Source organism: Pseudomonas sp. GW821-FHT07E12, from assembly GCF_058986605.1.
In genome coordinates this window covers 1-55,731 of record NZ_JBYSVX010000006.1, presented here as the reverse complement: position 1 = coordinate 55,731, position 55,731 = coordinate 1, and the positions used below count along the sequence as shown (strand labels likewise).

General features: G+C 66.7%; 53 protein-coding genes, 1 tRNA gene and 1 pseudogene (1 of these 55 only partly in view). 22 read left to right on the top strand and 33 right to left on the bottom strand.

Annotated elements, in window-relative coordinates:
* From AC3WJE_RS05820 to pcaC, 7 genes are all read left to right on the top strand, one after another.
* Window positions 1–422, top strand: partial view of a 3-oxoacid CoA-transferase subunit B gene (locus AC3WJE_RS05820; RefSeq protein ID WP_493729835.1) — the 3' portion only. 220 nt of this gene lie to the left of the window's left edge; the window shows 422 of its 642 coding nt (coding positions 221–642); its start codon lies off the left edge, out of view; its stop codon occupies window positions 420–422.
* Window positions 423–433: 11 nt separating this feature from the next.
* Complete coding sequence (gene pcaF, locus AC3WJE_RS05815) at window positions 434–1,642, top strand: 3-oxoadipyl-CoA thiolase (protein ID WP_493729834.1); 1,209 nt, start codon at window positions 434–436, stop codon at window positions 1,640–1,642.
* A gap of 188 nt (window positions 1,643–1,830) precedes the next feature.
* A complete protein-coding gene (pcaH, locus tag AC3WJE_RS05810) occupies window positions 1,831–2,547 on the top strand; it encodes a protocatechuate 3,4-dioxygenase subunit beta (protein ID WP_493729833.1) in 717 nt (238 codons plus the stop codon).
* Window positions 2,548–2,551: 4 nt separating this feature from the next.
* A complete protein-coding gene (gene pcaG / locus AC3WJE_RS05805; RefSeq protein ID WP_493729832.1) occupies window positions 2,552–3,112 on the top strand; it encodes a protocatechuate 3,4-dioxygenase subunit alpha in 561 nt (186 codons plus the stop codon).
* Between the two features lie 692 nt (window positions 3,113–3,804).
* On the top strand, window positions 3,805–5,157 hold the full coding sequence (locus AC3WJE_RS05800; RefSeq protein WP_493729831.1) for a 3-carboxy-cis,cis-muconate cycloisomerase: 1,353 nt from the start codon (window positions 3,805–3,807) through the stop codon (window positions 5,155–5,157).
* Window positions 5,158–5,183: 26 nt separating this feature from the next.
* On the top strand, window positions 5,184–5,963 hold the full coding sequence (gene pcaD / locus AC3WJE_RS05795; protein WP_493729830.1) for a 3-oxoadipate enol-lactonase: 780 nt from the start codon (window positions 5,184–5,186) through the stop codon (window positions 5,961–5,963).
* Between the two features lie 106 nt (window positions 5,964–6,069).
* Entirely contained in the window at window positions 6,070–6,456 is a 387-nt protein-coding gene (gene pcaC, locus AC3WJE_RS05790) for a 4-carboxymuconolactone decarboxylase (protein ID WP_493729829.1), read from the top strand.
* A gap of 85 nt (window positions 6,457–6,541) precedes the next feature.
* On the opposite strand, the gene AC3WJE_RS05785 is transcribed toward pcaC, so the two are convergent.
* Complete coding sequence (locus tag AC3WJE_RS05785; protein WP_493729828.1) at window positions 6,542–7,498, bottom strand: LysR substrate-binding domain-containing protein; 957 nt, start codon at window positions 7,496–7,498, stop codon at window positions 6,542–6,544.
* Between the two features lie 83 nt (window positions 7,499–7,581).
* Here AC3WJE_RS05785 and leuC point away from each other — a divergent pair, with 83 nt between their 5' ends.
* The 3 genes from leuC (at window position 7,582) to AC3WJE_RS05770 (ending at window position 11,030) form a co-directional block, all read left to right on the top strand.
* Window positions 7,582–9,003: a 3-isopropylmalate dehydratase large subunit gene (leuC, locus tag AC3WJE_RS05780; protein ID WP_493729827.1), complete on the top strand. Its 1,422-nt coding sequence runs from the start codon at window positions 7,582–7,584 to the stop codon at window positions 9,001–9,003.
* 1 nt (window position 9,004) lies between these two features.
* A complete protein-coding gene (leuD, locus tag AC3WJE_RS05775) occupies window positions 9,005–9,613 on the top strand; it encodes a 3-isopropylmalate dehydratase small subunit (RefSeq protein ID WP_493729826.1) in 609 nt (202 codons plus the stop codon).
* A gap of 94 nt (window positions 9,614–9,707) precedes the next feature.
* Entirely contained in the window at window positions 9,708–11,030 is a 1,323-nt protein-coding gene (locus tag AC3WJE_RS05770) for a 2-hydroxycarboxylate transporter family protein (protein ID WP_493729825.1), read from the top strand.
* Window positions 11,031–11,072: 42 nt separating this feature from the next.
* Here the strand turns inward: AC3WJE_RS05770 and AC3WJE_RS05765 are convergent, their stop codons facing one another.
* Entirely contained in the window at window positions 11,073–11,969 is an 897-nt protein-coding gene (locus AC3WJE_RS05765) for a DMT family transporter (RefSeq protein ID WP_493729824.1), read from the bottom strand.
* A gap of 84 nt (window positions 11,970–12,053) precedes the next feature.
* Here AC3WJE_RS05765 and AC3WJE_RS05760 point away from each other — a divergent pair, with 84 nt between their 5' ends.
* Window positions 12,054–13,385, top strand: coding sequence for an aminotransferase-like domain-containing protein (locus AC3WJE_RS05760; protein WP_493729823.1), 1,332 nt, complete (start codon window positions 12,054–12,056; stop codon window positions 13,383–13,385).
* A gap of 190 nt (window positions 13,386–13,575) precedes the next feature.
* On the opposite strand, the gene AC3WJE_RS05755 is transcribed toward AC3WJE_RS05760, so the two are convergent.
* Window positions 13,576–14,391 carry a DUF2306 domain-containing protein gene (locus AC3WJE_RS05755; protein ID WP_493729822.1) on the bottom strand — a complete coding sequence of 272 codons (816 nt, stop codon included), beginning with the start codon at window positions 14,389–14,391 and terminating at the stop codon, window positions 13,576–13,578.
* A 349-nt stretch (window positions 14,392–14,740) separates the two neighbouring features.
* Here AC3WJE_RS05755 and AC3WJE_RS05750 point away from each other — a divergent pair, with 349 nt between their 5' ends.
* From AC3WJE_RS05750 to AC3WJE_RS05730, 5 genes are all read left to right on the top strand, one after another.
* A complete protein-coding gene (locus tag AC3WJE_RS05750) occupies window positions 14,741–15,397 on the top strand; it encodes an NAD-dependent epimerase/dehydratase family protein (protein WP_493729821.1) in 657 nt (218 codons plus the stop codon).
* A 275-nt stretch (window positions 15,398–15,672) separates the two neighbouring features.
* A complete protein-coding gene (locus tag AC3WJE_RS05745; protein WP_493729820.1) occupies window positions 15,673–16,602 on the top strand; it encodes an alpha/beta hydrolase in 930 nt (309 codons plus the stop codon).
* 107 nt (window positions 16,603–16,709) lie between these two features.
* A complete protein-coding gene (locus tag AC3WJE_RS05740; protein WP_493729819.1) occupies window positions 16,710–17,054 on the top strand; it encodes a type II toxin-antitoxin system prevent-host-death family antitoxin in 345 nt (114 codons plus the stop codon).
* A 3-nt stretch (window positions 17,055–17,057) separates the two neighbouring features.
* The gene (locus AC3WJE_RS05735; protein ID WP_493729818.1) at window positions 17,058–17,684 is read left to right on the top strand and encodes an ATPase; all 627 of its coding nucleotides are present in this window, start codon (window positions 17,058–17,060) and stop codon (window positions 17,682–17,684) included.
* Between the two features lie 178 nt (window positions 17,685–17,862).
* On the top strand, window positions 17,863–18,258 hold the full coding sequence (locus AC3WJE_RS05730; protein WP_493729817.1) for a VOC family protein: 396 nt from the start codon (window positions 17,863–17,865) through the stop codon (window positions 18,256–18,258).
* Window positions 18,259–18,301: 43 nt separating this feature from the next.
* Here the strand turns inward: AC3WJE_RS05730 and AC3WJE_RS05725 are convergent, their stop codons facing one another.
* The 3 genes from AC3WJE_RS05725 to AC3WJE_RS05715 all read right to left on the bottom strand — a co-directional run bounded on the left by AC3WJE_RS05725 (window position 18,302) and on the right by AC3WJE_RS05715 (window position 22,301).
* Window positions 18,302–19,159 carry an IclR family transcriptional regulator domain-containing protein gene (locus AC3WJE_RS05725; RefSeq protein WP_493729816.1) on the bottom strand — a complete coding sequence of 286 codons (858 nt, stop codon included), beginning with the start codon at window positions 19,157–19,159 and terminating at the stop codon, window positions 18,302–18,304.
* 102 nt (window positions 19,160–19,261) lie between these two features.
* Window positions 19,262–21,661 (bottom strand): glucose/quinate/shikimate family membrane-bound PQQ-dependent dehydrogenase, encoded by a 2,400-nt coding sequence (locus tag AC3WJE_RS05720; RefSeq protein WP_493729941.1) that lies wholly within the window; start codon window positions 21,659–21,661, stop codon window positions 19,262–19,264.
* Between the two features lie 448 nt (window positions 21,662–22,109).
* Window positions 22,110–22,301: a hypothetical protein gene (locus AC3WJE_RS05715; RefSeq protein WP_493729815.1), complete on the bottom strand. Its 192-nt coding sequence runs from the start codon at window positions 22,299–22,301 to the stop codon at window positions 22,110–22,112.
* 65 nt (window positions 22,302–22,366) lie between these two features.
* Between AC3WJE_RS05715 and AC3WJE_RS05710 the strand changes: the two genes are divergently transcribed.
* Window positions 22,367–23,224 carry a PA4780 family RIO1-like protein kinase gene (locus tag AC3WJE_RS05710; protein WP_493729814.1) on the top strand — a complete coding sequence of 286 codons (858 nt, stop codon included), beginning with the start codon at window positions 22,367–22,369 and terminating at the stop codon, window positions 23,222–23,224.
* 63 nt (window positions 23,225–23,287) lie between these two features.
* Here AC3WJE_RS05710 and mnmG read toward each other — a convergent pair whose 3' ends face one another.
* Window positions 23,288–25,177 carry a tRNA uridine-5-carboxymethylaminomethyl(34) synthesis enzyme MnmG gene (mnmG, locus tag AC3WJE_RS05705; RefSeq protein ID WP_493729813.1) on the bottom strand — a complete coding sequence of 630 codons (1,890 nt, stop codon included), beginning with the start codon at window positions 25,175–25,177 and terminating at the stop codon, window positions 23,288–23,290.
* Between the two features lie 607 nt (window positions 25,178–25,784).
* Window positions 25,785–26,234 carry a hypothetical protein gene (locus AC3WJE_RS05700; RefSeq protein ID WP_493729812.1) on the bottom strand — a complete coding sequence of 150 codons (450 nt, stop codon included), beginning with the start codon at window positions 26,232–26,234 and terminating at the stop codon, window positions 25,785–25,787.
* Window positions 26,235–26,417: 183 nt separating this feature from the next.
* Here AC3WJE_RS05700 and AC3WJE_RS05695 point away from each other — a divergent pair, with 183 nt between their 5' ends.
* The 3 genes from AC3WJE_RS05695 to AC3WJE_RS05685 all read left to right on the top strand — a co-directional run bounded on the left by AC3WJE_RS05695 (window position 26,418) and on the right by AC3WJE_RS05685 (window position 28,596).
* Window positions 26,418–27,383 (top strand): pyridoxal-phosphate dependent enzyme, encoded by a 966-nt coding sequence (locus AC3WJE_RS05695; protein ID WP_493729811.1) that lies wholly within the window; start codon window positions 26,418–26,420, stop codon window positions 27,381–27,383.
* Window positions 27,380–27,988: a YdcF family protein gene (locus AC3WJE_RS05690; RefSeq protein ID WP_493729810.1), complete on the top strand. Its 609-nt coding sequence runs from the start codon at window positions 27,380–27,382 to the stop codon at window positions 27,986–27,988. Before AC3WJE_RS05695 ends, AC3WJE_RS05690 begins: the two co-directional genes overlap by 4 nt.
* Window positions 27,989–28,185: 197 nt before the next feature.
* Window positions 28,186–28,596 (top strand): ketosteroid isomerase-related protein, encoded by a 411-nt coding sequence (locus AC3WJE_RS05685; RefSeq protein WP_493729809.1) that lies wholly within the window; start codon window positions 28,186–28,188, stop codon window positions 28,594–28,596.
* A gap of 168 nt (window positions 28,597–28,764) precedes the next feature.
* Here the strand turns inward: AC3WJE_RS05685 and lpxO are convergent, their stop codons facing one another.
* From lpxO to bioB, 6 genes and pseudogenes are all read right to left on the bottom strand, one after another.
* Entirely contained in the window at window positions 28,765–29,667 is a 903-nt protein-coding gene (gene lpxO, locus AC3WJE_RS05680) for a lipid A hydroxylase LpxO (RefSeq protein WP_493729940.1), read from the bottom strand.
* 236 nt (window positions 29,668–29,903) lie between these two features.
* Window positions 29,904–30,794: a malonyl-ACP O-methyltransferase BioC gene (gene bioC / locus AC3WJE_RS05675; RefSeq protein ID WP_493729808.1), complete on the bottom strand. Its 891-nt coding sequence runs from the start codon at window positions 30,792–30,794 to the stop codon at window positions 29,904–29,906.
* Between the two features lie 42 nt (window positions 30,795–30,836).
* Window positions 30,837–31,619 carry an SDR family oxidoreductase gene (locus AC3WJE_RS05670; RefSeq protein WP_493729807.1) on the bottom strand — a complete coding sequence of 261 codons (783 nt, stop codon included), beginning with the start codon at window positions 31,617–31,619 and terminating at the stop codon, window positions 30,837–30,839.
* Window positions 31,620–31,733: 114 nt separating this feature from the next.
* Window positions 31,734–32,495 carry a pimeloyl-ACP methyl ester esterase BioH gene (gene bioH, locus AC3WJE_RS05665; RefSeq protein ID WP_493729806.1) on the bottom strand — a complete coding sequence of 254 codons (762 nt, stop codon included), beginning with the start codon at window positions 32,493–32,495 and terminating at the stop codon, window positions 31,734–31,736.
* A gap of 289 nt (window positions 32,496–32,784) precedes the next feature.
* On the bottom strand, window positions 32,785–33,996 hold the full coding sequence (gene bioF, locus AC3WJE_RS05660) for an 8-amino-7-oxononanoate synthase (RefSeq protein WP_493729805.1): 1,212 nt from the start codon (window positions 33,994–33,996) through the stop codon (window positions 32,785–32,787).
* Window positions 33,997–34,156: 160 nt separating this feature from the next.
* Window positions 34,157–35,122, bottom strand: a pseudogene (bioB, locus tag AC3WJE_RS05655) (biotin synthase BioB); the annotation flags it as partial.
* A gap of 82 nt (window positions 35,123–35,204) precedes the next feature.
* Here bioB and AC3WJE_RS05650 point away from each other — a divergent pair.
* Entirely contained in the window at window positions 35,205–35,900 is a 696-nt protein-coding gene (locus AC3WJE_RS05650) for a double zinc ribbon domain-containing protein (RefSeq protein WP_493729804.1), read from the top strand.
* A gap of 113 nt (window positions 35,901–36,013) precedes the next feature.
* Here the strand turns inward: AC3WJE_RS05650 and ubiA are convergent, their stop codons facing one another.
* Window positions 36,014–36,919 (bottom strand): 4-hydroxybenzoate octaprenyltransferase, encoded by a 906-nt coding sequence (ubiA, locus tag AC3WJE_RS05645; protein WP_493729803.1) that lies wholly within the window; start codon window positions 36,917–36,919, stop codon window positions 36,014–36,016.
* Window positions 36,920–37,107: 188 nt separating this feature from the next.
* Between ubiA and AC3WJE_RS05640 the strand changes: the two genes are divergently transcribed.
* A tRNA-Arg gene (locus AC3WJE_RS05640) sits at window positions 37,108–37,184 on the top strand.
* A gap of 78 nt (window positions 37,185–37,262) precedes the next feature.
* Here the strand turns inward: AC3WJE_RS05640 and AC3WJE_RS05635 are convergent.
* The 18 genes from AC3WJE_RS05635 to AC3WJE_RS05550 form a co-directional block, all read right to left on the bottom strand.
* Window positions 37,263–37,877 carry a response regulator transcription factor gene (locus AC3WJE_RS05635; protein ID WP_493729802.1) on the bottom strand — a complete coding sequence of 205 codons (615 nt, stop codon included), beginning with the start codon at window positions 37,875–37,877 and terminating at the stop codon, window positions 37,263–37,265.
* The gene (locus tag AC3WJE_RS05630; RefSeq protein ID WP_493729801.1) at window positions 37,874–38,947 is read right to left on the bottom strand and encodes a sensor histidine kinase; all 1,074 of its coding nucleotides are present in this window, start codon (window positions 38,945–38,947) and stop codon (window positions 37,874–37,876) included. Before AC3WJE_RS05630 ends, AC3WJE_RS05635 begins: the two co-directional genes overlap by 4 nt.
* Before the next feature lie 207 nt (window positions 38,948–39,154).
* Complete coding sequence (locus AC3WJE_RS05625) at window positions 39,155–40,630, bottom strand: efflux transporter outer membrane subunit (RefSeq protein ID WP_493729800.1); 1,476 nt, start codon at window positions 40,628–40,630, stop codon at window positions 39,155–39,157.
* Window positions 40,627–43,731, bottom strand: a complete 3,105-nt coding sequence (locus tag AC3WJE_RS05620) for an efflux RND transporter permease subunit (RefSeq protein ID WP_493729799.1) — start codon at window positions 43,729–43,731, stop codon at window positions 40,627–40,629. The genes AC3WJE_RS05625 and AC3WJE_RS05620 overlap by 4 nt, the downstream gene beginning before the upstream one ends.
* On the bottom strand, window positions 43,724–44,839 hold the full coding sequence (locus AC3WJE_RS05615; RefSeq protein WP_493729798.1) for an efflux RND transporter periplasmic adaptor subunit: 1,116 nt from the start codon (window positions 44,837–44,839) through the stop codon (window positions 43,724–43,726). The genes AC3WJE_RS05620 and AC3WJE_RS05615 overlap by 8 nt, the downstream gene beginning before the upstream one ends.
* Window positions 44,840–45,221: 382 nt before the next feature.
* Window positions 45,222–45,863: a tetratricopeptide repeat protein gene (locus tag AC3WJE_RS05610; RefSeq protein ID WP_493729797.1), complete on the bottom strand. Its 642-nt coding sequence runs from the start codon at window positions 45,861–45,863 to the stop codon at window positions 45,222–45,224.
* Window positions 45,860–46,288 carry a cytochrome c-type biogenesis protein gene (locus AC3WJE_RS05605; RefSeq protein WP_493729796.1) on the bottom strand — a complete coding sequence of 143 codons (429 nt, stop codon included), beginning with the start codon at window positions 46,286–46,288 and terminating at the stop codon, window positions 45,860–45,862. The genes AC3WJE_RS05610 and AC3WJE_RS05605 overlap by 4 nt, the downstream gene beginning before the upstream one ends.
* Window positions 46,285–46,827: a DsbE family thiol:disulfide interchange protein gene (locus AC3WJE_RS05600; protein WP_493729795.1), complete on the bottom strand. Its 543-nt coding sequence runs from the start codon at window positions 46,825–46,827 to the stop codon at window positions 46,285–46,287. The genes AC3WJE_RS05605 and AC3WJE_RS05600 overlap by 4 nt, the downstream gene beginning before the upstream one ends.
* Complete coding sequence (locus tag AC3WJE_RS05595) at window positions 46,824–48,797, bottom strand: heme lyase CcmF/NrfE family subunit (protein WP_493729794.1); 1,974 nt, start codon at window positions 48,795–48,797, stop codon at window positions 46,824–46,826. Before AC3WJE_RS05595 ends, AC3WJE_RS05600 begins: the two co-directional genes overlap by 4 nt.
* Window positions 48,798–48,873: 76 nt before the next feature.
* Window positions 48,874–49,338: a cytochrome c maturation protein CcmE gene (ccmE, locus tag AC3WJE_RS05590; RefSeq protein WP_493729793.1), complete on the bottom strand. Its 465-nt coding sequence runs from the start codon at window positions 49,336–49,338 to the stop codon at window positions 48,874–48,876.
* Entirely contained in the window at window positions 49,335–49,508 is a 174-nt protein-coding gene (gene ccmD, locus AC3WJE_RS05585; RefSeq protein ID WP_493729792.1) for a heme exporter protein CcmD, read from the bottom strand. Before ccmD ends, ccmE begins: the two co-directional genes overlap by 4 nt.
* The gene (locus AC3WJE_RS05580; protein ID WP_493729791.1) at window positions 49,505–50,257 is read right to left on the bottom strand and encodes a heme ABC transporter permease; all 753 of its coding nucleotides are present in this window, start codon (window positions 50,255–50,257) and stop codon (window positions 49,505–49,507) included. The genes ccmD and AC3WJE_RS05580 overlap by 4 nt, the downstream gene beginning before the upstream one ends.
* A complete protein-coding gene (locus AC3WJE_RS05575) occupies window positions 50,254–51,582 on the bottom strand; it encodes a S8 family peptidase (RefSeq protein WP_493729790.1) in 1,329 nt (442 codons plus the stop codon). Before AC3WJE_RS05575 ends, AC3WJE_RS05580 begins: the two co-directional genes overlap by 4 nt.
* Window positions 51,579–52,232 (bottom strand): anti-sigma factor family protein, encoded by a 654-nt coding sequence (locus AC3WJE_RS05570; RefSeq protein WP_493729789.1) that lies wholly within the window; start codon window positions 52,230–52,232, stop codon window positions 51,579–51,581. The genes AC3WJE_RS05575 and AC3WJE_RS05570 overlap by 4 nt, the downstream gene beginning before the upstream one ends.
* Window positions 52,229–52,774, bottom strand: a complete 546-nt coding sequence (locus AC3WJE_RS05565) for an RNA polymerase sigma factor (RefSeq protein WP_493729788.1) — start codon at window positions 52,772–52,774, stop codon at window positions 52,229–52,231. The genes AC3WJE_RS05570 and AC3WJE_RS05565 overlap by 4 nt, the downstream gene beginning before the upstream one ends.
* A gap of 103 nt (window positions 52,775–52,877) precedes the next feature.
* Window positions 52,878–53,615, bottom strand: coding sequence for a hypothetical protein (locus AC3WJE_RS05560; RefSeq protein WP_493729787.1), 738 nt, complete (start codon window positions 53,613–53,615; stop codon window positions 52,878–52,880).
* Between the two features lie 200 nt (window positions 53,616–53,815).
* On the bottom strand, window positions 53,816–54,205 hold the full coding sequence (locus AC3WJE_RS05555) for a c-type cytochrome (RefSeq protein WP_493729786.1): 390 nt from the start codon (window positions 54,203–54,205) through the stop codon (window positions 53,816–53,818).
* A 23-nt stretch (window positions 54,206–54,228) separates the two neighbouring features.
* Window positions 54,229–55,593 (bottom strand): hypothetical protein, encoded by a 1,365-nt coding sequence (locus tag AC3WJE_RS05550; RefSeq protein WP_493729785.1) that lies wholly within the window; start codon window positions 55,591–55,593, stop codon window positions 54,229–54,231.
* Window positions 55,594–55,731 lie beyond the last annotated feature (138 nt).

Genomic DNA, 55,731 nt, shown 5'->3' with positions numbered 1-55,731 from the left:
CGGTGACGCTGCTGACCGGCGGCTGCTATTTCCACCACGCCGATTCGTTCGCGATGATGCGCAGCGGCCGGCTCGACGTATGCGTGCTCGGCGCGTTCCAGGTCTCGGTGCAGGGCGACCTGGCCAACTGGAGCACCGGTGCGCCCGGCGCGATTCCTGCGGTCGGCGGCGCGATGGACCTGGCGATCGGTGCCAAGGACGTGTTCGTGATGATGGACCTGCTGACCAAGAGCGGCGAGAGCAAGCTGGTGACCGAGTGCAGCTACCCGCTGACCGGCCTGCGTTGCGTGTCGCGTGTGTATACCGACCTGGGCGTGTTCGCGGTCGGCAAAGAAGGTGCGTCCGTCATCGAGACCATCGATGGCGTGTCGCTGGAAGACCTGCAGCGCCTGACCGGCCTGCCACTGACGATGGCTGCCTGAGGAGAGCGCAGATGAGCGATACCTACATCATTGACGGCATTCGTACGCCGATCGGGCGCTACGGCGGCGCCTTGTCCGGCGTGCGTGCCGACGACCTCGGCGCGGTGCCGCTGAAAGCGCTGCTGGCGCGTCATCCGCAGCTGGATCCGGTGCTGATCGAGGACGTCTACCTTGGCTGTGCCAACCAGGCCGGCGAGGACAACCGCAATGTCGCGCGCATGAGCCTGCTGCTGGCCGGGCTGCCGGTGACGGTGCCGGGCAGCACGGTCAATCGTCTGTGCGGCTCGGGACTGGACGCGATCGGGATTGTCTCGCGCGGCATCCGCGCCGGCGAACTCGGCCTGGCGATCGCCGGCGGTGTCGAGTCGATGTCGCGCGCGCCCTACGTGATGGGCAAGGCCAGCACGCCGTTCGCGCGTGACCAGATCATCGAGGACACCACGATGGGCTGGCGCTTCATCAATCCCGAGCTGAAGCGTCTGTACGGTGTCGAGCTGATGGGCGAGACCGCCGAGAACGTCGCCGAGCGCCATGGTGTCTCGCGCGAGGATCAGGACGCGTTGGCGCTGCGCAGCCAGCAACGCACCGCGGCCGCGCAGGCGGCGGGTTTCTTCGACGACGAGATCGTGCCGGTGACGGTGCCGGGCAAGAAGCGTGGCGAGACCATCGAGGTCGCGCGCGACGAACATCCTCGCGCCGACACCACGCTGGAAGCGCTGGCCAGGCTCAAACCGATCTTCCGCCAGCCGGGCACGGTCACTGCCGGCAATGCTTCGGGTATCAACGATGGTGCCGCGGCGCTGCTGCTGGCTTCAGGCGAGCAGGTGCAGGCGCTTGGCCTGACCCCGCGTGCGCGCGTGCTCGGATTCGCCAGCGCCGGCGTCGAGCCGGGTTACATGGGCATCGGTCCGGTGCCGGCCACGCGCAAGCTGCTGGCGCGGCTGGGTCTGAAGATCGAGGACTTCGACGCGATCGAACTGAACGAAGCCTTCGCCGCGCAAGGGCTGGCCTGCCTGCGTGAGCTGGGCGTCGCCGACGATGCCGCGCACGTCAACGCCAATGGCGGCGCGATCGCGCTCGGCCATCCACTCGGCGCGAGCGGCGCACGCATCGCGCTGACCCTGCTGCGCCAGCTGGAAGCCAGCGGCGGCAAGCGCGGTCTGGCGACGATGTGTATTGGTGTCGGCCAGGGCGTAGCGTTGGCGATCGAGCGGGTCTGACCGAATCTGTAGGAGCGGCTTTAGCCGCGATGGAGCTTTCCCGATTGAATCCCCGCACATGGATGTGCGGGCTTTTGCACAGGGACCTGCGTGCATGAAAGCCCCATCGCGGCTAAAGCCGCTCCTACGAAAAGCTAGAAGTAGAAGACCAACCAGGCTTCCACGCGGAGCCAACCGGGAGGAGCAACATGAGCGATTCCACCACTGAACCATTGCTCGGCTATCGCAAGCCGTATCCGGGCACGCAACCACCTTTCATCCATTCCTCGTACGCGTCCACGGTGCTGCGCGGCCCCACCCGCGACCCGATCGCGATCCCGGTGACGCTGTCGGAAGTCACCGGCCCGACGCTGGACCGTCTGACCCTGGGCGAGCAAGGCGCGGACCTCACCGCCGGCTTCCCCGGCCAGCCGCTCGGCGAGCGCATCATCGTGTCCGGCCGCGTGCTCGACGAGAACGGCAAGCCGGTCCGCAACACCGTGGTCGAGGTGTGGCAGTGCAACGCCGCCGGTCGTTACCTGCACAAGGGCGACCAGCACGACGCCCCGATCGATCCCAACTTCAAGGGCACCGGCCAGGTGCTGACCGACGAGCACGGTCGTTACCGTTTCAAGACCATCAAGCCGGGCTCGTATCCGTGGCGCAACCACTACAACGCCTGGCGCCCGGCGCACATCCATTTCTCGCTGCATGGCGACGGCATCGGCCAGCGCCTGGTCACGCAGATGTATTTCCCGGGCGACCCGATGCTGGCGTACGACCCGATCTACAACTGCGTCGAGGACGAGAAGGCCAAGGCGCGGATGGTGTCGGCATTCGACTGGGAGAATGCGATCAACGAATACGCCCTGGCCTACCGCTTCGACATCGTGTTGCGTGGCCGCAAGATGACCGTCTGGGAGTGATGCCATGAGTTTCCAATCGACCCCGTGGCAGACCGTCGGCCCGTACTACCGCCTGGGCCTGGAACCGCTTTACCGTACCGAGATCGCGCCGGCTTTGGCCAAGGGCGAGCGTGTTGAGATCAGCGGCGTCATCCATGATGGCAATGGCGTGCCGGTGAGCGATGCGGTGCTGGAGATCTGGCAGGCCGATGCCGATGGCATCTACGCGCATCGCGAAGATCCGCGGCATGGCGAGCACGATCCCGCCTTTGACGGCTGGGGTCGGGTGCCGACCACGGAAGACGGCCGTTTTGCCTTCAGCACGATCAAGCCGGGTCGCGTGCCTGGGCGTAAGGGCGCGCAGGCGCCGCATCTGGTGGTGTTGGTGTTCATGCGCGGGCTGCTGAAGGCGGTGCCGACGCGGCTGTATTTCTCGGATGAGGCATCCAATGCCGAGGATGAGGTGTTGGCGTTGGTGCCGGCTGAGCGGCGTGCGACGTTGGTGGCTCGGCGGGTGGCGCCGGGGACATATCAGTGGGATGTGTATATGCAGGGTGAGCGGGAGACGGCGTTTTTCAGTTATTGAGTGATGTGGGTGGGCGTGGTCTTGACTGTAGGAGCGGCTCTGGGTGGCCTCGGGCCATCAGCCGCGATGGGGCTTTACCTGACTTTCTGGAGCGGGATTACCTGTGGGAGGGACTTCAGTCCCGACGGGCTTTCCTGGTGATGTTGCGGGTTTTTGGTTGAAGCTGCGACCAAGGGCAAGGGCAAAGGCTTTCGCTCCTTCGGAGCGAGTTACCTTTCTTTGCTCGTGCAAAGAAAGGTAACCCAAAGAAAGTACGCCCCAGTCCTCGCGCCCTTCGCTGCGCTACGGGTCCGCTACGCCGACGGGATTTTCTGACGCGACCTCCTGTCGCGGCAGAAAACGACGCACATCCATGTGCGTCGCCCCTTCGGGGTTATTCCCGCCGTCTCCGCCGCTGTGGATGGGGGCCCCGGAAGAGCAAAGAGCAAAAGCAAAATCACGAGCAACAGCAACAGCAACAGCAACAGCAACGACAAGGGCAAGGGCAGAGGCAAAGGCAGAGGCAGAGGCAACAGCCATCTCTCTACCGTCGTCCCCGCGGAGGCGGGGACCCAGCGACTTTCCGCAAAACGTCAGTCCCCCGGCTCACAATCCCGCAAGACATCGCTCCAGCCCGCCGCATGCCACACACGCAACACCGTCCTAACCCCGCTTCCGGCATCCTTGCCTCTTCCGAATAGACTCATTCGTCGATGACAACCTCCGACTCCCTCCTCGGTTCCCTGTTCGGTGATCCCGACATCGACGCGCTGTTCACCGATCGCGCGCGTCTGCAAGGCATGCTGGACTTCGAGGCCGCACTGGCGCGGGCCGAGACACGTTGCGGGGTGATCCCGCAGGCGGCCGTCGCTGCGATCACCGCTGCCAGCGATGCGTCCAGCTACGACATCGCCGAACTCGGCATCGCCACGGCGCTCGCCGGTAATCCCGCCATCCCGCTGGTCAAGGCGCTCACCGCGCAGGTCAAGGTCGCGGATGCCGAGGCCGCGCGCTGGGTGCATTGGGGCGCCACCAGTCAGGACATCATCGACACCGGCAGCGTGCTGCAGGTGCGCGCTGCGTTGGATGCGCTGCAGCCGCGACTGGATGCGCTGTGCGACAGCCTTGCCGCACTGGCCGCGAACGAGCGCGACACCGGGTTGCCAGGACGCACGCTGCTGCAACAGGCGGTCCCCGTCACTTTCGGACTGAAGGCCGCTGGCTGGCTGGATGCTCTGCAACGCGCCCGGCAACGCCTGCTGCGGCTGCGTGAGGATGCACTGGTGCTGCAGTTCGGTGGCGCGGCCGGCACGCTGGCTTCGCTGCAGGATCGCGGTCTCGATGTCGCACAGGCACTCGCCGAGGAGCTGCGTCTGCCGCTGCCGGTGTTGCCGTGGCATGCCGCGCGCGATCGCATCGTCGAAATCGGCAGTGCCTTTGCCTTGCTGATCGGTGCGCTCGGCAAGCTTGCACGCGACGTGGTGCTGCTGATGCAGTCCGAGGTAGCCGAGGCGTTCGAGCCCTCCGGTGCGGGCAAGGGCGGTTCCTCGGCAATGCCGCACAAACGCAATCCGGTGGGCTGTGTGGCTGCGATTGCGGCCGCCACGCGCGCACCCGGTCTGGTGTCCACGCTTTACGCCGCGCTGTTGCAGGAACACGAACGCGCCGCCGGCGCCTGGCACGCCGAATGGCAGACCCTGCCGGAGCTGGTACGGCTGGCCGCCGGCAGCCTCGCGCAGATGCGCATCGTCGTCGATGGCTTGCAACTCGATCGCGCACGCATGCGCGAGCACCTCGGCAGCCACGGTGGCCTGTTGTACGCCGAGGCCGCTACCGTCGCGCTGGCTGCGCACCTGGGCAAGCACGATGCACATCAACTGGTCGAAGCCGCGGCGAAGCGCGCGCTGGCCGAGGCACGACCACTGCGTGAAGTGCTGGCCACAGAACCACGCGTCACTGCCTGCCTGTCGTCCGCCGAACTGGACGCGCTGTTCGCGCCGGACAGCTGGCGCGGCATGGCCGATACCTGGATCGACCGCGTGCTCGCCGCGCGCCCCACTTCCTGACGTCTTCGCCTCCACGGAGTCCTGCCATGCCGTTTGCCGACCTGTCCACCCACCGCCTGCACTACCGCATCGAGGGTCGCGAGGATGCCCCCTGGCTGACGTTCTGCAATTCGCTGGGTACCGACGTGCACATGTGGGATGCGCAGCTCGAAGCGCTGACGCCGCATTACCGCATCCTGCGCTACGACCGTCGTGGCCACGGCCAGTCCGACACCCCGCACGGTCTCTACGAGATCGCCGACCTGGGTCGCGACGTGCTGGCGTTGTGGAATGTACTCGGCATCGAGCGTTCGCACTTCTGTGGCCTGTCGATCGGCGGCCTGACCGGGCAGTGGCTTGGCCTGAACGCCGCCACTCGATTGCAACACCTGGTCGTGTCCGCCACCGCTGCGAAGATCGGCAACGCCGAGGGCTGGGCGCAGCGTATCGAACAGGTGCGCGAACACGGCCTGATCGCGCTGGCCGAAGGCACGGTGCAACGCTGGTTCACGCCGGACTTCGTCAACGCGCACCCGCTGGTGGTGGACGAGATCGTCGGCAGCTTCCTGGAGACCTCGCGCGAGGGCTACATCGGCTGCTGCAACGCGGTCGCGCAGGCCGATTTCCGCGACACGCTGCAAGGCATCACTACGCCGGTGCTGGCGATCGCCGGTGACGACGATCCGGTGTGCCCGCCGCATGACCTGCAGTTCATCGCCAGCCACGTCGCCAACGGCCGCTTCGCGCAGGTACATGGTCGCCATATCTGCAACCTGGAGTCGCCGCAGGATTTCAACGCATTACTGCTCGGATTCCTCCAGTCTTGACCATCAACCGTAGGAGCGGCTTCAGCCGCGATGGGCTTTACCGGTAAAGCCCTCGCGGCTGAAGCCGCTCCTACGATGTACAACCGCCATTCGCAGGAACATTGCCATGAACGAAAACGAACGCTACGAAGCCGGCCTGAAAGTCCGCCGTGAGGTGCTCGGCGACGCGCACGTGCAGCGCTCGCTCGACGCGCGTACCGAGTTCACCAGCGAGTTCCAGGAATTCATCACCCGCACCGCCTGGGGCACGGTATGGACGCGCGAAGGCCTGCCGCGCCACACCCGCTCGCTGCTGACCATCGCGATGATGGTCGCGCGCGGCCACGACGAGGAATTCAAGCTGCACATCCGCGCCGCGCGCAACAACGGCGTGACCGCCGATGAGATCAAGGAAGTGCTGCTGCAGTCGGCGATCTACTGCGGCGTGCCGGCCGCCAACCACGCCTTCGCGCTGGCCAAGCCGATTCTGGAAGAGCAGGCGGCCGAAGGCTGACAGACAACATCACGGACGCGTGATGGCTTCCGGCTGAGCCGGGCACGCGTGCCGACCGTGTTTCGTGTGCCCGGGCGAACGCGGATCATGCCTTCGCCGCAAGGATCGCTTCCCAGAAGCGCTCTGCGGTAGTGGTCAGGCGGTCCCGTGAACGGAATACGTGGATTTCCATCGGGATGTCCCAGGTCTTGTCTCCGGCACGAACCAGTTCGCCCTTCTCAAGGTGCTCGTCGATCAGGCTCTCGGGCAGCCATGCCATGCCTCGGCCATCGATGGCCATCTGCACGAGCAGTTTGGCGAGGTGGGAGGTGAAGGTTGCTCTGAGAAAGGCGGCTTGCGATGAGCGCGTGCGAACCGCGGTGACGATGCGCCCCATGCCTGATTCGGGACGATAGGACAGATAGGGCAGAGGTTCGTTCGCGCATCCAGGCAGTCGGTACATCGGCTGGCCGTCAGTGGCCGCAGGCGCTGCCACCGGGATCAGCACGTCCTGTCCCACCTTGTGCGAACAAAACTGTGCAGGTGCCAGCAGCGTGGCGACGCCAGGATAGTGGTGCCCCAGCAGGAACTGCGCGCCACCCTGCAACATGACACGCTCGCAGGCCTCCATGTGGTTCGCGATCAGCTCGATGTTGGCCACGAACGGGTGGGCCGCTTCCAGCTCGCGTAGCCAGGCCGGAAAGAACGTCAACGCCAGCGCGTTGGTCGCGGCGAAACTGAGCCGGTCGACCACGCCATGTTCCTGCTCGCGTGCTTCATGCCTCCCCGATTCGAGTCGACGCAAGACTTCCTCCGCCGTCACCCGGAAGCTCTCGCCGGCCGGGGAAACCACGACCTTCTGGCTGGTCCGGATCAGCAGTGTGGCGCCAACCCATTCTTCCAGCGCCTGAATGCGGCGGCTCAGCGCGGGCTGTGTCACGTGGCGTGATTCGGCCGCACGTGAAAAGTTACCGGTCTCGATGACGGCCAACAGATCCTTCAACCATTCGATGATCACGCGCTGCTCCACACCTTTGTGCATCGCGCCATGTGCCTGGCGCATGCTGCCATTCTGAGACGGCATTGGAGCTTCCGCCAGCGCTGGGGTCAGATGGCGACCTGACTCCAGGTGCATACCCAGACGACATGACTCGCCCGAGAACCCTCTACGACAAAATCGTCGATACCCATACGGTGGCAGAACTCGATGGGCCGGGCGAAGTCCTGCTGTACATCGATCGCACGATCCTCAACGAGTACACCAGCCCGCAGGCGTTCACTGGACTCCGCGAGGCGCGGCGGCCGGTGTGGAATCCCAAGGCCGCGTTGATGGTGGTGGATCACGTGAACCCAACCGCTCCGCGACGTATCGCGGCGATGCCTGATCCCGGTGGCGCGCGCCAAGTGGCGTACTTCGCCGAGAACGCACGCGATTTTGGCATCGAGCTGTTTGATGTCCTCGATCCGCGGCAGGGGATCGAGCATGTAGTGGCGCCGGAGCAAGGGCTCGTGCTGCCGGGGATGGTGGTCGCGGCCGGAGACAGTCATACGACGTCCTATGCCGCGTTGGGTGCGCTCGGCTTCGGTATCGGCACGTCCGACATCGAGCACTACCTGGCCACGCAGACGCTGGTGTACAAGCGCCTGAAAAACATGCGCATCACGCTGAAGGGCAGGCTGGGCCTGGGCGTGACCTCCAAGGATGTGGTGATGGAGGTGATCCGACGGATCAGTGCGGATGGTGCCGCCGGTCATGCTGTCGAGTTTACCGGTGAGGCGATCGAGGCCATGTCCGTGGAGGCGCGCATGACGCTCGCCAACATGATCGTGGAAGCGGGGGCGCGTGGCGCGGTGATCGCGCCTGATCGGAAGGTGTTCGACTACATCGAAGGCCGACCACGCGCACCAACTGGCGAGCTCTGGAACAAGGCCAGGGCGCAGTGGAAAACCCTGGCGAGCGATTCCGACGCGGTGTTCGATCGCGAGTTCGTACTTGATGTTGCCGAAGTGGCACCGATGGTGACCTGGGGTACGAGCCCCGATCAGGCCACGTTCGTCACCGCGCAAGTCCCCGATCCGGAAATGGAGAGCGATCCGACCCGCAAGCGTGCGGCGAGCAGAGCTCTCGAATACATGGGGTTGAGTCCCGGTGTCGCGTTGGCCGCTCTGCCGATCAGTCATGCGTTCATCGGCTCTTGCACGAACTCGCGAATCGAGGATCTGCGGGATGCGGCCAAGGTCCTGGCGGGGCGACAGGTCGCGGATTGGGTTCGCGCGATCGTCGTGCCCGGTTCTACTGCCGTTCGCATGCAGGCCGAGCGCGAGGGCGTCGCGGCGGTGTTCGAAGCGGCCGGATTTGAGTGGCGACAGTCAGGATGTTCGATGTGTCTGGCGATGAACGATGACGTGTTATCGCCCGGTGATCGTTGCGCCTCTTCGACCAACCGGAATTTCGAAGGGCGTCAGGGCGCCGGTGCCAGAACACATCTCATGAGCCCGGCCATGGTCGCGGCTGCCGCCGTTTGCGGGCACATCACCGATGTACGTAGCTTCCAGCGGGAGAACTGAGATGGAGGCATTCAGGCAAGTTACCGGTGTGGCTGCGCCATTCCCGAAGAGCAACGTCGATACCGACGTGATCATGCCGAAGACGTTCCTCAAGGGTGTCGATAGAGCCGGGTTGGATATCGGTGTCTTCAACCTGCTGCGCTTCGATGGTGAACGGCCACGCGCAGATTTCATCCTCAACCAGCCGGGTTACCAGGACGCGCGCTTCCTTGTGGTCGGCCCGAACTTCGGTTGCGGCTCCAGTCGCGAGCACGCGGTCTGGGGGCTGTCGCAGCTGGGATTCCGCGCGCTGATCGGAACCAGTTTTGCCGGCATCTTCAACGACAACTGCCGCAACAATGGCCTGCTGACGATCACGTTGGAGCCGGCGGTGGTCGATGAGATCGTCGAGGTTATTTCCGCACCGGAAAAGAACCGGATCAGCGTGGATCTGGAGGCGCAGCTCATCCGGCTCGAGGCCGTGGGCCGCGAGATCCGTTTCGATATCGAACCACTTCGAAAGCAAGCGCTGCTTCAAGGTCTGGACAACGTGGGCATGACTCTCGCGCGCGCCGGGACGATCAGGTCTTTCGAACACAGCTACCGGCAACAACATCCATGGCTCTTCTGAGCTGAATCTGCACGAACACCCGGCTTCACGCAGCCGCTGACGAGGAAGGCGTCGGTGAGTGGGAGTGCCTGTCTTCGAACAATGGGAGGGTCGCATGTCAAGAGTCACCGACGTCACGGAGCAGGTCGCGCCGAAAGGCCTGCTTCTTTCCTGGACACACACAAAGATCGGACCGCTTCCACTGGCGGTCTACCTTGCGGCAGTCGCCGTGACGGCGTTTGCGGTCTGGGCCGAGAAGTTGCCCAACGACATCATCGGCGGACTGTGTGTGCTGATGCTCACAGGCTTCCTGCTGGGCAAGCTCGGCCAGACGATTCCGGCGCTGAGGCAGATCGGCGGCACCGCGATTCTGTGCCTGTTTGTTCCGGCGGCGCTGGTGGGCTACGGGCTGGTACCGGAATCGGTCATGAAGGCGGTCGGAACGACCTTCAAGACTGCCAATTTCCAGTATTTCTTCATCGCCTGCCTGGTAACCGGCTCGATCCTGGGAATGCCCAAGACGGTGCTCGTGCAAGGCTTCATCCGGATGGCCGTGCCATTGTTCATCGGCACGCTGTGCGCGGTGTCGGCGGGCATCCTGACGGGCATGCTGTTCGGCCACTCGCCGAAGGAAACCTACTTCTTCATCATCACCCCGATCATCGGCGGCGGTCTGGCGGAAGGTGTGCTGCCGCTTTCGATCGGCTACGCCGAGATGCTGAATCGTCCGCAGGAGGATCTGGTCGCGATGATGGTGCCAGCTGCCCTGCTGGGCAACGTGGTGGCGATCGTGGGATCAGGATTGCTTGCGCGGCTCGGCGAGCGTCGTCCTTCGCTGAGCGGCAACGGGATCCTGGTGAAGACCGGCGACGATGGAGTACAGACCCACAAGATGGTGGATCAGCCGATCGAACTCGGGCTGCTGGGCGCCGGTCTGATCCTCTCGTGCGGGTTCTTCATCCTCGGTGCGGTGATCGGAAAGTTCCTGGGAATTCCCGGTCCGATCCTGATGATCGTGACCGCCGTCATCGTGAAATTGACCGGCGTGCTCCCGGCGAAAATGGAGCTGGGTGCGTATCAGATCAACCGATTCATGGCGACGAACCTGACCTTCGCGATCCTGGTGGCGATGGGCGCCATGCTCGTGTCCTGGGATCAGCTGATTTCATCGCTCACGCTTGGCTACATCATGATCTGCACGACGACGGTGGTCGCGATGATCGCGAGCGGATTCTTCGTCGGGAAATGGCTCAACATGTATCCGATCGAGGCAGCCATCGTATCGGCATGCCACTCCGGGCTCGGTGGCACCGGTGATGTCGCCATCCTTGGGGCTGCTGATCGAATGGGTCTGATGGCATTCGCGCAGATCGCCACCCGCGTTGGAGGGGCGATCATGATCGTGACCGCGACGCTGTTGATGAAGGTTCTCTACTAGCTGCGGTATGAGCCTTCCTTCGGATACCCCCGGAGGAAGGCTTCAGCGCGAGAACTTCTTCGCGCCCACCACGCAGAGGATCACGGCGACGGTCACGCCGACCATGCCGATGCTGACGTGCTCATGCAGCAAGGTCGCCGCCAACGCCAGTCCGAAGAACGGCTGCAACAGCTGCAGCTGACCGACCGCCGCGATGCCGCCCTGCGCGAGCCCGCGATACCAGAACACGAATCCGATCAGCATGCTGAAAAGCGATACGTAAGCCAGGCCGATCCAGGCCGGCATGGTGATGCCCGAGAACGACGCGGGAAGCCGCACCAACGCCAGCACCGCCATCACCGGCAGCGAGAGCACCAGCGCCCACGAGATCACCTGCCATCCGCCGAGAGTTCTGGACAGGCGCGCACCTTCCGCATAACCGAGCCCGCAGACCAGCACCGCCAACAGCATCAGTACATCGCCCTTGGGCGACACGGTCAGGCCTTGGGACAGTGCGTAACCGACCACCAGCAGGCTCCCCAGCAACGAAAAGAACCAGAACGCCGCCGGTGGACGCTCGCCACCGCGCACGACACCGAACGCGGCGGTGCTGAGCGGCAACATGCCCAGGAACACGATCGAGTGCGCCGAGGTCACGTGCTGCAGTGCCAATGCGGTCAGCAGCGGAAATCCGACGACGACCCCCAGCGCCACCACCGCCAGCGGCAACAGCTGTTGCCGCGTCGGACGCCGCTGCTTGAACAACAGCAGAAGGCAGGCTGCAAGCAGGCCGGCGATGCTCGCCCGCGCCACCGTCAGAAATACCGGATCGAACTCCAGCACCGCCACGCGCGTCGCCGGCAACGACCCGCTGAAGATGAGCACGCCGATAAACCCGTTGATCCAGCCGCTGCGGTTCTTCTGCGCGATCGAGGGGGGCAGGCTGGCGGTGCGGTCCATGGCGGGGTCAGGCGTGTACGGGGATGCACATCGTATGCACCTGCGATTGATACAATCAAAAAATTGTCATGCATACATCGGGCGATGCACCAGGCACGCTACAAGACACTGGTTGACGCCTTCGCGGCGGATATCCGTTCGGGAAAACGGCCGCCCGGCACGCGACTGCCGACGCATCGGCAACTCGCATCCGAGCACGGCATTGCCTTGGTGACGGCCAGCCGGGTCTATGCCGAGCTGGAATCGATGGGCCTGGTCAACGGCGAAACGGGGCGTGGCACCTTCGTCCGCGAGACCTCGCTGCCGCCCGGCCTGGGTGTCGATCAGCCGGCGGTTGCAGCGGGCGTGACCGATCTCAACTTCAACTATCCCTCGCTGCCCGGGCAGGCCGAGCTGCTGCGCAATGCTCTGCGGCAACTGGCCTTGTCGGGTGACCTGGAAGCGCTGTTGCGCTACCAGCCGCATGCGGGACGAGCGCATGAGCGCGCGGTGATCGCCCGTCATCTGCTGGATCGTGGATTGCATGTCGAGGCGCAGCGCGTGCTGGTGGTCAATGGCGCGCAGCATGGATTGGCGGTAGCCATGATGGCGCTGCTGAAGCCCGGCGAGGTGATGGCCGCCGACGCGCTGACCTATCCGGGTTTCAAGGCGCTGGCCGAGTCGCTGCATATCGAAGTGGCGGCGATTCCCGCCACCGCATCCGGTCCGGATCTGGATGCGCTCGACCGCCTGTGTCGCACCCGCCGCGTCCGCGCCATCTATACGATGCCCACGCTCCACAACCCCTTGGGCTGGGTCATGGGCGCTTCCGAACGCGAACGCCTGATCGCAATCGCACGCAAACGCAACCTGCACATCATCGAGGACGCGGCCTACGCATATCTCGTCGAGAAAGCCCCGCCGCCGCTCGCCGAACGGGCACCGGAAAGAACCGTATACGTGTCCGGATTGTCCAAGAACGTCGCAGCCGGCCTGCGCATCGGCTTTGTCGTCGCGCCGCCGGAATTGGTGTCGGCGATCGAACGCGCAATCCGGGTGACGACCTGGAGTACCCCGGGTGTGTTGAGCGCGATCGCAACGGGCTGGATCGAAGATGGCACCGTTGCCCGCATGGAAACCGCCAAGCGCCGCGACGCGCGCACTCGCCAGACACTGGCCAGAAAACGCCTCGCCGGCATTCCCGGCATCGGCCACCCATCCTCGTACTTCCTGTGGCTACCGCTACCGGAAGATGCGAGAGCCGACCAGATCGCCAAGGCCTTGATGCAGCAGAACGTATCGGTATCCACCGCCGAGCCGTTCTGCACCTCGCCGCATGTGCCGCACGCGATTCGTTTGGCACTGGGTTCGGTGGAGATGAGCGCGCTGGATGATGCGCTGAACAAGGTGGTGCGTGTGATCGGGAGCTGTTCGTAGCATCGTCGTGGATGCCCGAGGACGCCGATATCGATCGCAGATGGCTGCTTCTGATGATCCGTGTCATGAATCGTAGGAGCGGGTCTACGTGGCCTCGGGCCATCAGCCGCGATGAAGCGTTCCCGGGAAAGCCCTGTCGCAGCTGACGCAGCTCCTACGGCGACCTGCAAACAACCGATGCGAAAATGCTTCAGCCGCGCAGGCCTGACTCGATCGCAGCGATATCGCTCTTTGCCGTGCCAATGAGGCGATGGATCGCTTCATGAAGGAGCAGCGGAAGCAGCCAGCTCAGCCAGAGCAAGATCGAGATCACCGTGGGCGACGGCGCCAATTTCATCGCGATCAAGCCATGCAGAAATATTCGGAACGTGATTGGAGAGAGCGTCACAAGATAGTTGCGGGTCATCCAGCGCCGATGCGGCAACACCCGGCCACGCTGGATCGCGATCAGCGCGATCAAGGCTGTGGTCAGCCATGCCAGTGCGGTGGAAGCAAACGCCGTACGGATTTCGATCGGAGATGGCGAGGTGGCAATCAGTCCGGTGGCACCGGTGCAGGCGATGAGCAGGCCGATCATGTAGATCCTGCCGATCCAGCGATGCAGGCGTGGGTAGGCACGTGGCCAACGCGTCAGGAACTGGAGCGGCCCCAGGACAATGGTCAACGCCCCGCCGGCAAGATGGGTCCACAACCATCCTCGCCGCGGCCAGAACATGGTGTAGGCACCCGGGTCCAGATGGCGGTACTTGCCGTAGACGGCCAGCAGGAAGTTGATGCTGATCGTTGCAAGTACCAGCCACACCACGGCCCAGCCGATGCGCCGGGCAAGGCGACCGCGAGTGGGGGAAGTGGCAACCTGGATCGCGTGCTCCATGTGCACCTCAGGCTTATGGCTGGCCCAAGGATACACAGGAGCGGCCGGGCCATTGGAAGTGCCGCCGCAGGCGCAGATCCACTCAGACGCACCGGAGGCCGGCGCCGCTTTCGCGTTGGCCAAACCGGTCATTCAACGCTGCAGTCCGCCGATGACCTTCGGCGGATGGCTTGCCCGCACGACACCCGCTGGAGGCGCTGGACCACGGTTGACAGGTGACCCGGTCGCAGGAACTCCTGGTTCAGGACACGGACTCGGATTGCCCTTGGCCGTTCTTCACCTTATCGCCGGGGAGAATGACGAAACTGAGGGCATACGGCGATGATGCGACGTTGCCAGAGGCTCGCTGTCTGCGCCTGCCACATCTATCGACGAGGTCCGCCATGATGCTTCGAACCATCTATGAAGCCCTGTTGCTCCTGCTCCCGCGCGAGACCATCGTGGATTGCGCGCAAAGTCTGTTTGCCGAGGGGAACGCGGTATGAAACTGATCCTGACCGGTGCCACCGGCTTTGTGGGCAGCGAGGTATTGCAGCAAGCACTCGCCGATCCAAGCATCGAGCGCGTCACCGTGCTGACGCGACGTCCGCTCGGCCGGAAGGAATCCAAGCTTGTCGAAGTGGTGCTGCGCGACTTCACCGACTTCAGCGACGTTCCGCCAGATGCCTTGCACGCCGACGCCTGCATCTGGTGCCTGGGCATTTCGCAAACGGCGGTGAGCCGCGACGAGTACGTGCGCATCACCCACGACTACACCATTGCGGCCGCGAAGGCGATGCTGGCCGCGAATCCGGATCTGCGCTTCTGCTTCCTCAGCGGCTCACGCGCCGACCAGCAGGAGAACACCTCGGTCTACTACGGCAAGATCAAGGGTCGCACCGAACGTGCGCTCGGCGAGCTGACACCGAATGCATACAACTTCCGCCCGGCGATGATTCGCGAACCGGGCGGCGTCACGCGACCTCCACTGCTGGCACGGATGCTGGTGCCACTCGCGTTGCTGCTCGACCGGTTCACCGACAACATCAGCGTCGAGTGCTGCCAGCTGGCCCGGTGCATGCTCGATGTCGCGAGCAACGGCAGTGACCAGCACATCTTCGAAAATGCGGCGATCAAACACTGGACGCGGCGCGGGTGAGCTGATTGCTCAGAGATTCCAATACAACTCGAGCGAGGACAGTTGGAAAAACGCGAATTGTCGGCAAGACCAGGCCTTAGCGAATGCCTGCTTGCAGCCGACAGCGACGATACGAAGGAAGGACTTTGGCGAGCCGCCGCCGAGCGTATGCCCGGATGGCGCCGCGAGGCATGACTTCATCGCTCAGGGCAATGACAACATCAGATGAAAGGCGCGATGATGCTTCCTCACCGGAAGCCCGTTAGCCATCGCCGTCGCCACCCCACGAGAACCCCATGAACCTCAGAACCGCCAGCCTTGCCCTGTTGCTGCTGCTCCTGGCCTTCATCCTGCAAGCCCGCCCACAACCGGGGCCGGGTACTCAGGAATCACAGGTGCGGGCTGACGACGGTCAGTCGTTGGCGGTGTGGTCGCGGGTGCCGGCGCAGCCGCGTGGGACGATCCTGCTGGTGCATGGCCGCACCTGGAGTTCGCTGCCGAACTTTGATCTGCAGGTGCCGGGCGAGCCGGCGGATTCGCGTTCGGTACTGGCGGCGTTGGCGCGTGCCGGTTACGCAGCGTATGCGTTGGACTTGCGCGGCTACGGCGCGAGTGCGCGCGATCGCAGTGGCTGGAACACGCCTGATCGTGCGGTGGCCGACGTTGAAGAAGTCCTGGCCTGGGTCGCGGCGCGGCATCCGCAGTTGCCGCCTCCTGCGTTGCTGGGTTATTCCAACGGTGCGCGGGTCGCGCTGCTGGTCGCGCAGGCGCAGCCCAAGGCGGTATCGGCGCTGGTGCTGTACGGCTTTCCGGATGACGTGGACGTGCCGGTCGCGGCGTCGGCATCGCCGGCGAAACCACCGCGCGAGCGCACCACGGCCGAGGGCGCGGCCTCGGACTTCATCACCGCAGGTGCATATCCGCCGGCGGTGCGCGATGCATACGTGGCTCAGGCACTGGCCGCCGATCCGTTACGGACAGACTGGCGTGCGTCCGAGCAGTTCGCGTTCCATCCGGAGCGGGTGGTCGGCACGCCGGTGTTGCTGATCCGTGGCGTCGGCGATCCGCTCGCCACGCAGGAAGAGAACGCCCACCTCTACGCCCGGCTGGGCAGCGAGGACCGGACCTGGGTGACGCTGCCGCATGCCGACCACGTCGCGCATGTCGAGGACACGCATGCGGCCTGGGTGGACGCGATCGTCGGGTTCCTGCGCCGGCCGCGCTGAGGCGGCGCCGGCCATTCGCACCGGGCCTGAATGGCTAAAAGGTCTATTTTTCCCAAAATGGGAAATTCGGCGTATGGTGCTGGCAAGCCCCCCGAGTGGATAGCGCGATGGAACTCCCCCTGGACCTGCTTGAGCTGGAAAAGACCCCCGCCGGCGACGTGAAGCAGAAGGGCTGGCCCAGCCTCATGCGCAAGGTGCGCGCGCGTGGTGCGGTGGTCATCACCAACCACAATCATCCCGAGGCGGTGGTGGTGGATGCGGAGGAATATCGCCGGCTGGTGAGCCAGGCCAACGCGGCTTCCGCGACGGTTTCGCGCGCGCAGTCGTTGAAGGTGCTGCAGTCGAGGTTCGATGAGCATCTGGCCTCGTTGAAGGATGGCGTCAGCCTGTCCAGGGCGCTGGGCAAGCCGGCGCGTCGGGGCAGGAAGATCAGCTTGGGCGGCTCGCTCTAGCCTGTGGCGAAGATCCTGGTGCTGGCCGGCGTCAATGGCGCCGGCAAGAGTTCGTTGCTGGGCGCGATGCTGCGCGAGGACGGGGCGAGCTGGTTCAACCCGGACGCGTTCACCAGAGGATTGGTGGAGCAGGGCTGGCCGCACGACGAGGCCAACGCCGAGGCATGGCAGGAAGGCACGCGGCGGTTGCGTCAGGCGATCGCCGATGGCGATGATTACGCGTTCGAGACCACGCTCGGCGCGAACACGATTCCCCGATTGCTGCGTGAAGCCTGCGCTGACCACGAGGTCACGATCTGGTTCTGCGGGCTGTCGAGCGTGGAGCTGCATATCGAACGTGTAGCCGCGCGAGTGGCAGCCGGCGGTCACGACATCCCCGATGCCAGGATCCGCGCCCGCTACGATTCATCGCGCGCGAACCTGATCGAATTGCTTCCGCATCTGAGCGCGCTGCACGTCTACGACAACAGCCGTCCGGCCGATGCTGAGGGTCAGGTCGAACCGTTCGTGGTGCTGGAAATGGATCGCGCCGGCATCCATTACCCGATCACACCCGAAGAGCTGGCGCAGACCCCGGAGTGGGCCAAGCCGATCGTCATGGCCGCGTTGGAAGTTCGCGTGCCGCGCTGAGCAGATGAAGTAGCGAACGAAACGCAGGCGGCTCGGCTGCAGAATCAAGCTCGGCAACTGCCCCTCAAGGCAAACTCGTGCAGCTGTCGGCGCATACCATCCAGCGAACGGCCTCCGGCGGCTGCTGAATGCAAACGCTGGGCGTCGCAATCAACCAGGCAAGCGAGGGCATCGGGCTTTGTTCTCTCATATCTTCGTCGGCGTCAAAGACTTCGATCGCGCGCTCGGTTTTTATCGGGCCCTGATGCCCGTTCTTGGGGTGCAGGAGCGTTTCTGCGAGCGGAGTCGTCCCTGGGCTGGCTGGCAGTCCCAGCCCGGACCGCGGCCACTGTTTCTCATCGGCATGCCGCATGACGAGCAGGCTCACCACGCGGGCAATGGTCAGATGGTCGCCTTTCTTGCCGACAGCAGAGCGGCTGTGGATCAGGCATACGCTGTTGCCCTGGCCAGCGGCGGTACATCCGAAGGTCAACCGGGCCTGCGGCCCGAGTACCACGCCAACTATTACGGTGCGTATTTCCGGGATACCGAAGGCAACAAGCTCTGCGTCGCCTGCCATTCCGCACCGGCCTGAGTGAGCGGCCGGCACGCATCTGCCGCGCAGGGCGCGGCGTCGGTCAGCTGAGCAGTGTGCCGAGCCGCTGTGCGGCGTCCTTCAGCGCCGGCAGCAGGCGTGTCTGCATCGCCTGCAGGTTCACGCGCCCGGCCTGGGTGCCGATGTTGAGCGCGGCGATCACCTTGCCGCCGCGGCCGTATACCGGCACCGCGATCGAGCGCAGGCCGATTTCCAGCTCCTGGTCGACCAGCGAGTAGCCCTCGCGTCGCACCCGCGCCAGCATCTCGGCGAATTCCTGCGGCTGGGTGATCGTGCGCTCGGTGCGTGGACGCAGCGGATTGCGTTCCAGGTAGGCGTCGAGCGTGTCGTGCGGGAGCGCGGCCAGCAGCACGCGGCCCATCGAGGTGCAGTACGCCGGCAGGCGGCTGCCGGCGCGCAGGCCGATCGACATGATCCGCACCGTCTCGGCACGCGCGATGTAGAGCAGGTCGTCGCCATCCAGCACGCCGAGCGAGCACGACTCGTGCACGGCGTCGCGCAGCGCATCCAGCACCGGTTGCGCCGCGGCGGTCATCGAAGAAGACGCGACGTAGGCACCACCGATGCCGAGCACGCGCGGCAGCAGCACGTAGCCACGGCCCTGCTCGCCGACGTAGCCCATCTTGCCGAGGGTGTAGAGCACGCGTCGCACCGCCGCGCGCGAGATGCCGGTCTCGCTGCTGATCTGCGACATCGTCACTTCGCGTGGGTGCTGCGAGAACACGCTGAGCACGGCCAGGCCGCGCGCGAGCGAGGTCATGAAATCGGGATCGCCCTGGACCTCGTTGATCTGCTGCATCAATTCGTGGGTGAGCCCACGTTCGGCGGCATTCTGGGAGGCCTTGGTCTTGCGGCGGGCGGGCTTGGTGGGTTCGGCCATCGGCTTGCTGGGCGGTCCATCGGGGTTCTGCCCCCATGGTAAGCGCTGCGTCCAGACCACGCCCATCCCGCCCCGGCGAATCCGGAGCGGGAGGCGCTGCTGTTACTGCTTGTCAGGCAGCGCGTAGGCGATCACGTAGTCACCGCGATCGGGCGACTGGCGCGCGCCGCCGGCGGTGATGACGATGTACTGCTTGCCGGTCCTGGTCGAGACGTAGGTCATCGGGCCACCCTGGCTGCCCACGGGCAGGCGGGCCTTCCAGATTTCCTTGCCGGTGGCGCTGTCGAAGGCGCGCAGGTAGTAGTCCTGGGTGCCGGCGATGAACACCAGGCCGCCCTGGGTCGAGAGCGTGCCGCCCAGTGTCGGCATGCCGATCGGGATGTGCATGCGCATCTTGATGCCGAGCGGACCGGTGTCCTGCACGGTACCGACCGGCACCTGCCAGGCGACCTGGCGGGTCTTCAGATCGATCGCGGTCAGCGTGCCGAACGGCGGTGCCTGGCAGGGGATGCCCAGCGCCGACAGGAAGCGGTTCTTGTCGACCGCATACGGCGTGCCCTTGAGCGGCACCGAGCCCATGCCGGTATTGACCGCCTCACCGCCGCCGGCGGTACCGCCCTTGTTGGCGGAGGGAATCATCTTGACCCACAGACCCAGACGCATGTCGTTGGCGAAGATGAAGCCATGCACCGGATCGGTCGACAGGCCACCCCAGTTCATGCCGCCCAGCGAGCCCGGGAAGGCCAGCGAGACATCCGTGCCCGGCGCGGTGTACAGGCCTTCGTAGCGCATCTGCTTGAAGGCGATGCGGCACAGCAGCTGGTCGAAGATCGTGGCGCCCCACATGTCCGATTCGGTCAGGTGCGGCGCGCCGATCTGCGGCATGCCCACCGACAGCGGCTGGGTGAGCGAGTACGGTTCGCCGGGGATGTTGCCGGCCTTGACCGGCACTTCCTTGACCTCGGTCAGCGGCTTGCCGGTGGCGCGGTCGAGCACGTACAGCTGCCCGGCCTTGGTGCCGATCACCAGCGCTGGCGTGGTGCTGCCGTTGGCGTCGGGGAAGTCGATCAGGCTCGGCTGCATCGGCAGGTCGAAGTCCCACAGATCGTTGTGGACGGTCTGGTAGACCCACTTCTCGTCACCGGTGGTCGCGTCCAGCGCCAGGATCGAGGCACCGTAGCGGTGATCGAGCGCGGTGCGCTCGACGCCGTACAGGTCGGTCGAGGGGCTGCCCATCGGCAGGAACACGGTGTTCATCGCCGGGTCGTAGGACATCGGCGCCCACGCGTTCGGCGTGCTGCGCGCGTAGCTCTTGCCGGCGGCCGGGGCCTGCTTGTCCTGCGGATTGCCCGGATCGAACGCCCAGCGCTGCACGCCGGTGATCACGTCGAAACCACGGATCACGCCGCCCGGCATGTCGGCCTGCACGTTGTCGGCGACGCGACCGCCGACCACCACGGTGGTGCCGGCGATCAGCGGTGGCGAGGTCAGCTGATAGAACGGATCGGGCGCATCGCCCAGGCCGCTCTTGAGGTCGACCTGGCCGTTCTGGCCGAAGCCCTGGCACAGCTCACCGGTGTCGGCATCGATGGCGATCAGACGCGCGTCGATGGTGTTGGTCAGCAGCCGGCGCTGGCAGTTGGCGCCTTCCGGCAACACCTCCGCGGTTACCGGCACCGCACCTGCGGCGGTCGGCTGGCGCAACGGGGCGGTGACGTCGAAGTAGGCCAAGCCACGGCAACGTTGCCAGACCGAGGAGGTCGCGTTGGTCTCGTGCTTCCACAGCTGCTTGCCGGTGCTGGCATCGAGCGCGATGACGTTGTTGTGCGGCGTGCACAGGAACACCTTCTCGCCGATCTGCAGCGGGGTGGTCTGGTCCTCGGCACCGTTGCCGGTGCTCTCGGCGATATCACCGGTGTGATAGGTCCAGGCGACCTGTAGCTGATCGACGTTGCTGCGGTTGACCTGGTCCAGCGCCGCGAAGCGGCTGCCGCCCTCGGTATTGCCGTAGTGCTCCCAGTTCTTCTGCGCATGCGCCGGATCCACCGGGGTCAGACCGGGGCCATTGCCCGAGGCGGTGACCGTCGGGTGCGGCACGAACATGCCGGCGAAGCCCGCCGCCAGCACCACGGCCAGTACCGCTGCCAGTGCATAGCCGCCGCGGCCGGTGCCTTTCCCGGCCGAACGCCTGAGGGTCGGATAGGCCAGTGCGACCAGCAGGCCGAGCACACCGGGTGCGAACAGTCGCGACACCAGCGGCCAGAATTCCGTGCCTGCGTCCCACAGCGCCCAAGCCACGCTGAGCACCAACGCGAGACCGTACAGCAGCGCGCCTGCGGGGCGGCGCCGGATGATGAGCACGCCGGCCACCAGCGTGGCCAGGCCCATCAACAAGAAGTACCCGCTGCCGCCCAGCGCGATCAGCTTGCCGCCGCCGGCCAGCAGCGCCAGCCCGACCACGCCGAGCAGGATGCCCAATATCCACAACAGTCCGCGGCCCAGGGCCGAGACTTCCGATTTCGTGTTCACGTTGCGCGATCCTCCGGAGTGGCGTTGCCGTCCGTCTGTGCGGTACGGCGCTTTGCCCGGGTGCTCCGCGCGTGGCGGAAGGCCCGGATTCCGATCACAGCAGAAAGCTGCTCCCGCGAGCCGAGGCTACGCCCGGCAGCGTGATGGTGCCGGTAGTCGGCCGGACCGCAGGTTTCTGTCGATCAAGTCGATTATCGCACTTCTGTGCGAATTTCGCGCTATCCGCGGCGAGGCCTGCCGATGCGTGTCTGCCGGAGCGGATGAGCTGGAGAATCAAGGCAACAAGCCGCCTGCCCGGCTGCGGAAAGGCAAGCCGACCCAGGACTTATTGATCAGTGGAGAGGGGCGGGTGATCCCGCCCGGAGCGACGATGCGACCGTTGCCTGCCGGCGAGCACGCGGTGCGGGCTCGCCGGGCAAGGTTACTTCTGCTTCTTTTCCTGCTTGGCGGCGCGCTTTTCCTTCAGCGTCTTGGTTGCCGGCTTCTTCGCGCTTTTCTTCTGGTCCATGCCCTTGCTCATGACACCCTCGTGCATGCTGGATTGATGGGAATGCCGCACGGCGCCATGACGGCACCGTGCATACGTCACTTTACGCCTGATACCGCCGTGCATGCGGTCTTTCCGACCGGTAGGTCATAATCCGCGTCCCCCTCGTTCCCGGTCCGCACGCTTCCTTGATGAAAACTCCCAAGAGCCTTCAACCGCTGATCGACGACGGCGTCATCGACGGCGTGTTGCGGCCGCTCAAGAGCGGCAAGGAAGCCTCGGTGTACGTGGTCCACGCCGGCGACGAGGTGCTGTGCGCCAAGGTCTACAAGGACATGGCCCAGCGCAGCTTCCAGGCACGCGTGCAGTACCAGGAAGGCCGCAAGGTCCGTGGCAGCCGTCAGGCGCGGGCGATGGGCAAGGCCACCAAGTTCGGCCGCCGCGAACAGGAGGCCGCCTGGAAGGACACCGAGGCCAATACGCTGTATCAGCTGGTCGATGCCGGCGTGCACGTGCCGCAGCCACGCGGCTACTTCCACGGTGTGCTGCTGATGGCGCTGGTCACCGACGCCGAGGGCCACAGCGCACCGCGCCTGGGCGAGGTGGAGCTGGAGCCGGAACAGGCGCTCGTCTTCCACGCGCGACTGATCGGCGACGTGGTGAAGATGCTGTGCCTGGGCCTGGTGCACGGCGACCTGTCCGAATACAACGTGCTGGTCGCGCCCGACGGCCCGATCGTGATCGATTTCCCGCAGGTGGTCAGCGCCGCCGGCAACAACGCCGCGCGCGACATGCTGCTGCGCGACGTGCACAACCTGCGCGACTGCCTGGGCCGCTTCGCCCCCGAGCTCAACGACACCCACTACGGCGAAGAGATGTGGGCGCTGTACGAGAAGGGCGAGCTGCGCCCCGACAGCGTGTTGACCGGTCGCTTCGTGTTCGACAAGCGCCGTGTCGACGTGCGCGCGGTGCGCGCCTCGATCGAGGATGCGCGCCAGGAAGCGATCATCCGCCAGCAGGGCCGCGAGGCGGCGGCGGAGAACGATTGAGGTTCGCTCCGGTCTGCTCGAGCGTCGCTGGATCCCCGCCTGCGCGGGGATGACGCAGTAGTGTTACGCCACCCGGCTACGCCGCGCGCGTTCCAGATGCACCAGCAACAGCGAGATCGCCGCCGGCGTCATGCCGGGGATGCGCTGGGCCTGGCCGATGGTGTTCGGGCGTACCCGTTCGAGCTTCTGCCGTACTTCGGCCGACAGGCCGTGCACCGTGGCGTAATCGAAGCCATCCACAATCGCGGTGGACTCGTGGCGCTGCTGGCGCGCGATTTCCTCGCGCTGGCGGTCGAGGTAACCGGCGTACTTGATTCCGATCTCGACCTGCTCGGCGACCTTGGCGTCATCCACGCCCGGGCCGAGCGAGGGCACGGTCATCAGCTTGGCGTAATCCAGTTCGGGGCGCTTGATCAGATCGAGCACGTTGGTCTCGCGGCTGACCGCCACGCCCAGCGTCGCCTCGACCTCGCGCCCGAGCGCGTTGCCCGGCGTCGCCCATAGCGCACGCAGGCGCTGGCTCTCGCGCTCGACCGCCTCCTGCTTGGTCTGGAACGCGGCCCAGCGACGGTCGTCGACCACGCCCAGCGCGCGGCCGGCGGCGGTCAGGCGCACGTCGGCGTTGTCCTCGCGCAGCTGCAGCCGGTACTCGGCGCGGCTGGTGAACATGCGGTACGGCTCGGTGGTGCCGTGAGTGATCAGGTCATCGACCAGCACGCCCAGATAGGCCTCGTCACGACGCGGCGACCAGCCGTCGTGGCCATGCACGAAGCGCGCGGCATTGAGCCCGGCCAGCAGGCCCTGCGCGGCGGCTTCCTCGTAGCCGGTGGTGCCGTTGATCTGGCCGGCGAAGAACAGGCCGTTGACCAGCTTGGTCTCCAGCGTGGCCTTGAGCCCGCGCGGGTCGAAGAAGTCGTACTCGATCGCATAGCCCGGCCGGGTGATGTGGGCCTGCTCGAAGCCGCGGATCGAGCGCACCAGCTCCAGCTGCACGTCGAACGGCAGCGAGGTCGAGATGCCGTTCGGATAGATCTCGATCACGTCCAGCCCCTCGGGCTCGACGAAGATCTGGTGGCTGGCCTTCTCGGCGAAACGCACCACCTTGTCCTCGATCGACGGGCAGTAGCGCGGGCCGATGCCCTCGATCTGGCCGGTATACAGCGGCGAGCGGTCGAGCGCGCCACGGATGATCTCGTGGGTACGCTCGGAGGTGTGGGTGATCCAGCAGCTGACCTGGCGCGGATGCTCGGTGACATCGCCCAGGAAGGACATCACCGGCAGCGGATCGTCGCCGGGCTGCTCGTCCATCACCGTGTAATCGAGCGTGCGCCCGTCGATGCGTGGCGGCGTGCCGGTCTTGAGCCGGTCGATCGCGAACGGGCGCTCGCGCAGGCGCGCGGCCAGCGTCGTCGCCGGCGGATCGCCCATGCGCCCGGCGGTGTACTGGGTCTGGCCGATGTGGATCTTGCCGGCCAGGAAGGTGCCGGCGGTCAACACCACCGCATTCGCTTCGAAGCGCAGGCCGGTCTGGGTGATCACCCCGCGTACCGCGTCGCCTTCGATGATCAGGTCGTCGACCGCGGCCTGGAACACGCTCAGGTTCGGCTGCGCCTCGACGATGTGGCGGATCGCGCTGCGATACAGCGCGCGATCGGCCTGGCAGCGGGTCGCGCGTACCGCCGGGCCCTTGGAGGCATTGAGCGTGCGCCACTGGATGCCGGCCAGATCGGCCGCATGCGCCATCGCGCCGCCGAGCGCGTCGATCTCCTTGACCAGATGACCCTTGCCGATGCCGCCGATGGCCGGGTTGCAGCTCATCGCGCCCACGGTCTCGATGTTGTGGGTCAGCAGCAGCGTGCGTGCACCGGCGCGTGCGGCCGCCAGCGCGGCTTCGGTGCCGGCATGGCCGCCGCCGATCACGATCACGTCATGGCGATGGAAGGAGCGGGTCATGGCAGGTATGGAAGAAGTGGATGAACGGAGCGGTCGGGATGGAGTGTGGCCGCGATGGCACGTGTTTTTGTGTACGGGTTCGCATTTTACGCAACGCGCCCTCAAGCTGGCACGCTTCGTGCAGATAACCCGATCGCACCAGGTGTGGCACTGCGTCAATGGCGCACAGGCTGGAATTGGAACAGGGGCCAGCCATGCGCACGCCGGGGTAGCACGGGGGCCGGCAGTCGGGGGACTGCCGGCTCTTTTTTGCGGGTTTCTAATGCGAGTCCCTTGCAGGAGCCGGCACCTTCATGTGCGCGGATTCAAGGGAAAACCTCCGCGCATTGATGCATGACGTCGGACTTCCGCTGAAGCCGCAAGCCCCCAAACACGAAGCCCCGGCATGGCCGGGGCTTCGTTTTGTAGGCGCCGATATCCGACAGGGCCGGAACAGGGGGGATCCAGATTTCCCTGTCGGACATCGACATTGAAACGTTTGTGTAACGACTCAGGTCAGAAAGCGACGTGGCACGTCACAACGGAGGCGTAGCTTCGCGCCAAGGCAGGGGCAAAAGCAAGCCTTTGCCGGGAGGCGAACTGTGGCTGGCGTCGCAAGTCCCCAAAGTCAGGGCTCCTGGGTTCTCTGGGCTGGCCGGCCCGGCTGCTTGAGCCGGTTCAGGTCACGCCAGGGCGAAGGCGAGGACTGGCGCGTCTCGGCCGGACGCGGCGGTCGCGGTCCCGGCTGCGACGGGCGTGGCGGTCGCGGGCCGCCGTTGTTGGGCGGTGGACGATGACCACCCCCGGGGTAACCGCCGTAGCCAGGCCGCGGCGGCAGCGGACGATAGATCGGGCGGTAGTAGCGGCCGGGATAGGTCGGATAGTCGTAGAAGCCCAGCCAACCGGGGCTGTAGTAGTACGGAGATCCGTAGTAATCGCCGCCGTAGTAGCCGGCCGGATAGCGGTACTGCACGCCTGGCGTGCCGCGGTAATAGCCACCGCTCTCGCCGCCGGCGTAGTCGTAGGTCACGCAACCGCCCAGGAAAACCATCATCCCGGCGGCTGCAAGCACGCGCATTTTCATTGGAGCTCCCTGTTCCGGCTATTGCCACTGTTTTTCAGCTGCTGCCACTGTCGGCGCAAGCCATTGAATCCGTGCTTAATTCGCCCGGTATTGCGATGAATGCTGCATGTCCGCCGAGGCATTGGAGCGAACGGCGCCTGCTGCAGGTACCCAGGGACGATACGTTAACCTTGGCACATGATCGAACCGGCTTTGCCTGATTACACCGACGTGCTGTTGGCCGCCGCGCGCATTGCTCCCCATGCGGACGTCACGCCGGTACTGCATTCGCGGGCGCTCGATGCGCTCAGTGGCGCGCAGTTGCACTTCAAGGCCGAGCATCTGCAGCGCGGTGGCGCGTTCAAGTTCAGGGGCGCCTGCAACGCGGTCTGGTCGCTGGAAGCGGCGCAGGCCGAGCGCGGGGTGGTCACGCATTCTTCTGGCAACCATGGCGCGGCATTGGCGCTGGCGGCACGCACCCGCGGCATCGGCTGTCATGTGGTGGTCCCGGACGGCGCGGTCGCGGCCAAGTTGAGCAACATCGCCCGCCACGGCGCCACGCTGTGGCGCTGCGAAGCGACGATCGCCGCGCGTGAACGCACCTGCGCCGAGGTGCGGGCCAGCAGCGGCGCGCGATTGGTGCATCCATATACCGACGCGGCGGTGATCGCCGGCCAGGGCACGGCGGCGCTGGAACTGCTGCGCCAGAGCGGCGGCCTGGACATGCTGGTGGTGCCGGTCGGCGGCGGCGGATTGGCGTCGGGCACTGCGCTGGCATTACGCGGGGTCGCGCCCGATTGCGAGCTGGTGCTGGCCGAGCCGATCGGGGCCGCCGACACCGCACGCTCACTGGCCGCCGGCGAGCGGCGCATCGAGTTCGTGCCGGATACCGTCTGCGACGGCCTGCGCGGCACATTGGGCGAACCCAACTTCGCGATCCTGCAGGCGGCTGGTGCTCAGGTGATCACCGTCGGCGACGGCGCCACGATCGAGGCGATGCGGTTGCTGTGGCAGGTGCTGAAGCAGACCGTGGAACCCTCTTCGGCGATCGCACTGGCGGCGGTGCTGGCCGAGCCGGCCCGTTTCGCCGGGCGCCGGGTCGGCATCGTGCTGTCGGGGGGCAACGTCGACATCGACGCACTGCCGTGGGTGCTCGCGGCGTGAGGGCATCGCGCAAGCGGTTCGGATTCTGGGGCTGGCTGTGGCGGCTGCTGGTGCTGGTATTGCTGTGGCTGCTGGGCGTGGCGGTGTGGATCGTGTGGATCGGCGAGCGCGATCAGGCCGCGCCGGCCGACGTGGTGATCGTGCTCGGCGCGGCGGCCTACGACGCGCGGCCCTCGCCGGTGTTCGAGGAGCGCATCCGTCACGGCCTGGACCTGTATCGCGCCGGCTATGCGCCGAAGCTGATCTTCACCGGCGGCTTCGGCGGCAGCGGCGCGCGTTTTTCCGAGTCGCAGGTCGCGCGCCGCTACGCGCTGCGCCATGACGTACCGCAGAACGACATCCTGATCGAAACGGTCTCGCGCACGACGCGCCAGAACCTGGTGCAGGCGCGCGCGCTGATGCAGGCGCACGGCATGCACCGCGCGATCATCGTCAGCGATCCGTTGCACATGGCGCGCGCGCTGCGGCTGTGCCACGAGCTGGATATCGATGCGCTGGCCTCGTCTACGCCGAGTACGCGCTTTCGCAGCTTTCACACCAGCTGGAAGTTCCTGTTGCAGGAGGTCTACTTCTTTCACCGGGACCTGTTCTTACGCAGTGCGTAAGAACAGATCCCGGTGAAAGCCGAAGTTTGCTGCGCAAACTTCGGGATGGCGTTGCTTCCAAATCCCCGCGCCTTCGGCGCGCCCCCTTTACTAAAGGGGGCTTTGCTCCAGCCACATTGCTGGAGGTTCGGGACACGCTCATACGCGATTCCAGGATCGTCCTATGATGGCGGTCCTTCCACGGAATGCGTCCGACAATGACCCGGCAAGCCTCGCTCGAACTCGTGCAGCGCTACTACGACGCGTTCAATCGTGGTGATTGGGACGAGATGCTGGATTGTCTATCCGATGACGTGGCGCATGACCTCAATCAGGGAGCGCGCGAAATCGGGCGTGATGTGTTCTCGGCGTTTCTGGCGCGGATGAACACGAGTTACCGTGAGCAGCTGCGCGATATCGTGCTGATGGTGAGCGAGGACGGTGCGCGTGTGGGCGCCGAGTACGTCGTGCATGGTGAGTATCACCACACCGACGAGGGACTGCCGGAGGCGCGCGGGCAGGCCTATGTGCTGTCGGGTGGGGCGTTCTTCGATATCCGTGACGGCCGCATCGCGCGGGTCAGCAATTACTACAACCTGCAGGACTGGATCGAACAGGTTTCGCGCTGAGCGAGGATTTCCCTTGTAGGAGCGGCTCCGGGTGGCCTCGGGCCATCAGCCGCGATGGCGCTTTCCCCGTTTGAATCCTCACGCATGGATGCGTGGGCTTTTGCAGAGGGATCTGCGCGAAAGCCCCATCGCGGGCTGACGCCGCTCCTACGGTGAATATGGCCGCGCCTACAGCTTGATGATCGCGATCACCACCAGCGCGAAGATGCCCCACTTCAGCGTCTGGTACAGCGGGTTGTTGCGTTCCTTCAATGCCTTGGCCTTGAGCCGCAGCGCGTAGAAATAGCGGAACACGCGGTTGATGCCGCCGGTCTTGTCGCCTTCGTCGTTCGGCGAGGCGCCTGCCGAGAGCAGGCTCCGGCCGACGAAGCGGTTGAGTGACTGCGCCCAGCGCCAGCGCATCGGTCGCTCGATGTCGCAGAACAGGATGATCCGATCCTGCTGGGTATCGTTGCGGGCGTAGTGGATGTAGGTCTCGTCGAACATCGTCCATTCGCCATCGCGCCAGCTGTAGTTCTGGCCGTCGACGTTGATGAAACAGCCATCGTCGTTCGGCGTGGCCAGGCCCAGGTGCAGGCGCATCGAGCCGGCGAACGGGTCGCGGTGCGGGCGCAGCTCACTGCCCGGCGGCAGCTCGGCGAACATCGCCGCCTTCACGGTCGGAATCGAGGCCAGCAGCGCGGTGGTCTGCGGGCACAGCTCGGCGGCGGAGGGGTGCGCGGTGCCGTACCACTTCAGGTAGAAGCGCTTCCAGCCGCGGCGGAAGAACGAGTTGAAGCCGACGTCGGTATAGCCATCGGCGGCCTTGATCTTCTTCAGCTCGGCCAGCGCCACGGCTTCATCGCGGATCGTGGTCCATTGCGCGCGCAGCGGCGCCAGTTCGGGGAATTCCTTGCCCGGATCGATGAACGGCGTGGTCGGCACCCGCGAGCACAGGTACATCAGCGTGTTGATCGGCGCCATGAAGGTCGAGTGGTCGAGCAACTGCCGACTCAACCGATGGCGCACGCGGCCGCGGAAATGGATATAGAACGCGGACGCGAGGAACAGCGCGATGATGAGCCACTTGATCATGCAGGGAACCGGTAGAGAAAAGTGCCGGAAATACCGGCGCGGACATTTTAGTCCCTTGTGGGCCCGGGCGCCTGATTGCCTGCTGTATCCCTTGCTGTATCCCTCGTAGGAGCGGCTTTAGCCGCGATGGGGCCTTCCCCATTTGAATCCCCGCGTATGGATGCGCGGTTTTTGCAGAGGGATCAGCGCGAAAGCCCCATCGCGGCTGAAGCCGCTCCTACGAGGGCAGGGGCTCAGGACTCGCGCGGGCGGCGCCGGATCGGGATCGAGCCGAGCGGGACGGCGGCGATGTCCTGGCCGTGCTCACGGATCGGGGCGCCGGGATCGGGTGCCCAGGCGTGGGCGTAGATCACCTCCCAACTGCTGGGGAGCTTGCCGTCGGCCTGGCGCAGCGGCTCGTAGGCGCCGGCAGCGGCGGCGAAGCGGCCCTTGCCGGTCAGCGTGCCGCGGCGCTGGCTGAGCGCGTTGGTGGCGCCCATTGCGCGCAGCTCGCGCATCAGTGCCGGCAGGTCGTCGTAGGTCAATGTGAAGAGGTCGCGATCCAGCACCGGGTCGCGGAAGCCGGACAGCATCATGGCATCGCCGAACTGCGCGATCGGGGCGAAGCGGCTGACGTGCGGGACCGCATCGACCTGTGAAAACGCCTCGCGCAGCTCGATCAGCGTGTCCGGGCCGAAGGTGGAGCACAGCAGCAGGCCGCCGGGTTTGAGCGCGCGGCGGAATCCGGCGAACACCGCCGGCAGGTCTTCCACCCATTGCAGGCACAGGTTGGAGAAGATCACATCGACGCTGCCGTCGGCCACCGGCAGCGCGCGCGCGTCGGCGCACACGCGTGCGAACGGCTTCCACCAGCCGGCCTGTTTCCTGGCTTCGTGCAGCATCGGCAGCGCCATGTCCATGGCGATCACCTGCGCCTTCGGCCAGCGCTTCTTCATCGCCGCGGTGGCGTGGCCGGTGCCGGCGCCGATGTCGAGCACCACCTGCGGCGCGTGTTCGCCGAGGTAGTCGAGCGATTCGAGCAGGCGCTTTTCCACTTCGTGCTGGAGAGCGGCGGCGGCGTCGTAGCTGCCGGCGGCGCGCGAGAACGCGCGACGGACGTGGCGGGAGTCGTAGATCGGGGTCATTGCGTGGCTATTGTCGCGTGTTTGCCGGTACCGGCGCGACCGTCAGAACGTACCGGGATAGGTGCCGCCGTCGATCAGCAGGTTCTGCCCGGTGATGTAGCCGGCCTGCGCGCTGCACAGGTAGGCGCAGGCGGCACCGAATTCGTCGGGGCGGCCGAAGCGGCCGGCGGGGATCTTCGCCTGTGCCTGGTGGGCGACGTCTTCGACGCTGAGGTCCTTGGCCTGGGCGCGCGCGGCCAGCGTGTTGTGCAGGCGCTGGGTGTCGAACGAGCCCGGCAGCAGGTTGTTGATGGTGACGTTGTGGGCGACGGTGCTGCGCGCCAGCCCGGCGACGAAGCCGGTCAGGCCCGAGCGGGCGCCGTTGGACAGGCCGAGGATGTCGATCGGCGCCTTCACCGCGCTGGAGGTGATGTTGACGATGCGGCCGAAGCCGCGCGCCTGCATGGCATCGACGGTGGCGCGGATCAGCTCGATCGGCGCGAGCATGTTGGCGTCGATCGCGGCCAGCCAGTCCTCGCGGCGCCAGTTGCGGAAATCGCCTGGCGGCGGGCCACCGGCGTTGTTGACCAGGATGTCCACGTGCGGGCAGGCGGCGAGCGCGGCGGTGCGGCCGGCTTCGGTGGTGATGTCGACAGCGACGGTGCGCACTTCGCGTGCGCCTGGAAGGTCGCGCAACCCGGTCGCGGCGATCTGCAGATCCTCGGCGTGGCGCGCGACGATCACCAGATTGACGCCCTCGGCGGCGAGCGCGCGGGCGCAGCCCAGGCCAAGACCCTTGCTGGCGCCGCATACCAGGGCCCAGCGGCCGGCGATTCCAAGATCCATGGTGTTGTTCCTCGTGGGGGGATAAACAGTGAGTTTCCATTGTGGGAGGGACTTCAGTCCCGACAAGGCTTTCCCGGGAAAGTCCTGTCGGGACTGAAGTCCCTCCCACAAAATTCAGGTCAGCCCGGTGACGAAGTGCTGGATCGCCTCGGCCACCTGGTCGGCATGGCCAAGGAACGGAGCGTGGCCGCCACCGGCAATGGTGATCGCCTGGGCATTCGGGGCCAGTGCGGCGGCGGCCTGCATGCCGCGCGCCGATACGAGGCGGTCGCGCTGGCCGGCGATCCACAGGCTCGGCCGGCGCAGGCCGGGCAGGGCGCGGCGCAGGTCGCTGCGTTCGAGCAGGCGCAGGCCTTCCTGCAACGCGCGCGGCGCCGGTTCGCCACGGGCGACCAGCATGTCCTTCAAGGTGCGCAGCTCGGCGCGGCCGTGCTCGGAGCCGAGCGTGTCCAGCGCCAGGAAGCGTTCCAGCGTGCCGCGATAGTCCTGCGCCAGATCGCGGCCGAACTGTTCGAACACGCTCGGTTCGACCGCATCGGGCCAGTCCTCGCCGCGGACGAAACGCGGGCTGGCGGCCAGCATCACCAGACCCTTCACCTGCGGCAGCGTGGCCGCTGCGTGCAGCGCGACCAGCCCGCCCAGCGACCAGCCCAGCCAGACGGCCGGTGGGGTCGCGGCGGCGATGTCGTGGACCAGGAACGGCAGCGACAGCGCGGTGGTGTCGTCGCGGCTGTGGCCATGGCCGGGCAGGTCCACCAGATGCAGTTCGAAGTGTGGGGCGAGTCGCTCGACCAGGGGCGCGAACACGCCGCCGTGCAGCGCCCAGCCGTGGATCAGGACCAGTGCCGGACCTTGGCCGACGGTTTCGATATGCATCGTGGGTGTTCCGGAAATCCGATGGGGGGCGTCAGCGGGACTGTTTTCCCTTCTCCCGCTTGCAGGAGAAGGGAGTGATTCGATGCTACGGATGGCATGCGTTGGATGCCGATGCGTTCTAGGACGTCGTCCCCGCGAAGGCGGGAAGTGCTTTTCAGCAGCCGAAGGCTGATCATCCAGTGTCTTGAGGCCTGACAAACAGAAGTCGCCGGGTCCCCGCCTGCACGGGGGCGACGGTCGTTGCCGCTGCGGCGGCGGATGTTCGCCTTCTTCGGAATCAAGAAAAACATCAGCTGCCGAGCGCAGCCACCTGTTGCTGGCGCTGCACGATGTCGCGCGCACGCGCGGTCGCTTCGACCAGTGCTTCGACCTGCTGCGGGGTGTGCAGCGCCGACAGGGTCACGCGCAGTCGTGCCTTGCCTTCGGGCACCGTCGGTGGCCGGATCGCGCCGACCAGGAAGCCGGCGTTCTCCAGCGAGGCCGACATCGCCATCGTCGCGGCTTCATCGCCGCACAGCAGCGGCTGGATCGGGGTGTCGGAGGCCATCAGCTCCAGGCCATGGCGACGCGCGCCGTCGCGGAATGCGGCGATCAGCGTGGTCAGCTTTTCGCGGCGCCAGTCGTCGCGACGCGCCAGCCTGACCGCGGCCAGCGAGGCGGCGGCCTGCGCCGGTGGCAGCGCGGTGGTGTAGATGTAGGGGCGCGCGGTTTCGGCCAGGTGCTGCACCAGTGCTTCCTCGCCGACCACCACGGCGCCGTAGCCGCCCAAGGCCTTGCCGAGCGTGATCAGCTGCAGCGGTACTTCCTGCATGCCGAGCCCGGCTTCGGCGACGCTGCCGCGCCCGTGCGGGCCGAGCACGCCGATGCCGTGCGCGTCATCGACGTAGAACAAGGCCTGCTGCATGCGCGCGACCAGGCTCAACGAGCGCAGCGGGGCGATGTCGCCATCCATGCTGAAAACGCCGTCGCTGACCAGCATCGCCGCGCCATCGGCGGCGCCCTTGAGCTGGCGCATCGCGCCTTCGGCATCCAGGTGCGGGTAGCGGCGCAGGCGTGCGCCGGCCAGGCGGGTGGCGTCGAGCAGGCTGGCGTGGTTGAGCCGGTCCTGCACGCACACATCGTCCTCTTCGGTCAGCAGCGCCTGCTGCACGGCCAGGTTGGCGATGAAGCCGCTGCCGAACAGCAGTGCGCGCGGATAGCCGAGCCACTCGGCGATCTCGCGTTCCAGCGCTTCGTGCAGCGCGTGGTGGCCGCAGATCAGGTGCGAGGCGGTGGAGCCGGCGCCTTCGCGTGAAGCGGCATCCTGCAACGCAGCCACCACTTCGAACTGTTGCGCCAGCCCGAGGTAGTCGTTGGAGCAGAACCCGGTCAGCCAGCGGCCGTCGATCTCCAGACGCACGCCATCGCGGCGGCCGACGGTGCGGCGCGTGCGCACGCGCGCCTGCGCGACGCGGAGAGTGCGCAGCGTCTGGATGCGGTCGTGCAGGTCGGTCCTGGCCATGGTTGTCCGGTGCATGGGCGGCAGACGGCTAGGTTAACCGCCCTGCCGGCGGCAGCGGGCCGGCGAGGCGATGGCCGGCCGCTTGTGCCGCTCAGGCGGCGTGCTGGTGCCCGGACGGACAGGTGATGTCGGCGTGCACCGTGCCGGGGTGATCGTGGTGGTCGGCATCGACGGTGATCTGCATCGGGCGCAGGCCCAGCCGTGCGAACAGCGCCATGTCGCGTTCGGTATCCGGGTTGCCGGTGGTCAGCAGCTTCTCGCCGTAGAAGATCGAGTTGGCACCGGCCAGGAAGCACAACGCCTGCAGCTCGTCGTTCATCGCCTCGCGGCCGGCCGACAGGCGCACCATCGATTTCGGCATGATGATGCGTGCGATCGCGATCATCCGCACGAACTCGAATGCGTCCAGCTCCTGGGTGCCATGCAACGGGGTGCCGGCGACCTGCACCAGCCGGTTGATCGGCACCGAGTCCGGATGCGCCGGCAGGTTGGCCAGCGCCAGCAGCAGGCCGACCCGGTGATGGCGGGTCTCGCCCATGCCGACGATGCCGCCGCAGCAGGTCTTCAGGCCGACTTCGCGCACGTGCTCCAGTGTGTCCAGGCGATCCTGGTACTGGCGGGTGTGGATGATCGAGTCGTAGAAGTCCGGCGAGGTGTCGAGGTTGTGGTTGTAGTAGTCCAGGCCGGCCTCTTTCAGCGCCTGCGCCTGCTCGCCGCTGAGCATGCCGAGCGTGGCGCAGGTTTCCAGACCCAGCGACTTCACCTCGGCGATCATCGCGGCGACCTTCGGGATGTCGCGGTCCTTCGGCGAGCGCCAGGCCGCGCCCATGCAGAAGCGCGAGGCGCCGGCGGCCTTGGCCTGGCGGGCCTTGGCGACCACCGCATCGGTGTCCATCAGCTTCTGCGCGTCGACGCCGGTGTTGTAGCGCTGCGCCTGCGGGCAGTAGGCGCAGTCTTCGGGACAACCGCCGGTCTTGACCGACAGCAGCGTGGAGACCTGGACCTCGGCCGGATCGAAATGTTCGCGGTGCGTCGCGGCGGCGCGGAACAGCAGCTCGGTCAGCGGCAGATCGAACAGCGCGTGCAGTTCCTGGGCTTGCCAGTCGTGGCGGATGACAGCGGACATTGGGGTTTCCTGACAGAAGGCGGCTCGGAAGCGCGGCATTCTGGTGAGCGCAAGGAAGGCTGTCAACCTGACTGGAGTGTCAATGGTTTACAAGTGGGCGGCGCAACGGATCGCGGCATGGTGGCCGACGCATTGCCTGGTCTGCGGCGAAACCGGCATCGCCGGACGCGATGTCTGTGCCGCCTGTCTGGCGGCGATGCCGTTTCTGCGCGTGGCCTGCCCGCGCTGCGCGTTGCCGCTGGGGCCGGCGGAGCAGGGACTGGTGGCCTGTGGTGCCTGCCAACGTCAGCCGCCACCGCTGGATGCTGCGATTGCGGCGTTCGCCTACGGATGGCCGGTCGATGGGCTGATGCGGCGCTTCAAGTTTCATCAGGATCTTGCGTCCGGCCGATTGCTGGCGGAGTTGCTGGCCGAGCGTTGCCGGCAGGCGCCGCGTCCGCAGGCACTGGTGCCGTTGAGCCTGCATGTGGGGCGGCTGCGCCAGCGCGGTTACGATCAGGCGCTGGAATTGGCGCGGCCGCTGGCGCGCGCGCTGGATCTGCCGTGTCAGCCGGCTTTGACGCGCGTCAAGGCCACGCGACCGCAATCGGAACTGGATGCCGGCGCGCGTGCGCGCAATCTGCGCGGCGCCTTCGAGGTCAACGCGGCGGTGCCGGCGCATGTGGCGCTGATCGACGACGTGATGACGACAGGTGCGAGCCTGCATGCGGCGGCGCGTGCGCTGCGCAAGGCTGGCGTGCAGCGTGTGGATGCGTGGGTTTGCGCGCGGGTGCCGTGAGTGGCGGCGATCAACCAGGACTGGTCATCCCCGCGAAGGCGGGGTTTCAGTGTCGTGGCTATACGTTGGCATAAGTCGCTGGGTCCCCGCCTTCGCGGGGACGACGGTAGCGATCAAGCCGTCGCCAGCGCGGTGGCGATACCGGCGAACACTGCCGCGCCAACCCAGTTGTTGTGCAGGAACGCGCGAAAGCAGGGCGCGCGTTCGCGCTGGCGGGCGATGAGGAATTCGTAGGCCACCAGGACCATGCCCACCAGCAGGCCGATCCAGTAATAGTGGTTGAGCTGCAGACGCTGGCCGACCAGCGCCAGCGCGGCGAACGTCAGTGCATACAGCACACCCTGTGCGATCAGGTCCAGGTCGCCGAACAGGATCGCGGTGGACTTGGAGCCCATCTTGATGTCGTCGTCGCGATCGACCATCGCATACCAGGTGTCGTAGGCGGTGGCCCACAGGATGTTGGCTGCGTACAGCAGCCAGCCGACCACCGGCACTTCGCCCTGCACCGCGGCGAACGCCATCGGGATGCCCCAGCCGAACGCCATGCCGAGGTAGACCTGCGGCAGGTAGGTGTAGCGCTTGAGGTAGGGATAGCTCGCGGCGAGGAACAGGCCGGCCACGCTCAGCAGCACGGTGAGGCGGTTCAAGGTCAGCACCAGCGCGAAGGCGACCAGCATCAGCACCGCGAACACCACCAGCGCCTCGCGCCCGGACACCGCGCCGGTCGCCAGCGGGCGTTGCCGGGTGCGTTCCACATGCGGGTCGAGCCAGCGGTCGGCGTAGTCGTTGATCACGCAGCCGGCCGATCGGGTCAGCCACACGCCGGCGCTGAACACGAACAGCGTCCACAGCGGCGGCACGCCGCCGGCAGCCAGCCACAGCGCCCACCAGGTGGGCCACAGCAACAGCAGGCTGCCGATCGGGCGGTCGCCGCGGACGAGTTTCCAGTACTGGCCGAGCCGATCGCGCCAGTAAGGCTGCGGGGGCGGGGCGGCGGTTTCGAATCGTTCGTAGCCCATCGCGAAAGCGTAGCAGCCTGTTCCGGAGGCGGCCATGGCGAGGATGTCGCAGGTATCGCCACGCGTCAGTGAGGGCGAGCCCAGCCGCGCACACGTTCTTGATGGGAAATGACGCCCGGGACGCCTGTGCGGCGGCCGCTGAGCCACATGACCCGCGCCCGCTGCGTTCTGGCATAATGCTCGGCCACGCGCTCGTAGCTCAGCCGGATAGAGTAGTGGCTTCCGAAGCCATTGGTCGGGGGTTCGAATCCCTCCGGGCGCACCAGATTGAAGTCCAGCGACATCCGAAGAAGGCCGGGTAACCCAGAAACATCAAGGGTCCCGGCCTTTTTTGTATCCCGATTCATATGCCGATACGCGCGGCCAGCCTGACCAGTTCGGCCAGCGAGCCGGCTTTCATCTTGCGCATGGCGTGGCCGCGCCGGACCTTGACCGTGATCTCGCTGATGTCCAGGCGCGCGGCCACCTGTTTGTTGAGCAGGCCCTGCACGACCAGCCGGGTCACGTCCTGCTCGCCGGGTGTCAGCGAATCCCAGCGGGCCAGCAGCTCGGCGGTGTCGGCCTCGGTCTGGCGTCGGGCCTGGTCGCGGCGGATGCCTTCCTGGATCGCGTCGAGCAGGTCCTGGTCGCGGAATGGTTTGGTCAGGAATTCGATCGCGCCGTTCTTCATCGCCTCCACGCCCATCGCGATGTCGCCATGGCCGGTGATGAAGATGGTCGGCATGGCGAAGCCGGATTCGACCATCTGCCGATGGAACTCCATGCCGCTTTGTCCGGGCATGCGGATATCCAGCACCAGGCAGCCGGGGGCGTCCTCGCGCGGGTGGTCGAGGAACTCGCGGGTGGAGCCGAAGGCGCGGACCTGCAGGGCGACGGAGGCGAACAGATCCTCGAGCGCGGCGCGCATCGAGGCATCGTCGTCGATCAGGTAGACCACGGGAGATGCGCTGGCATTCATTCGGAGCTGCCCTCGACAAGCGGTACGCGAAACGCGAAGCGTGCGCCGCGCGCACCGGCCGGTTCCATCCAGATCTCGCCGCCGTTGGCTTCCATGATGGTGCGGCTGATGCTCAGGCCGATGCCCATGCCGTCCTGCTTGGTGCTCCAGAACGCGTCGAAGGCATGGGCTGCGGCATCCGGCGACATGCCCGGGCCGGAATCGTCCACCGACAGCCGTGCCCAGCGTCCATCGGGCTGCGAGCGGATCCGGATGGTGCGGGTTTCCGGCAGCTCGCTGGCCAGGGCATCGACCGCATTGAGCAGCACGTTGCCGATCACCTGCTGCATCTGGATGCGATCGGCCAGCACGGTCGGCAGTGCCGGGTCGAGGTCGATCGACAGCGCGATGCCGTTGCGCTCCATCTCGCCGCGCGAAAGCGCGATCACCTCCAGCACCGCCTGATTGAGGTCGAAGGCGCTGCGATGGGCGGCCTCGCCGCGTGCGAGCGCGCGCATGCGCACGATGATCTCGCTGGCGCGGGTGGCATCGGCGACGATCCGGTCGAGCGCGCCGCGTGCCTTCTCCATGTTGGGCGGGGTCTGCGCGAGCCAGCGCTGACAGGCATTGCCGCTGGTGACGATGGCGGCGAGTGGCTGGTTCACCTCATGCGCGATCGACGCGGCGAGCCCGCCCACGCTGCTGCTGCGGGCCAGCTGCAGCAGTTTGGCCTGGGCGTCGTGCGCGACCGCCTTGGCCGCTTCCATCTGCACTGCCAGCCAGGTGGTCACCATCACCACGACGATGCTGATGCAGGAGTTGATCACGCCGACCCGATAGGCGCCGTGCGGGGTGAGATGGAAGCTGAGCACGATCAGCGCGATGCAGCCGCCGGCCAGCGTCACCACGCCCCGGCTGGTCAGCAGCCGCATCGAGAGCAGCACCACCAGGTTGTAGAACAGCGCCGCGGCAACCGCGTAATCGGTGAGCGTATCGACCACGAAGATCGCGGCGATACCGACGGCCAGGGCGGTCAGACCGAGAAGGTCGCCACGTGCGAGTGGGGAGCGGAAGAAGCGCATGGGGGTCATCGCGGGATTCCTCGGGCACCTGTTGCGATGAGCTGGATCGGCCCTCGCGGGCCATCAGGGAACTTGATCAGGTGCAGGACTGACATCGCAGACGTGTCCGGGTGGAGCGTGGGCGCATGGTGCCATGGTGCCGGGATAGCGTTCATCAGGATCGTCATCCCCGCCTGCGCGGGGACGACGGCGATGTAGATAGCCGATTCGCATGCCCTAACGTGTGAGCGAGGCGGTGCTGGGGTCTGCGCGCCATCCATCGCCGCCGCCCAGCGCCTGGTACAGCGCGACCGTGTCCGAGTAGCGCGCGGCGCGGGCTTGCACCAGTGTCGCCTGCGCTTCCTGATAGGCCTGCCTGGACTGGAGCAGCTCGGCGCTGCCGATCGCGCCGAGCGCATGTTGTTGCTGTGCCATGTCCAGGCTATGCCGGGTTGCCGCTTCGGCCTCGCTGGCCGAGTGCAGGGCTTCCGCATCGCTGCGCAGCGCGGTGAGGGCGCCGGAGACCTCCTGGAAGCCCTGCAGCACCACGCTGCGGTACTGCGCCTGGGCCTGGTCGTAGGCGGCTTCGGCGGCGCGCTGCTGGCGGGCCAGCGCGCCGCCGTGGAACAGCGGTTGCAGCAATCCGCCGCCGGCCAGCCACAGTCCGTTGCCGGACTTGAACAACTGCGAGAACGAGGCGGCGGAACTTCCAACGTCAGCGGTCAGGGTGAAGCTGGGAAGCCGCGCGGCCTCGGCCACGCCGATCGCCGCGCTGGCCGCGTGCAGTTGCGCTTCGGCGGCGCGGATATCGGGGCGGCGTTCGACCAGTTGCGAGGGCAGCGTGAGCGGAAGCTCGGCCGGCAACTGCAGGCTGTCGAGTTGGAATGCTTCGTCCACGCCTTCGCTGGGCAGACGCCCGGCCAGGACTGCCAGCAGGTCGCGCTGTTGTTCGAGCTGCTTCTGCAGTGGCGGCAATGCCGCGCGCGTCTGCGCCAGCGTGGCTTGTTGCGCGGCAAGGTCGGTGCCGCCGGCCGCGCCGAGTGCGTGCTGGCGGCGGGTGATGTCCAGCAGGCTTTCGGCGATCGCGATCTGTTCGCGTGTGGCGTCCAGCTGCGCACGCAGCGAGGCCGCTTGAATGGCCGCATTGACCACGTTGGCGGTCAGCGACAGATACGCGGCGTCGCGCTGGAAGCGTTGCACCTCCACCTGTGCGACGGCACCTTCGACCTGGCGACGGGTCGCGCCGAACACGTCCAGCACGTAGCTGACGTTCAACTGCGCGGTGCGCAACGAGTATGGCGAGCTGCTGGTGTCCTCGGCAGATGATTGCGAGTCCTTCTGGCGGCTGGCGTTCACTTGCAGGTCGGCGCTGGGCAGGTAGGCACCGCGCTGCGCGGCCAGGGTCTGGCGTGCCTGGCGTAGCGCGGCGTCGGCGGCTTGCAGGTCTGGATTGGCGCGCAGCGCCTCGTCCACCAGCGCATCGAGCTGGGGCGAGCGGAATGCCTGCCACCACGCCGCCGGCACGTCCGCGCCGGATACGAAGCGTTGCGCGGTGCCGCCCGCGCTTTCGGACGAGACGGTCTGCGTCGGCAGCGGCGTGCGGGTGTAGCCGGTCGTGTCCGGCGCATCGGGGCGATGGAAGTCCGGGCCGACCGCGCAACCGGCCATGCCGGCTGCCACGGCCAAGGTGAGGCAGCGTACGAGCGTGTTCATGCGAGATCTCCTTGCGCGACGGCGGTGCGGGCCTGGCGCGCGGCGGCGAACCTTTCCATCAGGTAATACAGCGATGGCAGCAGCACCAGGGTCAGCACCGTCGCGGTCACCAGACCGCCCACCACCACGGTCGCGAGCGGGCGTTGCACGTCGCTGCCCAGACCGGTGGCGAGCATCGCCGGGGTCAGGCCGAGCGCGGCCACGGTGGCGGTCATCAGCACCGGCCGCATGCGGCTGACCGCGCCGGCGATCACCGCGTCGCGCAGCGGCAGGTTCTCTTCGCTGCGCAGGCGGTTGATCTGCGCCAGCATCAGCACCGCGTTGAGCACGGCCACGCCGAACAAGGCGATGAAGCCGACCGCGCTGGACACATTGAGCGTCATTCCGCGCAGGTGCAATCCGGCCAGTCCGCCGATCATCGCCAGCGGCACGGCGGCCAGCACCAGCGTCGGCTGACGCAGATTGCCGAATGCGCCGAACAGCAGCAGGAACATGATGCACAGGGTCATCGGCAGGATCACCGCCAGTCGGGTTTCGGCACGTTGCAGATTCTCGAACTGGCCGCCCCAGACGATCTGGAAGTGCTGGTGATCGACGGGGACATCGCGATCGATCCGCGCCTGCGCATCGGCAAGGAAGCTGGAAAGATCGCGGCCGCGCACGTTCAGCCGCACGATGATGTTGCGTCGTCCCATCTCGCGCACGATCACGCTTTCGCCCGAGGTGGTGCCGACCTGGGCGACCGCGGACAGCGGTATTTCCGCACCGGTCGGCGTGGTCAGTTTCAGGTTGCCGATCGCCTGCGGGCTGGCGCGGTAGCGTTCCGGGAAGCGCACGGTCAGGTCGTAGCTCTTCTCGCCGATGTACATCTGCCCGATCGGGGTGCCGCCGATGCCGGTGCTGATCAGGTCGGACACGTCGGCCGCGTTGATGCCGTAGCGTGCAGCGGCTTCACGATCGAAGCGGATCTGCAGATTGGGCAGCGGCGGCTCGACATCGACCGCGATGTCGGCCGCGCCCGGCACCTTGCCGAGCGTGGCGGCAACCTGGTTGGCGATCGTGCGCACCTGCGTGAGGTCATCGCCGAAGACCTTGACGGTCAGGTCGCTGTGCGCGCCGGACAGCTTGTCCTGCACGCCGTCGATCATCGGCTGCATCATGCTCACGGTGTAGCCGGGCATGCGCGCAAAGCGCTCGCCCAGCTTGGCGATCAGTCGCTGCTTGTCGATGCCGGCCGGCCATTGCGAATAGGGGCGCAGGCCGACGCTGGCCTCGATGTGCGAGGGGGTCCAGTAGTCGGTGCCGTCGTCGTTGCGTCCGGTCTGGGTCACCACGTAGGCGACCTCCGGGAATTCCAGCGTCGCGCGCCGCAGGGCGTTGGCCATGCCGGCGGCCTTGTCGAGAGTGATACCGGGCGGCATCTGTACCTGCAGCCACAGTGAACCCTCATCGATGTACGGCAGGAAGTCGCGGCCGATCGTGCCGCCGAGCAGCGCCAATACCACCACCGCGAGCGTGCCGACGACGACCAGCCAGCGACGCCCGCCGACGCTGGTTTCCAGCAGCCGCTGGTAGCGCCGGCCCAGCGCTTCCAGCACGCGGTTGTGGAAGATCCTGCGTGGCTTGCGGAATGCCAGCCAGGCCAGGCCAGGGATCAGCATCAGCGCCACCGCCAGAGCGCCGATCAGCGCGGCGCCCACTGCGTAGGCCATCGGCGAGAACAGCTTGTATTCGATGCGCTCGAATGCGAACAGCGGCAGGTAGGCGCAGGCGATCACCGCCATGCCGAAGAAGATCGGCCGCGCCACCTGCAGCGTGGCGTCGATCGCGTCGCGCGGGGTCAGTACGCGCTCGGCTTCTTCTTCGCGTCGGCGCAGCACGTTCTCGACCAGCACCACCGCGCCATCGACCAGGATGCCGAAATCGATCGCGCCCAGCGACAGCAGGTTGGCGGGCACCTTCAGGTGATGCATGAAGATGAAGGCGATCAGCAGCGACAGCGGGATGGTCAGCGAGACGATCGCCGCCGCGCGCGGGCTGCCCAGGAACAGCAGCAACACTACGCAGACCAGCAGCATGCCTTCGGCCAGCGTGCCCTTCACCGTGTGCAGCGTGGCGTCGATCAGCGAGGTGCGATCGAGGTAGGGGACGATCCTGACGTCCTTCGGCAGCAGGTTGCGATTGAGGTCGTCCACGGCGGCGTGGACGCCGTCCAGCGTCGCGGAAGGATTGGTGTCCTTGAGCAGCAGCACGATGCCTTCGATGGTGTCCGGATTGGCATCCTTGCCGAGCACGCCACGCCGCTCGACATTGCCGTAGCTGACGCGGCCCAGGTCCTTCACCAGCACCGGCACGCCGTTGCTGCTGCTCACCACCACGTTGCCGATATCGCTCAGCGAATGCAGCAGGCCGATGCCGCGCACCACGTAGCTCTGCTCGCCGCGATCGACGATGCTGCCGCCACCGTCGGAATTGTTGGCGTTGATCGCATTCTTGACCTGCGCCAGCGTCAATCCGTAGCGGGTCAGGCTGTCCGGTTCCAGTTCGAGCATGAACTGGGTGGTGAGCCCGCCGAAGTTGGTCACGTCGGCGACGCCGGCCACTTTCTGCAGGCGCGGGATGACGGTCCAGAACTGCAGGTCGGACAACTCGCGCAGGCTGCGCGTCTTCGATTCCAGGGTGTAACGGTAGATCTCGCCGGTCGGCGAGGTATACGGATCCAGCCCCGGCACCGCGCCATACGGCAGCGACACGTCGTTGAAGCGCTCCTGCAGGCGCTGGCGTGCGAAGTAGCCGTCGGTACCGTCGTCGAACACCACGGTGATCAGCGACAAACCGAACAGGCTGCGCGAACGCAGCACATGCAGGCCCGGCGTGCCCATCAGGGCGCGCTCGAGCGGCACGGTGATCTGCTGCTCCACTTCCTCGGCGCCGAGGCCGGGCACCTGCGTGACCACCTGTGAGGTGACGTCGGCGATGTCGGGATAGGCTTCGATCGGCAGCTGGTTCCAGCTCCATACGCCGTACAGCGCCACCAGCACGAACATCAGCCAGACGATGCCACGGCGCTGGAAGCAGGTCGTGACGATCGACTTAATCATTGAGCAGCGTCCCGTCCTTGACCACGATGCGCTCGCCGGGCTTCAGGCCCGACACGATCTCGGTAGTGCCATCCAGCGCGTTGCCGGTGCTGACGATGCGCGACACATAGGCGAACGGCGTGGTTTCCACGAACACCCGCGTGTACAGGCCGCTCTGCAGCAGCGCGGTATCGGGCACCATCAGCGCCGGGTGCGGACGTGCGATGAAACCGGCGCGCGCGAACATGCCGGGCTTGAAGCGTCCATCGCGGTTGTCCAGCGCCACCCGCACCTTGAGCGTGCGCGTGGTGGTGTCCAGCAGATCATCGATGTGCTGGACGCGCCCGTCGAAGGTCTGCCCCGGGTATGCGTCGAGCGTCACGCTCACCGGCTGTCCTTCGAATACCTGGCCGATGTCCTTCTCCGCCACGCTGGCGGTCAGCCACACGCTGGAGATATCGGCGACGGTCATCAACGGCGAGCTGGTGTCGTTCCAGTAGCCGCCCAGCGAGGCGGTCACGTCGGTGACCCGGCCGCTTATCGGCGAGCGCAGCAGGTACTGGCGATGCGAGCTGGCGCTGGCGGGGACGCCGAGCTGGGCCAGCCGGTCGGCGGCCGCGCGCGCATCGTTCTCGGTGCTGGCGAGGGTTTGTTGTGCGGCCTGGTAATCCTTCCTGGCCGCGATGTCGCCTTCGTACAGCGCCTTCTGCCGATCGAATTCCTGGCGCGCCTGGGCCAGCGCAGCGCGTGCCTTGCCATCGTCGCTGTAGGCATTGCCCAGCTCGGCCGAGTCGATCACGCACAGCACGTCCCCGGCCTTGACCGTCGCGCCCAGCGTGCGTTGCAGCGTGATCACGCGACCGGCCAGCGGTGGCACGATCCTGACCAGGCGTTCCGGCAACACCTCGATCACCGCCGGGGCCTGGATCGTCGGCGCGATCTGCACGCTGCGCACCGGCTCGACCCGCAGGCTCGAACGCAGCGGTGAACCGGCCGGCACGACTACGCGCGTGTCTTCGCGCACGAGTGCGGTGGGCGGGGTGGCGGGCGTGGCAGGTGCGCCGCAGGCGCTGAGCAGGCCGCCGGCGCAGGCGGCCACCAAGGCATTGCGAAGGACGTTGGGGAACATGGTTCGACTCGGGGGAGGGGAGGACGGGAAGCGCGAGGTGCTGCAGCGGTGCGAAAGGTGGCGCGCGGACACAGAGGCTCCTCACCCGATCAGGCGAAAGGCATCCTCCGGATCGGAGCCGGACATATGGCGGAACGGAAAGGCGGGCGAGGCCGACGGAGGGCCGCTAACAGAGCTACTGCGTGTGCGTTTGCTAGCGTGTCGAACCTTGGCGACGGCGCGCATGGTGGCACGCGGGAGGTGACCTAAACCAGCGTTTTTCCAGGCTTTTTCAGGTCCATAGACATAGCCCGGATATACCTTCGTATACCCGGCGAAGAAAGGACTGGCGGGCGCTCAAGGGAATGCCGGCGTAAAAGGACTCATCGAGAGTCAGGAAGCTTCAGCGCTCCGATGTCTCGACATGGCGAGACTGTGCCATCGATTCGGCGATGGCGATTTTCTCGGCGACGGCCTGCTCCAGGGGAGAGCCGGCTTCCAGCAGGGTCCGCAGGCGCTGCCAGGCGTTGCGCGCGCCGACGTAGTCCTTGTGCTGGAAATCGCTGATGCCGAGCAGCCACAGGCCGCGCTGGTTGTCGGGCTGCTGTGTGAGAACCCGATCCAGCATGCTGCGTGCGTCGTCGCCGATGGCGAAATCGGCGTGCTGCGCCATGTCGGCCTGGATCCAGCCGAGCATCGCCACCGTGTTGGCGGGATCGAGCCGCAGCACTTCGCCGTAGGCATCGCGCGCTGCGTCGGGACGTTTTTCCTGATCGTAAGCCTGCGCCCGGGTCATCCAGGTAGCGATCGTTCCGGCGCTGTCATCGGCTTGCGCGAGCACCGCGGTCTGCCTGGGAATGCCGTCGAGTGCGGCAGGCATGCCGAGTGCGAGGTAAAGGCCGATGGCGCTCGCAGGCAGCAGCACCATGAAGCCCAGCGCCGAAGCACGTCCGATGCGGCCGGGAACGCGGAGCAGCGGACGCAGCGGCAGGAACGTGGCCGCAGCGACCATGATCGACGCACAGAGATAGAAGGCGATTTTCACCATTCCTCCTGATCGGCCACGGCAGCGTGGCGACGCCTGCGCACGGTGATCGCCACCGTCGCCAGTCCCGCCAGCAGGAGCAGCCATGGGCCGAACCACAGCAGCCAGGTGCCGGGCTTGAGCGGCGGGTCGTAGAGCACGAAATCGGAGTAGCGATCGACCATGTAGCGCTTGATCTGCTCATCGCTGCGGCCGGCCTGTATCTGCGCGAACACCTGTTGGCGCAGATCGTGCGCGAGCCCGGCGTTGGAATCGGCCAGGGTTTCGTTCTGGCAGACCAGGCAGCGCAACTGCGCGGCAAGTTGCTGGAAACGTATCTCTTCGTTGCGATCCTTGAATGGCAATGGATCGATGGCCTGCGCCGCCAGTGGCGGTGTCACGCACAAGGCGAGGACCAGCAGCAGTGCCCGGTAGCGGTCGTTCATGGTGATGGTCCGCGCAGCGCGGCGATGGCCGGTTGCAGTTCGCGTGCGATGACGTCGGCAGTGAGCGGGCCGAGGTGTTTGTAGCGGATCGTGCCGTGGGCATCGATCAGGAAGGTTTCCGGTGCGCCGTAGACGCCGAAATCGATCGCAGTCCTGCCTTCGCGGTCGGCCACGATCAGATCGTATGGATTGCCGCGTTGATCGAGCCAGGCGGCGGCATCGGCCGGTTCGTCCTTGTAGTTGTAGCCGATCAACGCGATGCCCAGGGTCTTGCCCTGTGCCATCAGCACCGGGTGTTCCTCGGCGCAGGCCGGGCACCAGCTGCCGAACACGTTGAGCAGGTAGGGCTTGCCGAGCAGGTCGGAACGACTCACCACCTGATCCGGGCGGTCCAGACGCGGCAGCGAGAACGCCGGCGCGGATTTGTCCAGCAGCGGCGAACGCACTTCGCGCGGATCGTGGCTCTTGCTCCACCAGATGCCGAAGCCGAGCAGCGCCGCCAGCACCAGGAAGCCGAGGAAAGGCAGCAGCCGGCTCATGTTCGCGCCGCCTGCGGCGAGATCCGCACCGCACCGGTTTCGATGGGCGTGCGATCGCTGCGGAAGCGGCGCGCGCCGGCGCAGACGAATCCGCCCAGCATCATCAGCAGCCCGCCCAGCCAGATCCAGCGCACGAAGGGCTTGTAGTACAGACGCAGCGACCAGTCGCCTTCGATGCGCTCGGGGTCCATGGATTCGCCGAGGGCTACATAGAGATCGCGGGTGAATCCGGCGTCGATCGCCGATTCGGTCTGCACGCGGCCGCTGCCGTACAGGCGTTTTTGCGGATGCAGGACCGCCAGTGGCGTACCGTTGTGGCTGACCTGCACCGTGCCCTGTTCGGCCTTCCAGTTGGGGCCATCGATCTGATGCACGCCGTCGAAGCGGAAATCGTAGCCACCGATATGCGCCACCTCGCCCGGGGCCATGCGCACATCGCGTTCCAGCGAGAGGCTGCCCGACAACAGCGCACCGACGACGAACACCGCCATGCCGGAATGCGCCAGCAGCATGCCGGCCATTTCCGCCGGATAGCGCCGCCCGCGCGGCAGCTCGCGCCAGCGCTTCAACGCATACAGCAACGTGCCCGTGGCGATCCAGGCTGCGGCGGCCACGCCGGCTACTGCCTTGGCCTGGCCCTGCACGAAGTAGAGCGACACCAGCGCGCAGGCCAATGCGGCGATACCGGCGCGCACTGTGAGCGAGACCAACGTGGCCGGATCGCTCTTGCCCCAGCGCAGGTAGGGACCGAACGGCAGCACCAGCACCACCGGCAGCATCAGCAGCGGGAACAGCAGCCCGAAGTAGGGCGGACCCACCGAGATCTTGCCGAGGTCGAACGCATCGCCGATCAACGGGAACAGCGTGCCGAGCAGCACCATCGCGGTGGCGACGGTGAGCATCAGGTTGCCGACCAGCACGGCGGTTTCCCGCGACAGCGTGGCGAATGGCTTGCCGGTGGCGACCTTGGGTGCGCGCAGCGCATAGACCAGCAACGAACCGCCGATGACGATCACCAGGAAGCCGAGCATGTACAGGCCGCGACGCGGATCGGTGGCGAAGGCGTGGACGCTGGTCAGCACGCCCGAGCGCACCAGGAACGTGCCCAGCAACGACAGCGAGAAGGCGAGGATCGACAGCAGCAGCGTCCAGGCGTGCAGCGTGCCGCGCTTTTCGGTGACCGCCTGCGAGTGGATCAATGCGGCGCCGATCAGCCACGGCATGAAGCTGGCGTTCTCGACCGGATCCCAGAACCACCAGCCGCCCCAACCCAGTTCGGCATAGGCCCACCAACTGCCGGCGACGATACCGGCGGTGAGGAAGGCCCAGGCCAGATTGGTCCACGGCCGTGCGCGGCGTACCCATTCCTGCTCCGATTCGCCGCCCAGCAGTGCAGCCACGGCGAAGGCGAAGGCCACCGAGAAACCGACGTAGCCGGTGTAGAGCATCGGCGGATGGAAGGTCATGCCCGGGTCCTGCAATACCGGGTTGAGTTCGTTGCCATCCAGCGGGATGAGCGCGAGACGCTCGAACGGATTGGAGGTGAACAGCATGAAAGAGAGGAAGCCGGCCGACACCAGACCGAGCACACCCAGCACACGCGCAGCGAAGGCGTCGGGCAACGATCGCGCCGAACGCACCAGCAGCACCGTCCACAGCGCGAGCAGCGCCGCCCACAGCAGCAGTGAGCCTTCGTGGCCGCCCCACACCGCCGCGATGCGGTAGTACCAGGGCTGGGCCAGGTTGGAATTTCCGGCGACGTAACGCACGGAGAAATCGAAGCTCAGGAACGACACCGCCAACAGCGCGAATGCCAGCCAGACGAAGAGTGCCTGGCCGAGCGCTGCCGGACGCGCCATAGCCATCAGTGCCGGATGGCCACGCCAGGCGCCGATGAGTGGCAGCACGCCCTGGGTCAGGGCTAGCAGCAAGGCGAGGATCAGGGCCAGTTGGCCGAGTTCGGGGAGCATTCAGTGCCTTGCGTCGTTGAGGCCGTCATTCCCGCTTTCGCGGGAATGACGAAGTGGAGGTGATCGGTGTCCTGCACTACTGCGCCGCCCCCACCGGTTCAACCGGCACATCGTGCTTGCGGTGCGCCGCGCCCATCTTGTCGGCCACTTCCTTGGGCATGTAGGTTTCATCGTGCTTGGCCAGCACGTCCTCGGCGACGAACACCCCGTCCTGCATGCGGCCGGTGGCGATCACCGCCTGACCCTCGCGGAACAGGTCCGGCAGGATCCGGTCATAGCTCACCCGCAACTGCCCATCGCCATCGGTGACCCGGAAATGCGCCTGCAGCGAGCCGGCGGCACGCTGGAACGAACCCTTCTCGACCATGCCGCCGAGCCGGAAGCGGGCATGCGCTCCCGCCTCGCCCCGCAGCACTTCGGACGGGGTATAGAGGTAGGCGACATTGCGCTGCAGCGCCATCGCCACCAGCGTGGTGGTCAGCCCGCCGGCAAACACCAGCGCCAGCACCCACAGCAGGCGCTTGCGCCGCACCGGGTTCACCGCACCAGCTCCGCATCGCGGGGCGTGGCGGCCTTGTCGCGCTGGCGCTGGCGGCGGGTCCTGGCCTGGCGCATCGCGCGCCGGATCTGCCAGCGCGCCGCCAGGAAGTCCCAGGCCAGCACCAGCACGAACACGGCGTAGGCGGCGATCACGTAGGGCAGGTAGCTCATGCGCGCTCCTCAGCCAGCTTGCCAACCCAGTCCTTGCCGGCCTCGCGGCGCAGGTTGTCGGCGCGGGCGCGCACCAGCAGCGCACCGGCAAACCAGAACTTGGTGGCGAACACCATCAGCCACAGCGGCGCCAGCATGCTCGGGTCCATGCTCGATTCGCCGAACAGGCGGATGGTCTGGCCCTGGTGCAGCGAGTTCCACCACACCACCGAGTAGCGGATCACCGGCAGCAGCGCCACGCCGACGATCGCCAGCAGCCCGGCCGCACGCGCGGCGTTGCGGTGGTCGTCGATCACCTGATACAGGCCGATCACGCCCAGGTACAGGAACAGCAGGATCAGCTCGGTGGTCAGGCGCGGGTCCCAGTCCCACCAGGTGCCCCACATCGGCTTGCCCCAAATGCTGCCGGTCAACAAGGTGATGAGGGTGAAAGCAGCGCCGATCGGCGCACAGGCCATCGCCAGGATCTCGCACAGCTTGATCCGCCAGATCAGCGCGATCGCTGCGTACAGCGCCATCAGCCCGAACACGAACAGGCTCATCCAGGCACTGGGCACGTGGATGTAGAGGATGCGGAAGCTGTCGCCCTGCTGGTAATCGGCCGGCACCACGAACAGCGCCTGCCACAGGCCGAACCCGAACAGCACCAGCGCGGCCGTATAGCACCAGGGCGCCCAGCGCCTGGCGAAGCGGTCGAAGTGCGGGGGCGAGCCGAGTTGGTGGAGCGTGCGGACGATCCACGCGCTCATGGCTGCACCGTTCTCGACGCAGGTTTTCCAGTGGTCGAATTCAACGCTTCCACGGCGGCTTCCGCGTTGACTTGCAGCGTGCCTTCGGACGGCTTGCGGGTCTTCAGCATGAGCGCCTGCACGCTGCGCGCGTCCAGCTCCGGGGCGAGCGAGACCAGCAGGGCGGCCACGCCGCTGACGTGCGCGGCAGCCATCGACGAGCCGGAGCTGAAGTCGTAGCCGCCGCCGGGTTGGGTGGTCAGGATGTCGTCGCCAGGTGCGTCGAGTATGCCGGCGGGCGCGCTGGTGCTGCGGCTGGCGCGCACGGCGATCACGCCCGGGGTATCGGTCGGAAAGCCGGCGAGGCGGCCGTCCGGCGGCAGTGCCGCGACCACGATGCGGCCCTGGTCCAGCAGTTGCCCGAGCAGCCGACGCAGCAGCGGATCGGTGGGGCCGCCCAGGCTCAGGTTGATGATGCGCGCGCGGCTGTCGGAGACCGCCACCAGCGCCTTGGCCAGGGTGAAGGAATTGCAGCGTGCGCCGGCATCGGCCTGGGCCGGATACCAGCACGCCTTGTAGATGCTGAGCATGGCCTTGGGCGCGATGCCGGCGATGCCGAGATGGTTGTTGCTGTTGGCGGCGATGATTCCGGCCACTTCGGTGCCGTGCGCTTCGCGATCGAAGGTCGGGGACATCTGCGCATCGACCAGGTCGTGCGCGCCGCGGATGCGCCCGCGCAGGTCCGGATGCGTGATGTCTGCGCCGGTGTCGACGATGGCGACTTCCACGCCCTGGCCCTGCGTGTGGGTCTGCGCGTCAGCGGCATCGGTGGCGATGAAGCCGCGCTGCAGGTCGATGTAGGGATCGTTGTAGCGCGCTGCCGGCGCGGTTGGTTTCTCGTCGACGGGGCTCGACGCATACACGGCGAAATCCTGCAGCGGCTGCGCCAGCTGCACGCGATCGTCCGCGGCCAGCGCGGCGAGCAGTTCATCGCGCGACACGCCGGGCGGCGGCCGCAGCACCGCGCAATACAGGCCGAGCGGCTTGATCGGCCACGCTGCCATTTCGCTCAGGCCGTAACGGCGCTTGAGCGCCTCGAGCGCGGAGACGGCCTGCCTGCCGGCGCCGTAAGGCTTGGCCGAGGCATAGCCGAGCACGTTGGAGCCGGCGCGTACCGGCACCGCCACCAGTGGGTTGTCCACTGCGAGCACGATGTCGCGCTGGCTGTCCAGGGCAGCGGCCTGTGCGGGCGGGTCCGCAGGGGACTGCGCCTGCGCGCTTCCGGCATGCAGGCTCGCTGCCAGCCCGAGGCCGGCGGCGAGCAGTGAGGCGAGGCCGCGCTTCATGGTGCCGCGGCGATCGGTTCCGCCAGACGCACGCCCGGGGCGGCGCGCAGCCGTTGTACGGCCTGCGCGGTCGGTACGGCGGTTGCGGCCGGGGAAGGGGCGAGCACATAGGCGCCCATACCGTTGGGGCCGCCCACTACCTGCAGCTGCAGCGAGTGCAGCAAGGTGTCCCAATCGGCCAGCGCCATCTTCGGATCGGGCACGACCCGGATCGTGCCGGCCACGGTGGACGTGGGCGCATCGCTGAGCGTGCGGTAGTTCTGGGGCTGGCTGGAGGTGGTCAGCCGCGAGCCGAGTACGCCCAGGCCGATGGCCTGGACCAGCACCGCGGCGGCCAGCACTTTGACCACCCAGGTGCCGTTGGCGCGTGCACGTGCCGGCAGCGGTTGTGGTCGCGAATCCGGGAGGTCCAACTGCCCGAGCAGGCGTTGCAGGCCCGCCTCGGCATCGACGCGCACGTCGGCCGGCAGCGCCATGGCCTGACGCAGCCGGGTCTGCTGGGCGAACTCGGTGCTGCAGGCCGGGCACTGCGCCAGGTGATGATGCAGCCAGTCGTTCTGTTCCTCGCTGGCGCTGCCCTGCAGCACCCAAGGCATCAATTCCCAGGCATGCGAGCATTCCTGGCCGGGCTTTGTGAAGAAGGTCGTCATGACAGCTTCTCCGTGAGAGTGGGATCGCCGCCGGCCAGGGCCGGCAGTACGTTGCGGAGCTTGACCCGCGCATGGAACAGCCGGGCTTTTATCGTGCCGACCGGGCAATCCATGATCGCCGCGATGTCCTCCAGCTTGTAGCCGACGCCGTAGACCAGCTCGACGACGACGCGCTGGTCCCGCGACAGGCGTTCGAGCCCTTTGCTCAGCCAGTCGCGCAGCTCGCGGTCTTCGTCCGGGTGCTCGACGGGGAAGCGATCTTCGGCCACCTCGTCCTCGTCGACCGGATCGCCGCCGTGCTGGCGCAGCGCTTTCAGGCCGCAGCGGTAGGCGATGCCCATGATCCAGGTGGAGACCTGGGAATCGCCGCGAAAGCTGCTCGCCTTCTGCCAGACCACCCAGAAGCAGTCGTTGATGACTTCCTCGATGATGTCCGGGCGGCGGGTCAGGCGCGACAGGAAGCGGCACAGTCGGCCGTGGTAGTTCCGGTACAGCACCGCCAGCGCGTCACGATCGCCCGCGGCCATGCGTTGCAGCAGCATGCGGTCGGTGGCGTCACCCAGGGCATCAGTGTCATTCATGGCGGGAAGGCGGCTGCGGTTACCCGGTAAGTGCTGTCTTCGGGGCAAAAGGTTGCATGCCGGCTCAGAACGCCCGTGAAAGCATGGCGGCCCAGGGCGATACGCGCGGGCCGTCCCAGGGCCGCGGGGCGCCGTCGGTGACCATCCGGTCGACCTCGAACGTCCAGTTGCCCTGGCTCCACACCAGCCCCGCATGGCCGTAGCGGTAGCCGACCACGCGATCGTCGGGCTCGGTATAGGTCGGCGACCGCGCCGCGCCGAGGCCCGCCGACAGCGCCAGCTGCTTCGTCAGCGGATAGCGCACGATCAGGTCCGCCGCCGGGTACAGCCGCTCGCCGCCGGGCAGGCGGGAGGCCGACACGGTCAGCGAAAGCATGTCCTGGTAGGTCCATCCCAGGCTGGCCTCGGTGCGCGTGTAGCGCCACAGGCCCTGGTCGATGGCGTAGTGGGAACGGGCCAGGCCGGCCTGCATCTGCCAGCGGTCGGAGAGCGTCCAGTAGCGGGTGATGGCGGCGCTCGATTGCAGCAGCGGCGCGGGCGAGCGGGTCTCGGCGGCACCGGACAGGCTCAGTGACCAGCCCGTGGCCGGTATCCAGAACACCGAACCCTGCACCACCGGGGTGGCGGACGTCATCGCGATGCCGCGATCGACCAGTTGCGTGTTGATCGCGACCGCCCCACCCAGGCTCGCGGCGGTGGCCGGCAGGGCGATGCAGCCTGCCGCCGCCAGCGCCAGCCAGCGGCCTTCACCGACCCGGCGCCTTGCCGAAAAGGCGCCTACCCGCACAGGAACCCGATACACGAGGGAGAACGCACAGGCGAGGCCGGACAGGACATTACGCAGGATCCGCAGCCAAAGGGAGGGGGAATTCGCACCTCCCCCGACTGGCCGGAGGCGTGCGTCGAATATAGCAATCGCTCTTTGCGGTGCATGAGGCGCCGGGTTCCCGCCTTCGCGGGGACGAGGACAGCTCTGTTGCGGGGGGCGCTCTAGGACACGCCTTAATGCTGCGTGCCGAGATAGGCGATGACCGCGTCCACCTGGGCCGGATCGAGTCCTTCGTATTCCATCTTGGTCCCGGGCAGCGCCTTGTCCGCCGCTTGCGACAGGTAGCGGCGCAGGGTGGCTTCGTTCCAGGTCCAGCGCGCCTGGGTCATGGCATCGGAATATTTGTAACCGGGCACGCTCGCGGACGGGCGGTCGAGTACGCCGAACAGCGTGGGACCGCGCTTGTTCTTGCCCGGCGCCACGCTGTGGCACTCGGCGCATTCGGACATGAAGACGCCGGCGCCGCGCTCGGCGGCGTGGGCAGTGGCGGGTGCCAACGCGCTGCTCAGCAGGGCGCCGGCGATGGCAACGCTCGACAGCAGGGGGGAGGAACGGAAGGGCATCGCGTTGGGCTCTCGAAAGGGGATCAGAAGGCCAGGCTCAGGGCGACCTGGAACTGGTTGAAGTCGCGCGCATTGACCGCCGGCAACGTGCCGAACAGATCATCGGACACGCCGTTGAACCGGCTGAAGCGGAACCAGGTGGCGGACAGGCGCATGTTGGCGATCGAGGTCAGCCCGCCGTCCTTGCCGAACGGTGTCCAGTAAGCGCTGATCAGGTTGGTGGTGGTATCCGGCACGCCGTAGGGCACATAGCGCGCCGGGTCGGCCGAACCGGTGTTGATCATGTGCGCCAGCAGCACGCCGTAGCTCTGCTGGAAGGTGTAGTTCAGGCTGAGGGTCTGGTCGCGGACCGAGCCGCGCCGGAACGGAGTCAGTGCCGGGTTCAATGCACCGGCAATCAGCGGATCGCCATAGCGCCGGCGTTCGTAGATGTTGACGTAGCCCAGGCTCAGCATGTGCTCGCGACTACCGAGCAACTGATAGCTGAGGTCGTAGCCGAGGTCGGTGAACTCGTTGGTGGGACCGGTGTTGCGTGGGCGCTGCTGCCTGGTGTTCAGCGCGGTGACGCCGACGGAGAAGAACTGGCTGCGGAGGTCGCGCATGTAGGCCAGGCGCATGTAACGGGTGCCGCTGAGCTTGCCGGGATCGCCGGAGACGGGATAGCCGAAGCGGTCCTGCAGCGAGGTCGGCATGCTGCGGTAAGTGCCGAGTTCGCCGTACCAGTTGCGGTCGTAGACGCCGTACAGGCTGGTGCCGAGCGTGCGTCGCGACAGCGAGGACGAGTTGAGGATCGAGGTCGAGGTGCCATAGGCCGAAGCCGGGCCCAGCGTCGAGGCGGCCGGCAGAATGCCGATCGGATCCTGCGCGCCCGGGTTGTTGTTGACGGTGACGCCGACCATCGCATCCTTGCCGCCGATCTTGAACTTGCCGGTGACGAAGCGCAGGTCCATCTCGGTAAGACGCGTGTCGAACTTATCGTTGCCGGTGTTGTTGGAGGCCACCTTGATGTAACCGCCGACGTGGTCGGAGACGCGACCGGCCAGATACAGATCGGCTTCGGTCAGCTGGGTGGTGGCCTTGCCAGTCTCCGGGATCGAACGCGCACCGGTGACCTGACCGGCGACGGGAATCTTCAGGCCGTTGCCGTCGCTGTCGGTGTAGCCGTTGAGCTTGAAGCGCATGCCATACGGGGTCAGCGACGGGCCGTAGCTGGCGGCATGGCAGTCCGCGCATGACGAACCGGTCTGGCGCGCGAACGACGGCACCGCCTGCGCGTGCGGACTGGCCAGCAGCATCAGCAGACCGACCATCCAGCCCAATGCAAGCAGAGGCAGCGCGCCCGAACGAACGGGTGGAGAGGAGGCGTGACGGGAAGAGGCTGGCGGCATGGCAGTTCCTGGCTCGTGTCGTTGCAGCGGGCGGTGGGAGATGGATGAAAACGAGCGCGCTGTGGGAGGGACTCTGGGTGGCCTCGGGCCATCAGTCCCGACGGGCTTTATCGGCAAAGCGTCGGGACTGATGGCCCG

Excerpts from the sequence above, each read along its gene's own strand:
- AC3WJE_RS05550 (WP_493729785.1), bottom strand. The coding sequence starts at position 55,593 with ATGCCGCCAGCCTCTTCCCGTCACGCCTCCTCTCCACCCGTTCGTTCG.
- pcaH (WP_493729833.1), top strand. The coding sequence starts at position 1,831 with ATGAGCGATTCCACCACTGAACCATTGCTCGGCTATCGCAAGCCGTAT.
- AC3WJE_RS05580 (WP_493729791.1), bottom strand. The coding sequence starts at position 50,257 with ATGAGCGCGTGGATCGTCCGCACGCTCCACCAACTCGGCTCGCCCCCG.
- AC3WJE_RS05635 (WP_493729802.1), bottom strand. The coding sequence starts at position 37,877 with ATGAATGCCAGCGCATCTCCCGTGGTCTACCTGATCGACGACGATGCC.
- AC3WJE_RS05785 (WP_493729828.1), bottom strand. The coding sequence starts at position 7,498 with ATGCGCCAGGCACATGGCGCGATGCACAAAGGTGTGGAGCAGCGCGTG.
- AC3WJE_RS05710 (WP_493729814.1), top strand. The coding sequence starts at position 22,367 with ATGAAAACTCCCAAGAGCCTTCAACCGCTGATCGACGACGGCGTCATC.
- ccmD (WP_493729792.1), bottom strand. The coding sequence starts at position 49,508 with ATGAGCTACCTGCCCTACGTGATCGCCGCCTACGCCGTGTTCGTGCTG.
- AC3WJE_RS05770 (WP_493729825.1), top strand. The coding sequence starts at position 9,708 with ATGTCAAGAGTCACCGACGTCACGGAGCAGGTCGCGCCGAAAGGCCTG.
- AC3WJE_RS05565 (WP_493729788.1), bottom strand. The coding sequence starts at position 52,774 with ATGCTGCTGCAACGCATGGCCGCGGGCGATCGTGACGCGCTGGCGGTG.
- AC3WJE_RS05620 (WP_493729799.1), bottom strand. The coding sequence starts at position 43,731 with ATGATTAAGTCGATCGTCACGACCTGCTTCCAGCGCCGTGGCATCGTC.
- AC3WJE_RS05700 (WP_493729812.1), bottom strand. The coding sequence starts at position 26,234 with ATGCGCGTGCTTGCAGCCGCCGGGATGATGGTTTTCCTGGGCGGTTGC.
- AC3WJE_RS05685 (WP_493729809.1), top strand. The coding sequence starts at position 28,186 with ATGACCCGGCAAGCCTCGCTCGAACTCGTGCAGCGCTACTACGACGCG.
- bioH (WP_493729806.1), bottom strand. The coding sequence starts at position 32,495 with ATGCATATCGAAACCGTCGGCCAAGGTCCGGCACTGGTCCTGATCCAC.
- AC3WJE_RS05740 (WP_493729819.1), top strand. The coding sequence starts at position 16,710 with ATGGAACTCCCCCTGGACCTGCTTGAGCTGGAAAAGACCCCCGCCGGC.
- bioC (WP_493729808.1), bottom strand. The coding sequence starts at position 30,794 with ATGACCCCGATCTACGACTCCCGCCACGTCCGTCGCGCGTTCTCGCGC.
- AC3WJE_RS05575 (WP_493729790.1), bottom strand. The coding sequence starts at position 51,582 with ATGAAGCGCGGCCTCGCCTCACTGCTCGCCGCCGGCCTCGGGCTGGCA.
- AC3WJE_RS05800 (WP_493729831.1), top strand. The coding sequence starts at position 3,805 with ATGACAACCTCCGACTCCCTCCTCGGTTCCCTGTTCGGTGATCCCGAC.
- AC3WJE_RS05595 (WP_493729794.1), bottom strand. The coding sequence starts at position 48,797 with ATGCTCCCCGAACTCGGCCAACTGGCCCTGATCCTCGCCTTGCTGCTA.
- mnmG (WP_493729813.1), bottom strand. The coding sequence starts at position 25,177 with ATGACCCGCTCCTTCCATCGCCATGACGTGATCGTGATCGGCGGCGGC.
- leuC (WP_493729827.1), top strand. The coding sequence starts at position 7,582 with ATGACTCGCCCGAGAACCCTCTACGACAAAATCGTCGATACCCATACG.
- AC3WJE_RS05760 (WP_493729823.1), top strand. The coding sequence starts at position 12,054 with ATGCACCAGGCACGCTACAAGACACTGGTTGACGCCTTCGCGGCGGAT.
- leuD (WP_493729826.1), top strand. The coding sequence starts at position 9,005 with ATGGAGGCATTCAGGCAAGTTACCGGTGTGGCTGCGCCATTCCCGAAG.
- AC3WJE_RS05755 (WP_493729822.1), bottom strand. The coding sequence starts at position 14,391 with ATGACCGGTTTGGCCAACGCGAAAGCGGCGCCGGCCTCCGGTGCGTCT.
- AC3WJE_RS05650 (WP_493729804.1), top strand. The coding sequence starts at position 35,205 with ATGGTTTACAAGTGGGCGGCGCAACGGATCGCGGCATGGTGGCCGACG.
- AC3WJE_RS05600 (WP_493729795.1), bottom strand. The coding sequence starts at position 46,827 with ATGAGCCGGCTGCTGCCTTTCCTCGGCTTCCTGGTGCTGGCGGCGCTG.
- AC3WJE_RS05745 (WP_493729820.1), top strand. The coding sequence starts at position 15,673 with ATGAACCTCAGAACCGCCAGCCTTGCCCTGTTGCTGCTGCTCCTGGCC.
- AC3WJE_RS05605 (WP_493729796.1), bottom strand. The coding sequence starts at position 46,288 with ATGAACGACCGCTACCGGGCACTGCTGCTGGTCCTCGCCTTGTGCGTG.
- bioF (WP_493729805.1), bottom strand. The coding sequence starts at position 33,996 with ATGGCCAGGACCGACCTGCACGACCGCATCCAGACGCTGCGCACTCTC.
- pcaG (WP_493729832.1), top strand. The coding sequence starts at position 2,552 with ATGAGTTTCCAATCGACCCCGTGGCAGACCGTCGGCCCGTACTACCGC.
- ubiA (WP_493729803.1), bottom strand. The coding sequence starts at position 36,919 with ATGGGCTACGAACGATTCGAAACCGCCGCCCCGCCCCCGCAGCCTTAC.
- AC3WJE_RS05695 (WP_493729811.1), top strand. The coding sequence starts at position 26,418 with ATGATCGAACCGGCTTTGCCTGATTACACCGACGTGCTGTTGGCCGCC.
- AC3WJE_RS05555 (WP_493729786.1), bottom strand. The coding sequence starts at position 54,205 with ATGCCCTTCCGTTCCTCCCCCCTGCTGTCGAGCGTTGCCATCGCCGGC.
- pcaF (WP_493729834.1), top strand. The coding sequence starts at position 434 with ATGAGCGATACCTACATCATTGACGGCATTCGTACGCCGATCGGGCGC.
- AC3WJE_RS05715 (WP_493729815.1), bottom strand. The coding sequence starts at position 22,301 with ATGCACGGCGGTATCAGGCGTAAAGTGACGTATGCACGGTGCCGTCAT.
- AC3WJE_RS05750 (WP_493729821.1), top strand. The coding sequence starts at position 14,741 with ATGAAACTGATCCTGACCGGTGCCACCGGCTTTGTGGGCAGCGAGGTA.
- AC3WJE_RS05625 (WP_493729800.1), bottom strand. The coding sequence starts at position 40,630 with ATGAACACGCTCGTACGCTGCCTCACCTTGGCCGTGGCAGCCGGCATG.
- AC3WJE_RS05725 (WP_493729816.1), bottom strand. The coding sequence starts at position 19,159 with ATGGCCGAACCCACCAAGCCCGCCCGCCGCAAGACCAAGGCCTCCCAG.
- AC3WJE_RS05670 (WP_493729807.1), bottom strand. The coding sequence starts at position 31,619 with ATGGATCTTGGAATCGCCGGCCGCTGGGCCCTGGTATGCGGCGCCAGC.
- AC3WJE_RS05630 (WP_493729801.1), bottom strand. The coding sequence starts at position 38,947 with ATGACCCCCATGCGCTTCTTCCGCTCCCCACTCGCACGTGGCGACCTT.
- pcaC (WP_493729829.1), top strand. The coding sequence starts at position 6,070 with ATGAACGAAAACGAACGCTACGAAGCCGGCCTGAAAGTCCGCCGTGAG.
- AC3WJE_RS05615 (WP_493729798.1), bottom strand. The coding sequence starts at position 44,839 with ATGTTCCCCAACGTCCTTCGCAATGCCTTGGTGGCCGCCTGCGCCGGC.
- AC3WJE_RS05765 (WP_493729824.1), bottom strand. The coding sequence starts at position 11,969 with ATGGACCGCACCGCCAGCCTGCCCCCCTCGATCGCGCAGAAGAACCGC.
- pcaD (WP_493729830.1), top strand. The coding sequence starts at position 5,184 with ATGCCGTTTGCCGACCTGTCCACCCACCGCCTGCACTACCGCATCGAG.
- AC3WJE_RS05570 (WP_493729789.1), bottom strand. The coding sequence starts at position 52,232 with ATGACGACCTTCTTCACAAAGCCCGGCCAGGAATGCTCGCATGCCTGG.